The sequence below is a fragment of the Pseudoflavonifractor sp. MCC625 genome, assembly GCF_018784545.1.
GTDB lineage: Bacteria > Bacillota > Clostridia > Oscillospirales > Oscillospiraceae > Pseudoflavonifractor_A > Pseudoflavonifractor_A gallinarum.
In genome coordinates this window covers 228,434-284,582 of sequence record NZ_WQOJ01000048.1, presented here as the reverse complement: position 1 = coordinate 284,582, position 56,149 = coordinate 228,434, and the positions used below count along the sequence as shown (strand labels likewise).

Genomic DNA, 56,149 nt, shown 5'->3' with positions numbered 1-56,149 from the left:
CGGGGGAAAGCTGGGGCAACACCTCGGCCGCCGGGAGGAAGCAGGCCTCCTCACAGTTTTCCGTGCGGCGCTGGGTGTTGACGTCAAAATAACCCATGGAGTCGGCCTCGTCGCCGAAGAACTCCACCCGGACCGGCCGCTCCTGGGCCGGAGAGAAGAAGTCCAGAATGCCGCCCCGCAGGGCAAACTGGCCCACGCCCTCCACCTGCTGTCCCCGGGTATAGCCCGCAGCGGAGAGGGCCTCGGCCAGCTCGTTGAGGTCATAGCTCTCCCCCAGGCGGATGGTGCGGCTGGCCCGTCTCAGGGCCTCCGGGGGCAGGGTGCGCTGGAGAAGGGCCTCCACCGTCACCACGGTGAGGGGACTCTTCCCCTCCAGCAGGGCGTGGAAGGCGGCCAGGCGCCGGTGCTCATATTGCCGGGAGACCACCGCGGCGTGGTGGAAGGTAAACTCCCGGGCCGCTACCAGGCGCACCTCCTCCCCGGTCAGGGCCCTCAGGTCCCGGCTGAGGCGCTCCCCCTCGGTCTCGTCGGCGCAGAGCAGTACCACGCTCCGGCCGGTCTCCCGCCGGACGGCGGCGGCAATATAGGCCCGCAGCACCGGGGAGAGGCCGGAGAAGGCCGCGGGGCAGCCCCCCTCCTCGATGGCCGCCAGGAGCTTGCGCACCTCCGGCAGCTCCCGCAGGACCTGGGTCAGCAGCTGCATGCTGTACCCTCCTTTCTAGAAAAATATGGAAGTTATAGACGTGCCGAAAGCCCCCGTTCCCATCCGGGAGGGGGGTGTACGTGTGGACAGTATAGTCCCTGTTCGGGGTGGCCGTCAAGGGAAATCAGGCGGTTTCCGGCACAAAAACGCCCCCTTCTCAAAAACTCAGACGGTTTTGAGAAGGGGGCAGACCTTTTTTCTATGTCACATTTCGGCCGTCCGGGCCGCCTGCAGGATGGACTCCGCCGTGCGGAAGGTCTCCTTGGGAAGCTGGGTGGGGATCAGCTCGATTCCCCGGTCCTCCAGGCCCTCCAGCAGGGTGATGAGGGCCAGGGAGTCCAGAAGTCCCCGCTCCAGCAGGTCCACCCCCGGCTCCCCCGCCTCCGGACTTCCACAGGCCTCCACCAGCAGGTCCCGGATCTCATCCAGGCTTACCATCTTGCACCCACTCCTTTAAGGTATTCCGGTCGCATTTTCCGTTGGGGGTAAGGGGCATATGTTCCACCCACTCATACTGCCCCGGGCACATCCAGGGCGGGAGGCGCTGGGACAGTGCCTCCTTCACCCCGCTCCAGTCAGGTAATTGGGGGCTCTCCACAAAGGCCACCAGGCCCTGTACGCCCCCATCCCGGCCCAGCCGGGGGAGCACCGCCGCCCGCTCGATGCCGCTCAGGGTCTCCAGCGCCGCCTCGATCTCCCCCGGTTCCACCCGGTAGCCCCGGTATTTGATCTGTTCATCCATCCGTCCCCGGTACCAGAGCTTTCCGGCGCAAATTACCCCCAGGTCTCCCGTGCCGTAGGCCCGCCCGGTGAGGGTATCCCGGAACCCGCCCGGTATCCCATTCAGATAACCCGGCGAGAGCTGCGTGCCCCGCAGCACGATCTCCCCCATCGTCCCCTCCGGACAGGGCACTCCCCCTATCTCTATGGAGATATCCGCGCCGCACCGCGCCATCTCTCCGATGGGAAGCTCACTCCCGCAGTCCTCGGGATGGATGCGGGCAGCAGAGACTGCGCAGGTTCCCTCCGTAGGGCCGTAGGCGTTGTAGAGGAGCAGTTTTGGGAAGCGCCGGAGCAATTTTTCCGCTGTCCGCGACCGAAGAACTTCTCCGCAGGAGAGCACCCCGCCCAAATTTCCCATCTGTACGCAGCAGAAGGACGCATCCGTGAGGCAAAGCCGCAGGAAGGTGGGTGTGGCCACCAGCAGTCCCGCTCCGCTTTTCCACATCCGAGCAAACATTGTGGAAAAGTCGCTCTGCTCCTCTCCGGTCAGGGCGGTGTGGGTCCCCCCTGTCATCACCGCCAGATAGAGGTCGGCCACCGACAGGTCAAAGGCATAGCCCGCCTGATTGAGCACTCCTCGCCCGGCACAAGCGGCGATCCCCGGCAGGGAGAGAGCCCAGGCCAAAAAATGGTCTAAACTTCCCCGGGAAATGGGGACTCCCTTGGGCACTCCCGTACTCCCCGAGGTGAAGATAATATAGGCAATCTCCGCCGGACCGGCCATACGTTCGCACCATGTCCCAGGGTCGGGGAGGGCCTCCAGCGACCCCCGGTCCCAGATCTCCAGTCCGGGCAATTCCATCGGTTCCACCGCCAGCAGCAGCGTGGCCCCTGCCAGCTCCCCCGCCTGGCGCACCCGCTCGTGGGGCCAGCTCCGGTCCGCCGGGAGATAGGGCCGCCCCGCCAGCAGACAGGCGAGAAAGCACGCGGGCATCCACGGCTCCTTGTGTCCGTAGACCACCACCGGTCCCCGGCCACGGGCCAGCATAGCCACGGTTGCCCGCACCTTTGCCCCCAGAACCGCCCAGCTCATCGCCTCCCCGCCGCTGCAGAAGGCGGGGCGCTCCCCCAGTCTGCCGCAGTTCTCCCGCAGCCGCTCCAGCAGTCTCATACCTTCTCCTCCTGGGGGATAAGGGCGGGATCATACATCACCCGGGAGTGGTTGTCCAGCACCAGCTCCCGGCCCACCACTTCACCGGTGGCGCGGTCCAGCACCTCCCGGTAGACCTGGCTCACCCGGAACCAGTCCTCCCCCTCCCGGACATAGCCCGCGCCTTCCTCCCGCAGGCGGTAGCGCCGCAGGAAGGGATGCCCGGCCCGCAGTTCGCCGCACAGGTCGTCCCCCTCCAGCCACACCCGCAGCTGTACGGTCTGGTCCGTGTCATTCCGGAAGCGGTAATCCACATGGGGATAGAAAATGGACGTGCCCGTGCCAAAGGGTACCCGCCGCTGGGCGTCCGGGAAGAGGGCGTCCGAGTGGTGGTGGAGCTCCCGCACGGTGAGAGGGCTGTTGAGCACCAGATAGTGGATCAGGTTGGCCAGCTGGCATAGTCCCCCGCCCACACCGGTGTAGAACCGCCCCCCGCCGATGGTCAGGCCCTCCCGGTATCCCCGCCGGGCGGTGGGCGGCCCCACCAGTGCCCAGAAGGAAAAGACCTGCCCCGGCTCCACACAGATGCCGTCCACACAGGGGGCCGCCAGGGCCAGATTCTGCCGCTTGTTCTCCTGAAGGGCCATATCCACCCCGTGCAGCGGGCGCAGGATGGGAGAGCGGTGTCCCTTCACCACCACCGGAAGCGATTCCACCTGTCTGGTTCGGGCAAAGGCAGTGCGCTCCCGCCAGTCCCACAGCCTCCGCCGCAGCGCTTCCTTTTTCAGCGAGATCCGGTAGCAGACCGGCCCCCACTGGCAAAACAATTTCCTCTGTCCCATGCCTTCCATCCCTCTCCCGGGCCGTTCCAGGTCCGTCTCTCTGGATTGTATCCCATACGTGCCGAAAAGTCCCCACAGTTTGGTAACAAAATTGCCCATGCGTACAGCGCCGCGGGAGTGCTCTCTCCCGCGGCGCCCATTTGCTCCGATATGGATTGGAAGAACGGTCTGCCTCAGCGCCCCGGCTCCAGCAGCTCCTCCGCCCGGCTGCGTATCGCCAGACGGTTTCCATACTGGGCCACGAAGCGCAGATGCTCCGCCGCCTCTTCCGGCCGGCCCAGCGCCCGGAAGAGCTGCCCCAATTCATAGTGCCAGGCCACCCGCAGACGCAGGGAAGACGCCTTCTCCAGGCAGGCCTTCATGGCCCCCTCCAGTCCCTCGGTCTGTCCCTGCCGCAGGGCGAGGCAGAGTTCCTGTTCCTTCAGGGCCTTCTCAAGGGTCTTGCGCCCCAGCCATTTCCGGCGGGCCGCCCGGCGGCCCTGCTCCAGCCACTGTCCCGCCGTCCCGGGGTCGGACAGATCACTGCGGCAGGCCACATAGAGCAGGAAGCTGTCCGGCTGCCGCCAGAGCTTCCGCCGCCCCTCCACCTGTTCCAGGGTCGACAGGGCCTCCACCTCCCGCCCCAGCAGAAGCAGGCAAAACCCCTCATAGACCCGATAGCGGGTACTGCCCGGGTTCTGCCGCAGGACGGAGCGGCACCACGCCAACAGCGGTGCCGGATCACAGGTCTGATCCAGCCGGGCCATCTGGTGGCGCAGTTCTTTTATCGTCAGAATGGAGATCACATCCATATAGCCTATGACCCATACCCAAAACAGCAGCAGCGGGAGCTGCCACCCGTCGTACAGCATTTCCGCCGCTGCCAGGCCCAGCAGCCCCAGGCCCATCCAGATCCAGGCGCCCACCCGGGCCCGTTCCAATATCCAGCGTCTGATAAAAGCCGCCTCCCATTCCATGTGTTCTCTCACACAGAATAGCAGACGGCTTTTGAGAAGAATGAACGATTTTCTTACAAAATACGAAAGATGGCAGACTTACCCGTTGAAGCGGCTCATGGTCTTGTCCGGCCCCTCCCGGAGGAAGCACTCCACCGCGTCGGCCGCCCGTTTGACGGCCACGTCCATGGTCTTGCGGTCCTCCCCCTGGAATTTTCCCAGCACCCAGTCGGCCATGTCGTAGTCGGGATGGGGCTTCTCCCCCACGCCCACCTTGATCCGGGGGAACTGGTCGCTGCTCAGGTGCTGGATGATGTTTTTCAGGCCGTTATGCCCTCCGGCCGAACCGCCGCGGCGCACCCGCAGCTTTCCCACCGGCAGGGACACATCGTCCGAGATGACCAGCACATGGTCGGCGGGCACCTTGAAAAAACGGGCCGCCTCCCCCACCGCCTCACCGGAGAGGTTCATATAGGTCACCGGCTTCATCAGCAAGACCTTTTCTCCCCCGATCTCCAGGGTGTTGGTGAGGGCGCGGTACTTGAGCTTCTGGATGGGTACCCGTCCCCGCTCCGCCAGCTCATCGGCTACCTCAAAGCCCACATTGTGCCGGGTGTTGTCGTACTTCTCACCGATGTTGCCAAGGCCCACTACCAGCCAGGATACGCCGCCCGATGTCCTTCCGAAAAACATGGATACCACCTCACAGGATTACAGCATTGCAGAAAAGGGGGCGTCCCCGCCGGGCAAAATGGCCCGGCAGGGGCGCCCCGCACCCGCCCGCAGGCGGGAGAGGATGCTTACAGGAACAGCTTGGAGACCGAGATCTCCTCGTAGATGCGCTCAATGGCCTCGGCGAACATGGGGGCCACGGACAGATACTTGATCTTGTCGCAGGTCTCCGCCTTGGCGGGGATGGTGTTGAGGAAGAGGACCTCGTCCAGGGCGCTGTTGCGGATGCGCTCCACCGCAGGACCGGAGAGGACGCCGTGGGAGGCGCAGGCGGTGACCGACTTGGCTCCGCCGATCTCCACCAGAGCCTGGGCGGCGTGGCAGAGGGACCCGCCGGTGTCCACCATGTCGTCCAGCAGGATGACGCGCTTGCCGCGCACATCGCCGATGATGTTCATGACCTCGGAGGAGTTGGCCTTCTGGCGGCGCTTATCCACGATGGCCAGAGGCATATCCAGCTTCTGGGCAAAGGCGCGGGCGCGGGCCACGGAGCCCACGTCGGGGGAGACCACCATCACCTCGTCGTGGCAGTCCTTGTACTTCTCCAGGAAGTGGTTGACGAACACGGGAGAGCCCATCAGATTGTCCACGGGGATGTCGAAGAAGCCCTGGATCTGATTGGCGTGCAGGTCCATGGTGAGGACCCGGTCAGCGCCGGCGCGGGTGATGAGGTTGGCCACCAGCTTGGCGGAGATGGGATCGCGGGGCTTGGTCTTGCGGTCCTGACGGGCATAGCCGAAGTAGGGGATGACCGCGGTGATACGGCCGGCGGAGGCGCGCTTCATGGCGTCGATCATGATGAGCAGTTCCATCAGGTTGTCGTTGACGGGGCTGCAGGTGGACTGGATCACAAAGACGTCAGAGCCACGCACCGTCTCGTAGATGGACACATACTTCTCGCCGTCGGAGAAGGTGCCCACCTCGGCCTCACCCAGGGAGGTGCCGATCTTCTTGCAGATGTCCAGGGCCAGCGCCTGGTTGGAGCTTCCGCAAAAGATCTTAATGTCCTTACCGTGTGCAATCATTTCTACATACATCCTCTCATATGTTTTGCGGCCAAACCCTGCCGCTCAAGTCACTTCTCTATCTGCATCTTATCCGGGTTCTGCCCGGGGGATGGCTTATTTTCTGCGGTTGCGCCGGCGGGCCGCCCACTGCTTCTTGACCACCTGGATGCTCCGGGCAATGGCCAGAGAGTCCGCCGGCACATCGTCGGTGATGGTAGAGCCGGCAGCGGTATAGGCGCCGTCCCCGATCTTTACCGGGGCCACCAGATTGGTGTTGCAGCCGATGAAGGCGTTGTCGCCGATGGTGGTGCGGAATTTGCTGGTGCCGTCATAGTTGACGGTGACTGTACCGCAGCCGAAGTTTACATGGCCGCCCACGTCGGAGTCGCCCACATAGGTCAGGTGCGAGATCTTGGTGCCGTCGCCGATGGTGGAGTTTTTCAGCTCCACAAAGTCGCCCACCTTGACCTCCCGGCCCACATGGCAGCCCGGACGGATATAGGCAAAGGGTCCCACCTTGGTCCCCTCCTCCACCGTGCTCTCATTGAGCTGAGAGGCATTGACCGTCACGCCCCGGCCGATCACGCAGTCCCGGATCATGGTGTTGGGGCCCAGTTCGCACTCCGGACCGATCACGGTCCGTCCCCGCAGGATGACCCCGGGCAGCACCACCGTTCCCCGGCCCAGTGTGACCTGAGGCCCGATATAGGCCTGGGCGGGATCCAGGAAGCGGACCCCCGCTTCCCGGGCACGGCTGACGCTGTCCTCCCGGGCCACGGTCTGGAGGTCCTCCAGATTTTTCTCCTCCAGGGGGAGGAAGCAGCTCTCATAGGGACGGCAGTGGACGGTCAGGACCTCCAGAATATCGCCGCCCTCGGCCAGCGCAGCCCGGCCGGCGGGAGTAAACTCAAACACACCGTGTCCCTCCGGGTGGATCCCCCGGCTGAGCATGGCGTTTTTCTCCTGGGGCGGCAGCTCAGCCAGTCCATCCCGGACGCGGCTGACGGCATAGGCGGGCATAAAAACAGGCCGGGTCACCGCCACCACCCGGTCATGTCCCTCCAGGAAGGTCAGCAGACGCTCTCTGGCCCCGTCGGTCCCGGTGGTGATGAACACCGTTCCCTCCGGGAAACAGGTCTCAGCCTGGGCCTGGTCGTCCTGATGGCATACCACCAGAAACTCCTCTGCTCCAGCGCGCTCCAGAGCCTGCTCCAGCCAAAGAGCCGCAGGGTCAAAGAGCAGCGGCTCCAGCAGCAGGGACGGCCGGTTCCCCTCCCGCGGCAGGAATACGATTGCACCCGCCTTTTCCGTCATACGCGGTCACACTCCTTCTCTTCTTTCGATTATATCAAAGCGGCCGTGGAAATGCACCCATATTTTTGGGAAAATCCGTCTCCCGATGCCATATCAGACAAATGCACAATTCCAAATGGGTTTTCCCCCGGCTTCTCAACAACTTTACCGCCTCTTTACACAGCGGGTTGCCCGGAAAGCGTAAAAAAGGAGGACCCCCGGGGATCCTCCTTCCGGTTCTGCCCCGGTTATGCCATGACCAGACGGCGCATCCCCATGACGCGCCAGAGCTGGGAGACCTCCAATGTGGCACAGAACTTATCCGCCAGGTTCACAACCGCCGCCTCCCGGCTGCGGGGCCGGCGTTTGGCCAGGGGCCACATATGGGACAGAATGATATTCTCTTCTTTGGGCGAGAGCTCACCGCACAGCATGCGGGCATTCCGTGCCGCGGCCACCGGGTGGTCAAAGCACTGGTTGCCCGGATGGGTCCCGGGTTCCCGGGCGTTGTACAGGTACAGGTCGTGGAGCAGGCCGCAGCGAGCCGCCGTGCGGAAGTCCAGTCCCCAGCGCCGGGCCAGGCGGAAGGCAATATAGGCTACGAATACCGAGTGCTCGTAGCAGTTGCAGCCCGGGTGGTGGGGGATCTCCCGCATGGAGAGCACCTCACGGCTCTCAATCAGGTCGGCCACGCATTCCAGGAACCGATACCAATGCGTCTCATCGAACAAAACCATGGGAATCACCCCTTCGCAGTCATTGGACCCACTTGGGTCCGGGGCCCTGAGATCCGGGCCCCTCCGTATTTATTATAGTAGCTTTCCACCGGTTTGTCATGTCGTTTTGGGCAATTGCCAGTATTTTCTTTCCTGTCCGAACTGGCCCCTTTCCCGCTCTTTTTCATGTGCACGACATATATTTCACTTTTTTACAGTTTTATGTTTTTATTTTTGTTCTAATTCTACAAATTTTTCCCACATTGTCTTTTATATGAAGACTGTTTATTTCAGATTGTCTTTGTATTGAATACATTTATTGACTGTTCAATAAAATTTTTCTTGACAAACTGCACAACCTTGCCGTAAACTCCTCATATCACTATATGAGTTTTGGCAAAACAGCGGCTTGCCGGCTCATAAAATTCAAAAGAAAAGATGGTGGATTTCCTATGTCTACTCCCTCCGCTGCAACCAAAGATCAAGTGGTCAAACGCTGGATCGTCTTTTTCATCGGCATGTTCCTGATGGGTACCGGTATTGCGCTGAGCATCAAGGCTACCATTGGTGTCTCTCCCATGAGCAGTATTACCAACCTTTTCTATCTGATTTTCCCCAACATTTCGCTGGGTACCTTTTCCTTTCTGCTGAACTTCCTGTTTTTTGTGGCTGAGTTTATCGTGGCGCCTAAGACCTGGCACCCGGTCAAGATCCTCACGCAGCTGGTTCCCACCTTTATCTGCAGCGTCTTTATCGACGTCAACATGTGGCTGTGCAACGCTGTGGTGCCTACCTCCTACGTGTCCAAACTGCTGGTCCTGGTGGCGGGCTGCATTGTCTTTGGTCTGAGCCTGGCCCTGATGGTCTCCGCCGACGCCACCCTTCAGCCCAGCGAGGCTTTCATCAGCGTGGTGGCCGAGCGTACCGGCCGGGCCTGGGGCAATGTCCGCACCGCGACCGATATTACCCTGGTGGTGCTGGCCACCATTGGTTCTCTGATTGTTTTCCATGGCGTGACCACCGTACGGGAAGGCACTATTATCGCTGCTGTGCTCATTGGTCAGTCCTCCCGCTGGTTTGCCCCGCTCACCGACCGTCTCTTCCGCTCTCAGGAGGAGCTCACTCCCGTCTCTCAGAATTGACCGTTCCGAACCGCCCCGGTGAAACCGCCGGGGCGGTTTTTTGTCTCCCGTCCGGAATCGTCAGAAAATGTTAAGACTTTTTCCCTTGTTCCCGGTCATATACTCCTCTATACTGACTGTATTAATACACCTCATACAGTTCAACTCTAGGAAAGGGGTCTGATTATGATTCGTCTTGACTCCCGGGATGCGCGCCCCATTTATGAACAGGTGATGGACAGTCTGCGCCGTCTGGTGGTGTCCGGCGCCATTCAGCCTGGGGAGAAGCTCCCCTCGGTCCGCGCGATGGCCACTACGCTGGCCATCAACCCCAACACGATCCAGCGGGCCTATGAATCCCTGGCGGCGGAGGGCTACCTCCACCCAGTGGCCGGCAAGGGCTGTTTTGCGGCTGACCGGGGGGATATCCAGGGCCGGCGCCGGGAAACCCTTTTAAATCGGTTTGACCAGACGGCTGCTGAACTGATTTTTCTGGGACTGAGCCCGGACGAGCTCTCTCGTCGCCTGCATGCTGTTTCCCAGCCATAATTTGAGAAGGAGGAGCCGCTGTTTATGATCTCAGTCCAGAATGTAGTAAAGACCTTCGACGGATTCCGGGCCCTGAACGGTCTGAATATGGAGGTGCCCGACGGGGCCATCTACGGCCTGGTGGGCCCCAACGGAGCGGGAAAATCCACCATTCTGCGCCACATCACCGGCATTTACCGGCAGGATTCCGGTCAGGTGCTGGTGGCAGGTGAGCCGGTCTACGAGAACCCCGCCGTCAAGGCCCACATCGCCTCCATCCCCGATGAGCTCTACACCTTCCTGTCCGCCTCCACCCGGGATATGATGCGCTTTTTCCGGGGCTTCTACCCCCGCTTCGATGAAGCGCGCTACCAGGCCCTGAAAGAGGTCTTTTCCTCGGTGCAGGAAAATATCCCGGTGCGCCGTCTCTCCAAGGGCATGCAGAAGCAGGCGGCCTTCTGGCTCTCCCTGTGCTGCCGGCCCGACCTGCTGGTGCTGGATGAGCCGGTGGACGGTCTGGACCCGGTGATGCGCCGGCAGGTCTGGTCCCTCCTCATGGGCGACGTGGCGGAGTATGGCACCACTGTGCTGGTCTCCTCCCACAACCTGCGGGAGCTGGAGGACGTCTGCGACCATGTGGGAATCCTCTCCCAGGGCAAGGTGCTGCTGGAGCGTGCCCTGGCGGATCTGCAGGACAATATCGTGAAGATGCAGATCGTCTTCCAGGAGCGGGAGCTGCCCCAGCTCCCCGAGGACCTGGCCGTCCTCCATGTGTCCCAGGTGGGGCGTATTCATACCCTGATTGTCCGGGGCTCGGCCGACGAGGTGACCAATCGTCTGGCGATCTATGCCCCCATCCTGATGGAGGCCCTGCCTCTGACGCTGGAGGAAATCTTTATCTATGAATTGGGAGGTGAGGACTATGCCGTCCGTGACATCGTGCTCTAAGGAGCGCCGCCCCTGCGCCTGGTTCAACATCACGCTCTTTCGGAAAAACTGGTCCCGGTTCTGGCCCCTGTGGTCTTTGTACGGGGTGATCTGGTTCTTAATTCTGACCGTGGGCATTCTCAACAGCCGCGGCATCTATGATACCATGCCGGATAATTACTACCCGACCGGTTATGTGGTGTACGCCATCCCCATGGGGATCCTGCTCTCACTGGGCTTTGGTGTACTGTGTGCCATGGCGGTCTTTTCCTATCTCTACTCCAGCCGTCCGGTGGGGCTCATGCACGCCCTGCCCATCCGGCGGGAGGGGCTCTTTCTCACCAACTACCTCTCGGGCCTGAGCTTTTTTGTCCTGCCCATTCTGGTGGTGGCCCTGCTCACCCTGGGGGCGGAGTTCTATGCGGGCCACGGGGTGGATTTGACCTCTCTCTTCCTGTGGGGCTGGTGCCAGTGTATGGTCTCCCTGTTCTTCTACTCCTTTGCGGTGTTCTGCGCCATGTTTACCGGCCACATTCTGGCGTTGCCCGCCTTCTACGGCATCCTCAACGGCCTGGTGTTCGGCCTGGATGCTCTCTTTCGGGAGCTGGCCCGCATCTTCCTCTTCGGATTTTATACCTCATATCAACTCAACCCCTGGGTGGAGTGGCTCACTCCCACACTCTGCTACATCGACCGCATGGGCAGCACCGGCTCCCCCAATTATCACTTTACCGGACTGCTTCCCGTCTTTGTGTATATGCTGGCCGGGCTGGTCTTCACCGGACTGGCCCTGCTCCTCTACCGCCGCCGCCATCTGGAGACCGCCGGGGACGTGGTGGCTGTCTCCTGGCTGCGCCCCATCTTCAAATACGGTGTGGCCTTCTGCTCTGCCGTGGTTATCGGCACTTTTCTGTGGAGCGTCTTCCTGCCCCAGGTCTCGCACAGCATCCTGTGGTCTCTCCTGTTCTTCCTGCTGCTCACGGGAGCCCTGGGCTACTTTATCGCCGAAATGCTGCTGTGCAAATCCTTCCGCGTCTTCCGGCAGGGCTGGAAGGGCTGCCTCTGCTTTCTGATCCTGCTCACACTGGGCGTGAGCACTCTGGAGGTCGACCCGATCGGCTTTGAGGTCCGGGTCCCCCAGGCCCAGCAGGTGGTGGAAGTACGCCTGGATACTCCCTCCTTCGCCCCCTATGATGGAGCTTCCTCTCCTTCCGTCCTGCGCCGGGAGGAGGACATTGCCCGTCTGGTGGAGCTCCATCAGACCATCATCGACCATCAGTCCCAGCTGGAGTCGGCTGAGCGTGTATCTTCCCACCCCTATGTCTCCCAGCAGGTGGGAGATTATATGGTGGATGTGGAGACTTCCGGCTCGTTCTACTTCTCCTTCACCTATCTCTTCCGGGACGGCGGCACCATGCGGCGCAGCTACCGTATCCCGGTGGACGAGGAGCTTCTGGCCGATCCCACCTCTCCCGCCGCCAAGCTGGATGCGCTCATCAATGCTCCGGGTCTGGCACAGCAGGAGTATCTCTCCCTCTACCGCAGCGGCGATGTGCTGACCAGCGTCAACCTCTCCACCTATACGGGAGCCGATCAAATTTTCTCCAGCGGTGCGGACACCCAGCTGCTTCTGGACGCCGTGCTCACCGATCTGGAAGAGGGAAATCTGGGCCGTCACTATCTGTTGGAAAATCAGGACCGCTATGCCAACTGCTACTATAACGATCTGACCTTCCACTTCTATTCGCCGGAGGCCCGTTCGGAACTGGTGGAGGACGGGCACATCTATCAGTTCACCATTACCATTCAGACTACGGCCACCCATACCCTGGAGGCCCTGCGGGAGTTGGGCGCAGAGGATGTACTCATCCTCCGCAGCGCAGCACCCTGAGAAACTCCGGCATCCCGCACCTCTCCAAAGATTTTTTGAAAGTATGTTAAATTTTTAACTTTCTCATTCAAATCCGGCGGTCCTGGGCGTTTCGTCCCGGTGACCGCCGGATTTTTGACCTCCAAAGTATATTGTTAAAATATTCACAAGTCACCGTTGCATTTTTCTTCCCCATCATATATAATAAGCTTATCCGGTTCGCAAACCGAATTTGTATTCATTGCCGATTCCGCGACCATATATCGAACGAAATGTAAAATATTTGGAGGGTCAATTCTATGAAGGACATTTATGTTGTCAATTGCTGCCGTACCGCCATCGGCTCCTTCGGTGGTTCCCTGAAGGATGTTCCCGCCGCCAAGCTGGGCTCCATCGTTGTGGCTGAGGCGCTCAAGCGTGCCAACGTCAAGCCTGAGCAGGTGGACGAGGTCATGTTCGGCAGCATCCTGACTGCCGCTGCCGGTCAGAATATGGCCCGCCAGGTTTCTCTGGGCGCCGGTATTCCCGTTGAAGTGCCCGCCTACACCGTCAGCATGGTCTGCGGCTCCGGCATGAAGTCCGTGATCGAGGGTGCCCGTACCATCCTGGCCGGTGACGCCGACATCATCGTGGCCGGCGGCACCGAGAACATGTCCGCTGCCCCCTATGCCATGCCCGCCGCCCGCTTCGGCGCCCGCATGAACGACACCAAGCTGGTGGACACCATGGTGAAGGACGGCCTGTGGGATGTGTTCAACGACTACCACATGGGCATCACCGCTGAGAACGTCTGCGACCAGTGGGGCATCACCCGCGAGGAGCTGGATGAGTTCGCCCTGAACTCCCAGATGAAGGCCAAGGCTGCTCAGGAGGCCGGCAAGTTTGACGACGAGATCGTCCCCGTGCCCGTGAAGGTCAAGAAGGAGATCGTGGACTTCAAGGTCGACGAGTTCCCCCGCCACGGCACCACCGCTGAGGGTCTGGCCAAGCTGAAGCCCGCCTTCAAGAAGGACGGCCGCGTCACCGCCGGCAACGCCTCCGGCATCAACGACGGCGCTGCCGCCATCATCCTGGCCTCCGGCGAGGCTGTGGAGAAGTACGGCCTGAAGCCCATGGCCAAGCTGGTCTCCTGGGGCCAGGGCGGCGTGGATCCCAAGATCATGGGCGTGGGTCCTGTTCCCGCCTCCAAGCAGGCTATGGAGAAGGCCGGCCTGACCATCGAGGACATGGATCTGGTGGAGGCCAACGAGGCCTTTGCTGCCCAGTCCATCGCTGTGGCCCGCGAGCTGAAGTTTGACATGAGCAAGGTCAACGTCAACGGCGGCGCCATCTCCCTGGGTCACCCCGTGGGCTGCTCCGGCGCCCGCATCATCGTCACCCTGCTGCACGAGATGAGCAAGCGTCCCGAGGCAAAGAAGGGCCTTGCCACCCTGTGCATCGGCGGCGGTATGGGCACTGCCGTCATCCTCGAGAAGTGCTAATCTGAATATTTTTTCCGGCGGGCCGCATTTGCGGCCCGCTTTTTTCTGTCTTTCTCCGCGCCGCGGCCGTTCTCTGTTTTTATCGGGCGGACAGAATTTCCCTCATCTGAACGTGCACGATCACACTTCCGTTATTTTGCATAAATAATTCATTATATGATTTACTTTCAATGAAAACGCCTAAGTTCAAAAATTATTTCTTTCCTCTTGATTTATTTCCAGATTGTGCTATGATTAGGGCATGGCAGCGCCTTTGGCACTCTGTATTTTAAGGAGGACACGGAATATGATTGACCTTACCATCCGCCGAGACAGTCTGGACCGAAACATCAAAAAGGCCCGCGAAAATAACGTCATCATTCCCACCATTGCCCAGATGCAGGAGCCGGAATCCATTCCTGGCGCCATCCGGGACAAGCTGAAAAATGTGGGACTGTGGGACGTCAATCCTCTGAACCTGTTCCGCATTACCTGGAAGAACGAAGCCAAGGAATTTGGCGGCGGCTATCAGGCTGTGCCCAACTATGTGGAGCTGCCCTCCTCCCTGACCGGTGTTCCCTGCCGCATTCTGGCCATGGCGGGCAAGTGGTTCCCCACCGGATGCCACAAGGTGGGCGCCTCCTTTGGATGTCTGGCCCCCCGTCTGGTGACCGGACAGTTTGACGCCACCTATCACCATGCCGTCTGGCCCTCCACGGGCAACTACTGCCGCGGCGGCGCCTTCAACTCCAAGCTGCTGGCCTGTGACAGCGTGGCCATCCTTCCCGCCGAGATGAGCAAGGAGCGCTTCGAGTGGCTCAGCCAGATCGCCGGCCAGGTCATCGCCACCCCCGGCTGTGAGTCCAACGTCAAGGAGATCTTTGACAAGACCTGGGAGCTCAAGCAGGATCCTACCATGATGATCTTCAACCAGTTTGAAGAGATGGGCAACCCCCTGTGGCACTACAATGTGACCGGTACCGCTCTGGCCGATCTCTATGAGGCGGTCAAGCGCCCCGGCGACCGTCTGGCCGGCGCCTGCTTTACCTCCGGCTCGGCGGGCACCATGTCGGCCGGCGACCTGCTCAAGGACCGCTATCCCCATGTGAAGCTGGCCGTGGGCGAGGCGCTCCAGTGCCCCACCATTCTGGAAAACGGCTTTGGCGGCCACCGCATTGAGGGTATCGGCGACAAGCACATCCCCTGGATCCACAATGTCAAGAACACCGATATGGTCATCGACATTGACGATGAGGATTCCCAGCGCCTGCTCCGCCTCTTCAACACCTCCGACGGCCAGAAGTACCTGAAGGAAGAGCTGGGCCTCTCGGACGAGCTGCTGGAGAAGCTGACCTGGATGGGCATTTCCGGTATCGCCAACGTGCTGTGCTGCATCAAGATGGCCAAGTACTACGAGCTGACCGAGCGCGACGTGGTGGTCACCGTCCTCACCGACTCGGCCGTCATGTATCAGAGCCGCATCGAAGAGCTCAACCAGATGCACGGCGCCTACAACCTGCAGGAGGCCGCTCTGGACCATAACCTGCACATTCTGGGCCTCAAGACCGACAACATGGCCGAGCTCAACTACTGGGACCGCAAGCGGGTCCACAACCTGAAGTACTACACCTGGGTGGAGCAGCAGGCCCGCGACGTGAAGGACCTCAATGCTCTGTGGTACGACACCGAGGGCACCTGGGACGCCGTCCACCAGCAGGCCAAGGATCTGGACGAGCTGATCAACGAATTCAACGACGCCACTGGACTGCTCAAGGCCCTGTAAGCGCCTCATTCATCCATACACACCGGACCGGCGGGCGGGGAAATCCCGCCCGCCGGCTGTTTTGAAAAGGAGGTCATCCCGTTGCTGAAGAATGTAAAATACGCCAAATGTGTCAAGTGCGGCAAGGAGTATGAAGCCACCCCCAATACCACCACCTGTACCTGCGGCGGTATCCTGGACATCGTCTACGACTACGATTACATCAAGGCCCACTTCACCAGGGACGACCTGGAGCGCAGCCAGGAGTGGTCCATGTGGCGTTACCGTCCCTTCCTGCCCGTGGAGGCCGACTCGGCGCCCACTCCGCTGCGGGTGGGCTGGTCTCCCCTCTACCGGGCGGACAATCTGGCCCGGGAGCTGGGCCTCAAGACCCTCTACATCAAGGACGACGGACAGAATCCCACGGCCTCTCTGAAGGACCGCGCCTCCGCCATGGCAGTGGTCAAGGCCCGGGAGGCGGGTGCCCACACCATTGCCTGCTCCTCCACCGGCAACGCCGCCTCCTCTCTGGCGGGCAACGCGGCGGCAGCGGGCATCCCCACCTACATCTTTGTCCCCTCCCGCGCCCCCAAGGGCAAGGTGGCCCAGCTGCGCATCTTCGGCGCCACAGTCATCAGCGTGGACGGTTCCTATGAGGATACCTTTGAGCTCTCCAAGGCCGCCATCGAGAAGTGGGGCTGGTACAACCGCAACGCCGCCATCAACCCCTATCTCTCCGAGGGCAAAAAGACGGTCACCCTGGAGATCCTGGAGCAGCTCCACTGGAAGGTGCCCGACTTCATCGCCCTCTCGGTGGGCGACGGCTGCACCATCGCCGGCGCCTGGAAGGGCCTCAAGGACCTCTATGCCGCCGGATTCATCGACCGGCTCCCCCGCCTCATCTCGGTCCAGGCGGAGGGCTGCTGCCCCCTCAACCGGGCCATCATGACGGCCACCCCCTGGCAGCCTATGGAGGAGAACACCCTGGCCGACTCCATCGCCGTGGGCGTGCCCCGCAACGCGGACAAGGCCCTCCAGGCCATTGAGGAGTCCGACGGTCTGGTGGTCAACGTCACCGACGACGAGATCCTGGCTGCCATGCGCCTTCTGGGCCGGACCCAGGGCGTCTTTGGCGAGCCCGCCGGTGTCACCGGTACTGCCGGTGTCAAGAAAGCCCTGGAGCGCGGCATCCTGGACCCCGACGCCACGGTGGTCAGCGTGGTTACCGGCAACGGCCTCAAGGATGTGGCCAACGGCATCAAGGCCGCGGGAGAGCCCATGCTGGTCCGTCCCTCCATGGACGAACTGCTCAAGGCCTTTGACGCCAACGGGATCCATCCCTGACCCCTCCGGCGCAGCGTTCCTGTACTCTTGCGTTCAACCTTTCCATGTGCTACAATAGAGCCGGAAATGGCTGAAACGGAGCCTGAATGGGCGGGTCACATCCGTTTTGGATGTGACCCGCCCTGTTTTGTATTTACTCTTATTGAAGGAGGCCTATCTATGTCCATCCTCATTCAAAACGGTACCCTGATCCTCCCCGACGGCCCGGTAAAGGCTGATCTGCGGGTGGAGGCGGGCAAGATCGCCGAGATTGGCCCCGCCCTCTCCGCCGACGGCTGTCAGGTCATCGACGCGGGGGGCAAGCTGGTTTTCCCCGGCTTTATCGACACCCACACGCACTTCGAGATGAACAAGGGCACCGACCGGGAGACTGCGGACAACTGGGAGACCGGCACCCGGGCCGCCCTGGCCGGCGGCACCACCTGCGTGCTGGACTTTGCTGAGCCGGAGCACGGCCACTCCCTCCAGTCCGCGCTGGACGAGTGGCACAGCCGTGCCGATGGCCACGCCTCCTGTAACTACTCTTTCCACATGACCATCGTGGACTGGGATGCCCGCATCCGGGAAGAGCTGCCCAAAATGACCGAGCAGGGCATCACCTCCTACAAGGTCTACCTGGCCTACCACGGCATGCGCATCCCCGACGGCGTGGCCTATGAGGTCATCAAGGCCGTTGGCAAGGAAGGCGGCGTGGTGGGCTGCCACTGCGAGAACGGCGACCTCATCGACGAGGCCATTGCCGAGCTCAAGGAGGCCGGTATGCTCACGCCCGCCTCCCATCCCCTGGCCCACAGCGACCTCATCGAGTCGGAGGCCGTCAACCGCTGGCTCAATCTGGCCGAGCAGGCCGGCTATCCGGTCAACGTGGTCCATCTCTCCACCCAGCGCGGCCTGGAGGAGGCCCTGATGGCCCGGTCCCACGGCCAGTCCCTCTACCTGGAGTCCTGCCCCCAGTACTTCACCATGACCGATGAGAAGTATCACCTCCCCGGCTTTGAGAGCGCCAAGTACGTCTTCTCTCCCCCCCTGCGCAAGCAGGAGGATGTGGACGCCCTGTGGGAGGCCCTGGGCGAGGATGAGATCGACACCATCGGCACCGACCACTGCTCCTTCAACTACGCCACCACCAAGCACCTGGGCAAGGACGACTTCTCCGCCATCCCCCCCGGCATCCCCGGCGTGGAGCACCGTCCGGCTCTCATGTACACCTACGGCGTCCGGCAGGAGCACATCTCCGAGCTTCAGATGATGAAGACCCTCTCGGAGAATCCCGCCAAGCTCTTTGGCATGTTCCCCCAGAAGGGCACGCTGGCCGTGGGAAGCGACGCCGATATCGTTATTTTTGATCCGAATTATACCTGGTGTATTCGCGCAGCCGAGCAATATCAGAATGTGGACTACACGCCCTATGAGGGCATGGAGATGGCAGGCCGTACCGAGACCGTCCTGCTGGGCGGCGAGGTCGCCGTAGAGGACGGCAAAGTGGTCAAGGAAGGCCTGGGCAAGTTCGTCCACCGCGGACCCTCCCAGTTCTGGAGATAAGGCTGTATGGAGATCGGATGCGTCCTGATGGCCTCGGGATTTGGCCGGCGCTTTGGCTCCAATAAGCTCCTTCTGCCGGTGGAGGGGGTGCCCCTGGTCCAGCGGGCGCTCACCCTCTATGCCGGTGTCCCCTTTGCCCGCCGGGTGGTGGTGAGTCAGTATGAGTCCATCCTCTCCCTGGGCCGGAAGGCGGGTTTTCTCCCCCTTCCCAACCCGGAGGCCGCGCGGGGGATCTCCGCCTCGGTCACCCTGGGGACTCGGGCCTGTATGGACCTGGACGGCATCCTCTTCGGCGTGTGCGATCAGCCCTGGCTTACTCCGGAGAGCGTGAATACTCTGCTGGAGGCCTTCCAGTCCCACCCGGACCGGATCTGCTCCCTCTGCTATGGGGAGCGGCGGGGCAATCCCGCCCTGTTTCCCTCCGCCCTTTTTCCCGAGCTTCTGGCCCTCACCGGCGATACCGGCGGCGGCCAGGTCATCCGCCGCCACAAGGAACTTCTGCACCTGGTGCCGGCCGCCCATCCCCGGGAGCTCTTTGACATCGACCGCCCGGAGGATCTCCCCCAGACATAAAAATACCCCCTGTCCTCGGTGGACAGGGGGTATTTTTTGACTTATTCGGCGCTCATGGCAGCCGCAAAGACCTTTTCCACATCCTGCTGGGTGACGGGACCCTCGTGGATCTTCACTCCGTCCACATAGTAGGTGGGCACATAGTAGTAGTCGTGGGCGTCGGCCAGCTCTTTCTCCACTTCCTCATCCACGATGCGCAGGGGCACCTGGGCCCACTCGGGATGGAACTTGGCGGTCAGCGCCTCATGCCACTTGAGGGCGCGCTTGCAGTGGGGGCAGCCCGTCTGGACAAACATCAGGATCTCTTTCATGGCAATCAACCCTTTCGGTTCTCAAAGTCCACTTCGATCTTGCCGCCGCAGACCATGCCCAGCTCGGCCGCCGCGTGGGAGAGATCGTAGAGCTTGTGATCCCGCTCCACGCCGTTCTTCATCATCTCCAGGGCGTCCAGCTTGGCCCGGTACTCCACCGCGCCGCCGCCGATGGTGCCCACGCACGTCCCGTCAGGATGCACCAGCATCCAGGTCCCCTCGCCCCGGGGCGCGGAGCCGCTCTTGCGGGTAATGGTGCACAGCACGCCCTTCTCACTGGGGGGAGGCGGCGTTCCGGGGCCCTTGCGCGCCCGCTCCTGGATGACCTCACCCAGGATGGACACGGCGATCTCCGCCGGGGTCTGCGCGCCGATCTGGAGTCCCACGGGAGAGTGTACCCCAGCCAACACGTTGGCGTGGAAGCCCAGCTCCTTCATCCGCTTCATCACAGCGGCCACCTTGATCTTGCTGCCGATCATACCTACATAGGCGTAGTCGCCCTGGAGTACCTTGGCCAGGCACTCCCCGTCGAAGGCATGTCCCCGGGTCAGGATCACATAGTAGTCGTCGCTCCGGCTGCCCAGCTCGTCCAGGGCCTCCAGGAAGGGCTTGCACAGCACCTGCGCAGCCATGGGGAAGCGCTCGGGGTTGGCAAACTCCTCCCGGTCGTCGATGACCACCACTTCAAATTCCAGATGGCTGGCCATGTAGGCCACTTCCAGCGACACATGGCCGCCGCCGCATAAAATCAGTCGTTCCATGGATCATTCTCCTCTGTATCATCGGTTTCCCGCCCTGGAGGCGGGGTCGTCTTTATCCCTGCCGGTTTTGGAAATAGAGCAGGCCCTCCAGCACGCCGCCGCCGATGGCCCGGGCCTTGTCCGAGATGGTGAAGCAGTGGTTGTACTCACACCGGGGATCGATGTCCCCCGACTTCATCCCCTGCTTGACCCGCAGGCCGTCAGGCAGCATGCCCCGGACCGTACCGGGCATCAGGGCATAGACCGGCTCGCCGTCCACAGTGGCCACCACATCTCCCTCAGCGACCGTATCGCCGATGTGGGCCACCGGGTGGAAGATGCCGTCCCGGCAGGCGCGGATGATCCGCTGGGTGGTGTAGCCTCCCACATCGCCGGGCACGCCCGTGTTGGGGATGGCAGACCCCTCCAGGATCAGGCGGCCCAGATAGTGGCCCCGCTTGGTCTCAATGACGCCGTGGCAGTCCACCCCGGCGGTGAAGCCGGGCCCCAGGGCCAGCACGATGGGGGCGTCGTCTATCCGGGTGTTCACATTATACTTGGCCAGGATGGCGTCCACCTCGGCATCAAAGGGCATCTGGGTGCGGATGGCCGCCTCCGGATCCACCAGCACGGGGATCTCCCCCCGCTCCAGACAGGCCTTGACCTCCTCCACGGTCTCCACCCGGCGGGAGGTGACCCCCTCTACCGTGGCGGTGCCGTCATAGATACACTGGCAGAAGGCCACCGTCCGCCGCACCGCGGTGGGCTGTTCAATATCGGTCATTACGATCGAATAGCCCGCCCGGTAAAGCCGGTAGGCCACCCCTGTGGCCAGGTCTCCCGCGCCTTTGATCAGAACCAGCATAGTCCTCCTCGCTCCTTTTCCTCATAGCTCTTGATGAGCGTGAAAATACCCAGCCGGTCCAGACCGGCGGCGATGACCCGGGCCCGCTCCCGCAGGGCCGGAGTATCCGTCTTATTCAGCAGGCACCGGTATGCCATACCGGGGGCCACATTCTTCCGGCTCCCCCGTTCGCTGGAGAGGATGGCTGTCATATCAGCCTCGGTGACCTTGTCCTCCAGCGTTTTCCCCAGAAAGGCCGCCACCAGGTCGGCCCGGTGGCAGATCTCACCGATGGGCTTGTCCAGAGCGTCCATCCCGGCTACCGCCACCACCGCGTCGCTCTCCGGTGGGATGACCGGCTCATGGTCGGCTGGGATCTTCAGAGGCCGGATCCGGGCTCCGTCCCCCTCCACCAGGACCACGTCGGCCACCGAGCGGCAAAGGCCGATCTCTCCCGTGCCGCACAGCTTGTCCGCCCGGCCCAGGGTGCCCAGGGTGATGATCCCGTGGCGCTCCAGGCACTGGCGCAGATGCTCCGGCGCGGGGTCGTCCGTGAGAAAAATGCGGGGGTGGGGCATGATGTGGGTGGTGGTGGTCACGATCACCCGCTTCCCCGCCTCCCGGGCCTCCCGGGCCAGGGCATACATGGTGGTGGTCTTTCCGCCGCCTCCCACCAGGGTGACCGCCCGGTGGCGGTCCATATCCAGGTGCAGATCGCTCCAGAGTCCCATCCGATTACCCCCTTATCCCAAGAGATGTTCCAGCAGGATTTTCAGGCCGATGCCGATGAGCACCAGTCCGCCCACCAGCTCCGCCCGCTTCTGAAAGAGGCATCCCAGCCGGCGTCCCGCCAGACCGCCCACCACCGACAGGCCAAAGGCCACCACGCCGATGACCAGGGCGGACGAGAAAATGTTCACGTTCTTCATGAAGGCCATGGAGACTCCCACCGCCAGCGCGTCAATGCTGGTGGCCACCGCCAGCATCACCAGGCGGCGGCAGGTCAGCTCCACCGGGCCGCTCTCGGTCTCACAGGAGTCGTCCCTTGCGCCCCAGACCATGCGTCCGCCGATGATCGCCAGCAGGGCGAAGGCCACCCAGTGGTCCAGCGCCTCGATGTAGCCGCTGACGCTGGTCCCCAGGAACCAGCCGATCAGGGGCATGGCAAACTGGAAAAAGCCGAAATAGAGGCCCATGCGCACGGCCTGCTTCCAGCCGAAGCCAGGGACCGAGATACCGCTGGACACGGATACCGCAAAGGCGTCCAGGGCCAGACTCACCGCAATCAACAAAACTTCAATCAAATATGCTCACCTATTCTCCTGTTCTTCTCCCGATGCCCGGCATTTCCCCAGACATCATCACATGATTATACCATAGAGTTTTCCCCCACGCCATCTTTTTTCCGCTCCAACTTCTCCTTTCTCCCCTTGCGCCGCCCGGGAAAAACAGGTATGCTAATGCTGCCCCTGCGGGGAGAGCAAGCGAAAGGGGATGGCTTTCATGACCCATGAGGACTATATGCGCATGGCCCTGGATTTAGCCCGGGAGGCCATGGAGGAGGGCGAGGTGCCGGTCGGCTGCGTCATCGTCTGGGAGGACGGGCGGGTGGTCGGCCGTGGCCGCAACCGCCGGGAGACCGGGAAAGATGCCCTGGCCCATGCCGAGCTGGAGGCCATCCGCCAGGCCAACGCCCTTCTGGGTGGATGGCGGCTCCACAAGGCCACCCTCTATGTGACGCTGGAGCCCTGCCCCATGTGTGCCGGAGGCATCATCAACGCCCGCATCCCCCAGGTGTGGTACGGCGCAGCCGACGCCAAGGCGGGCTGCTGCGGGTCGGTGCTGGACCTCTTTGCCCAGCCCTTCAACCACCACCCCCAGGTCCACAGCGGCCTTTTGGAGGAGGAGTGCGCCGCGCTGCTCCAGGCTTTTTTCCAGCGCCTCCGGGACAAGCGTAAGGCGGCGAAATCCGTTTCGTCTCCCTCCGATATGGCGTCTGCCCCGTCTCATGAGACCTTTACATAAAATCCAAAAAGATTTAAAACTCTTGTAACACCTTTTCGCTGATTTGTTAACAACTCTCGGCTATTATAATACCTGCAAGAGACAGTTTCTTTTCATTTCATTGTATCCTCTTTCCTAAGGCAGGGGCCGGACGTCAGGAGCAGGCGTCCGGCCCTTGTCGTTTTCGTTTGGCTCTCTCATTTTGTGAGAACCTCCCGCGGTTGTCCCCACATGCTTCCTATGGTAAAATGCAGACAGCAGAATACGGATCATAGGGGGGATCGTTTTGCACGATTTTATCGGATACATCCTGTCTCTTTTCCAGCGCGGGCTTCATCTGGCCGTCCCGGTTCTCCTGCTCTGTGGAGCAATCGTGGCGGTGTGCTGGCTCCTCTTTCGGAGACAGAACCGCCCCTTCCCATGGGGGCGGGTGCTGGTGCTGCTGCTCCTGATCGGCTGGCTGGTCCTCACGGTTTTTCTCACCCTGCTGAGGGGCGAGCCCGGGCACCGGCAGTGGAACCTGCACCTGTTTCTGGCATGGCGCGAGGCATGGAATCAATTTACCCTCCAGGTCTGGCTCAACGTGCTGCTCAACATCGCCCTGTTCCTTCCCCTTGGCTTCCTGCTCCCTCTGCTGACCCGCTGGTTCCGCTCGTGGCCCCGGATGCTGCTGGCCGGGCTGGGCGTATCCCTGCTGATCGAGCTGGGACAGTTTGCTACCGCCAGAGGCATGCTGGACGTAGACGATCTCTTTACCAATACTCTGGGCGCCATGGTAGGCTGGAGCATCTCCATGCTCATTCTAACCCTGACAAAGCGCAGCCCTGGCTGGAAAAGGCGCTGTGGGGCGCTGCTGCCCATACCAGCCGCTCTTTTGTTCGCACTGGCTCTCATTTTTGGCGGCTACGCCCTGAAGCCGTACGGCAATCTCCCGGACGCCCCTGTGATCACCGCCAACCTTGATGGGATACAGTGGGAGTTGGCCTTTACGCCGGAGGATGCGCCCGCCACGGCCCCCATCTACCGGGCAGGGCGGCTGGACCGCTCCGCCAGTGAGGCATTTGCCGCAGCCTTTGCGCAGAAGCTGGGAATCACCTTTGAGGATACCTATTACTACGATGACATCATTATCTTCGCCAATCACACGAGCGGAGATTTTCTGAACCTGTACCAGCGGGACGGCACATGGGAATACCGCATCGACCGGGAGAAGCGGCCCGTCTTCGATGTTCCCGCCTCCCAGGTCTCTCCCGACGCACTTCTCTCCATTTTGGACGTCTGGGGGATCTCGGTGCCGGAGGGCGCCGCCTTTGCTCTGGAGCCTTCGGGTGAGGCGTATGTCCAGGCCAGCTTTACCTCCCAGCTCATACCTGCCGACGGACCAAGCGTCTACGGTACGCTGACCTGCCTTCTCCAGGAGCAGGACGGCGCCTCTACCCTCACGTCCATCGAAAACCAGCTGGTCTCCCTGACCCCCTGTGAGGAGCGCCCGATCCTCACCCCCGCACAGGCGGTGGAGCAACTCTATGGCGGACGCAGCTTTGCGGGCACAGTGCTGGAGCACTCCGGCCTCACCCAGATCCAGGTGCTCTCCTGTACGCTGGAGTGGATAGCCGACACCAAGGGCTTCTATCAGCCCGTCTACTGCTTTCTCCTCCAGGCTCCGGAGGGGGAGCCCTTTACGGACTATGTCGCCGCTCTCAACTAGACCGCAGCCCAACTCCGGCTCCGGAGGGCATATTTGCCCGTTTTAATTACAAAACCTCCTGCCCGGTGGGTATGCCGGACAGGAGATTTTTGTACATTTCAGGTATGGTCTGCGGGACAGTTCTCGTTACCGCTCTTCCCGGAAATAGGCGTTGCCCAGGTTGGCGGGGGGCTGGCTCTCCCGGCGCTGCCGGATACTCACGGCGATGAGGACCACCACCGTGGCGATGTAGGGCACGATGTCATAGATGGGGGCCAGACGGTTCCCGCCCCAGTTCATGTACAGGCGCAGCACCGACAGTCCGCCGAACACCAGGCTGCCCGCCAGCGCCCGGGCCGGGCTCCAGGTGGCGAAGATAACCAGGGCCACGGCGATCCAGCCTTTACCCGCGATGCAGTTGTGCACCCAGACGCCCTGCTGCTGGGCCATGACGATGTACATACCGCCCAGGCCCGAGATCCCGCCGCCGATGCAGGTGGCCAGATACCGGTAGGCCGTCACATTGATGCCGGCCGCATCGGCCGTACCCGGATTCTCACCCACCGAGCGCAGGTTGAGGCCCAGCCGGCTGTGATTCAGGAACAGCGAGAGAACGACCGCCACCAGCACCGCCAGATAGACCAGATAGTTGTAGGAGAAGAGGAGCTTCCCCACCACCGGCAGGTCCTGAAGCACCGGGATACCGCCGTTGAAGACGCTCTTGGTGCTCTGGCTCACCGCCACAAAGCCGCCGGCGGCGTTGCCCATGGCCTCGCCCACCAGGTTGCCGAAGCCGGTGCCGAAGATGGTCAGGGCCAGACCGGTCACGTTCTGGTTGGCCCGCAGGGTGATGGTGAGCACGCTGTACAGAAGCGCCCCGAAGGCCGCGCACAGGAAGGCACACACCGTGGCGATGACCGCCGCCGTCACGCCGGAGGCCGCGGGACCGGCCATCTGCTCGTAGTAATAGGCCCCGGCCAGACCGGCCACGCCGCCCATGTACATCATGCCCTCCACACCGAGGTTCAGGTTGCCCGATTTCTCGGTGAGGATCTCTCCCAGTGTGCCGAAGAGCAGGGGCGCCCCCGCCGCCACAGCGGCCATGACAAAAGCAATGGAAAACAGATTACTCATGCGTACGCTCCCCCTTTCCCCGGACGATAAGCCGGTAGCTGATGAAGAACTCACATCCCAGCATGAAGAAGAGCACGATGCCCGTGAGCATGTCAGCCGCCGAAGCCGGGATGGTATAGAGGGTCTGGATGGTATCCGCGCCCTTTTCTAGGATGGCCAGCAGCGCGGCAATGGCGATCATGACAAAGGGGTTAAGCTTGGCAAGCCACGCCACCGTAATGGCGGTAAAGCCGATGCCGCCGGCGGTATTCTCGGTGAGGGTGCCGCTGGCTCCCGATACCTGGAGGAAGCCAACCAGTCCCGCGATGCCGCCCGAGAGGAACATGGTGCGCCGGATGATGTGGGATACGTTCATGCCCGCGTACTGGGCGGTACGCACGCTCTCGCCCACCACGGCGATCTCATAGCCCTGCTTGCTGTACTTGAGGTAGCCGAACATGAGGGCGGTCACCGCCAGGACGATGATCCAGCCGATGTGGACGCCCAGCGCCTTGGGCAGCAGGGCCGCCGAGTCAAACATGGGGATCTTGGGATAGCCGTTGGCGTTCAGGTCGGGGCCCCAGGGGCCGGCCTGGAGATACTTTACAAACCCCAGGACGATGTAGTTGAGCATCAGGGTAAACAACGTCTCGTTGGTCCCCCACCGGGCCTTGAAGACCGCGGGGATGAGTCCCCACACTCCGCCGGCCAGGATGCCGGCCACTGCCATGACCACCAGCAGGACCGGCCGGGGCAGGCTGTACGCCCAGAAGAGGGCAAAGTAGCTGGCCGCAATGCCGCCGGCCAGGATCTGGCCCTCCGCGCCGATGTTCCAGAACTTCATTTTGAAGGCGGGGGCGATGGCCACCGCCGCACCCAGCAGGGGGATGGCCTTTTTCACAGTCTCCCGCAGGACCCGGCTCTTGCCCAGGGATCCCTCCACCATGGAGGCATAGACCTGGATGGGGTTGTGCCCCAGCACCGCGATGATGAGTCCGCCGGTGACCAGGGCCAGCAGGATGGCCGCGGCCCGGATGGCCCACGCCTGGGCGCGGGGGATGTCGTCCCGCTTGGCCAGACGAATCAGGGGCTCTCTGTGTTCGGTGTGTACGCTCATACCGCCGCACCCTCCTTTCCAGTCCCGCTCAGGTGGGTCATGAGGAGGCCCACCTCCTCCTTGGTGGTCTGTTCCGCGTCCACGATGCCGCTGACCCGGCCGCCGCAGAGCACCAGGATGCGGTCGCACAGCTCCAGCAGCACGTCCAGATCCTCGCCCACCAGGATGACGGCCACCCCCCGCTTCTTCTGCTCATTGAGAAGGTTGTAGATGGTGTAGGAGGAGTTGATGTCCAGTCCCCGCACCGGGTAGGCCGTCATGAGCACCGTGGGGCTGGAGGCGATCTCCCGTCCCACCAGCACCTTCTGCACGTTGCCGCCCGAGAGGCGGCGCACCGGGGTGGAGATGCTGGGCGCCACGATCTCCAGCTCCTCCTTCAGCCGCATGGCCAGCTCCCGGGGCGGCTTCCGGTCCACCAGAGGGCCCTTGCCCTGCCGATAGGTCTTGAGCATCATGTTGTCCACCATGTCCATGCTGGCCACCAGGCCCATGCCCAGCCGGTCCTCGGGCACGAAGGCCAGGGAGACCCCGATTTTCTGGATCTGGGTGGGGGTCTTCCCCACCAGCTCCTCTCCGGCCTTGTCCACCGGGACATGGAGTCCGGCGATCTCCGAATTGGGATGGGGCGGGTAGTAGAAGATATGCCCCGACTCCACCTTCTGGAGTCCCGCAATGGCCTCCAGCAGCTCCTTCTGGCCCGAACCGGCGATCCCGGCGATGCCCAGGATCTCGCCGCCCCGGGCCTCAAAGGACACGTCCTCCAGGGCCTTGACTCCCTCGGCCCCCCGGCAGTTGAGTCCCTTGACCTCCAGGCGCAGGTCCTGATACTCCGTCTTGGGCCGGTCGATGTTCAGGCTCACCGCATGGCCCACCATCATCTCGGTGAGCTTCTGGGGATTGGTCTCACAGGTGGGGACGGTACCAATGTATTGGCCCTTGCGCAGGACGGCCACCTGGTCGGAGATGGCCATGACCTCGTGGAGCTTGTGGGTGATGATGATGATGGACTTGCCGTCGTCCCGCATGTTGCGGAGAACGGCAAAGAGCTTGGCGGTCTCCTGGGGGGTGAGAACGGCGGTGGGCTCGTCCAAAATGAGAATATTGGCGCCCCGGTAGAGGACCTTGACGATCTCCACCGTCTGCTTCTGGGAGACCGACATGTCGTACACCTTCTGGTCCGGGTCGATCTCAAAGCCGTATTTCTCACTGATGGCCTTGACCTGGCGCCCCACTTCCCGCCGGTCCAGACGCCCGCCCCCCTTGAGGCCCAGAATGATATTCTCGGCGGCCGTCAGCACGTCCACCAGCTTGAAGTGCTGGTGGATCATGCCGATGCCCAGGTCGTGGGCGTCCTTGGGGGAGCGGATGGTGACCTCCTTCCCGTCCACCAGGATGGAGCCGTGGTCGGGAAAATAGATGCCCGAGAGCATGTTCATCAGTGTGGTCTTGCCGCTTCCGTTCTCTCCCAGCAGGGAGAGGATTTCTCCCCGGCGCAGGGTCAGGGAGACCTTGTCGTTGGCCACCACCTCGCCAAAGGTCTTGGTCAGCTCCCGCAGCTCGATGGCATAGTTGGCCTGGTTATCCATGTGCTCACCTCTCTTGCTCAGTTTGGGCAGCGCCCTGTGGAAAAAAGGGCGGGGCTGCGGGAATGCGCAGCCCCGCCCGGGGTGTTGCCGTCGGTTGCTCTCGGTTACTGGTCGGACACCACGGTGATGCCGTCCACAATGTAGTCAAAGTAGGGGGCGCTGGTCTTGCCGCCGGCCACATCGCTCTCGATGAAGGCCTCGCCCTCGGCCAGGTCCAGCACGTCCTTCTCGCTGCCGTCGGGGTTGTAGGACACGCCGTGTAGCGGGCCGGCAAAGACCTGGAGGCTGCCGTCCTTCAGGCCGGCCTCGGCTGCCTCGATGGCCTCCTGGGTGCCCTCGGCGGCAATGGCCTCATTCAGGGGAGTGAGGAGGACGGCGCCGTCGGCATAGCCCTGGCTCCAGTCCTTGGGGATCTCCTTGCCGTCCAGGACTGCCTGGACCGCCTCGGTGAAGTAGATGCCCCAGTCGATGCGGGTGGACAGGAGGGAGGCGCCGGGGGCGGCCTCGGTCATGTCGGCGTTGTAGCCCACCTGGAAGGCGCCGTTCATCTCGGCGGTGGTGGCGGGGCCGGTGGAGTCAGAGTGCTGGCTCACCACGCCGCAGCCCCGGTCGATGAGGGCCTGAGCGGTCTGGCTCTCCAGGCTGGCGTCATTCCAGGTGTTGGTATAGATGACGTCCATGGTCACTTCGGGGTAGACGCTCTTGGCGCCCAGATAGAAGGCGGTGTAGCCCGAGATAACCTCGGCATAGGGATAGGCGCCCACATAGCCCAGCTTGGGATTGCCGATCTCCTTGGCCTTCATGCCGGCGGCGATACCGGCCAGGTAGCGGCCCTCATAGATGTTGGCAAAGCAGTTATGCAGGTTGGGCAGATCCTCTGTGTGGGCCTGGGTACCGGTGGCATGGCAGAACTGGATGTCGGGATTCTCCCGGGCCGCCATGGTCACATAGTCACCGAAGCCGAAGCTGGTGGCGAAGATGATGTCGCATTCCCGGTCGATCAGGTCGTTGAGGGCGTCGGCGCAGGCATCGTTTTCCGGGATGTTGTACTTGGTGATGATCTGGTCGTCGGAGAGACCCAGATTGGCCTGCATCTCTTTGACGCCCTGGACCATGTTGTAGGTGTAGCCCATGTCGCTCTCGTCGCCGATGTGGACAAAGCCTACCTTCAGCTCCTCCTTGGCTACACCGGCCGTCTCTCCCCCGCCGCTTCCGCTGGGAGCCGGAGTTTCCTCACCGCCGCCGCAGGCGGCCAGCCCTACGGCCAGCGTACCGGCCAGGAGCATCGCCAAAATCCGCTTTTTCATACCATGTTCCTCCTTTTCACATTGGTCTTTGCAAGAGTGTCCTTGTGTATCCTATAACGGCACGTGCCGTAATAGACATATGATCTGCGCAATACCTGCAAGAGAAAAAACGGGAGAGGCGCGCACCTCTCCCGCGGTTCTTATTCGCAGAACTCGATGGAGTTGGTGGCCTCGTCCATAGACTTGACCCGGGCCAGAGACTCCACCCGTACGCCCATGGAGCGAATCAGGTCGCCGCCGGGCTGGAAGGCCTTCTCCACGCAGATGCCGGCGCCCACCAGGGTGGCGCCCGCGTCCCGCACCAGGTTGATCAGACCCTGGAGCGCGCTGCCGTTGGCCAGGAAGTCATCGATGAGGAGCACACGGTCCTCAGGGCCCAAAAACTCCTTGGACACGATGATATCGTACACCTTTCCGTGGGTGAAGGACTCCACCTTGGAGGTGTACACATCGCCGGCGATGTTCTTGGTCTTGTTCTTCTTGGCAAAGATCACGGGCACGTTAAAAAACTGCGCGGTGATGCACGCAATGCCGATGCCCGAGGCCTCGATGGTGAGGATTTTGTTCACGCCGCAGTCCCCGTACAGGCGCTTGAACTCCTTGCCGATCTCATTGATGAGGCCGATATCCATCTGATGATTGAGGAAACGGTCTACCTTGAGCACCTCGGTGCCCCGGATGGTGCCATCCTTGCGAATGCGCTCTTCCAACAGTTTCATAGCTCTTCTCCCATTCTCGTCATTCATTGGTCCCGCGAGGGACTTTCTCTTTGTTTTATCATAGCAAAAAAAAGCACCTCCGTCACCCCCTTTTCATCGAAAAATGGTTTTCTTAGAAACAAAATATTTTGTTGTTCTACCACAGTTCGACCCCTTCCGTCCGGGTATCCATTGCGTTTACTTCCTTCGCCTGCTACAATGAAAGCGGCATCTGTCCGGGTTCTCCTCCCGGACAGGAGTCTCACCCGATCGAGTTATCCATCCGCTGATTCATAAGGAGGTTTTTTCATGCGACGCAGACTTCTCTCCCTGGCGCTTTCCGCCGGATTGATGCTCTCTCTGTCCGCCCCCGCTCTGGCTTACAGCGATACCGCCGGCCACTGGGCCGAGTCGGTCATCCAGCGGGCCACCAATTACGGCCTGATGGTGGGCTATGAGGACGGCCGCTTCGGCGTGGCCGACAACCTCAACCGCGCTTCCTTTGTGACCATCCTCTGCCAGATGTTCTCCTGGGAGGCGGTCCGGCCCGATCACGCCAGCTTCATCGACTGTCCCTCCTCCCACTGGGCCTACGGCTATGTGGAGGCGGCCCGGGCCCACGGCGTCATGGACGCGGGCGGTAGCTTCCGCCCCGACGACTACATCAGCCGGGAGGAAATGGCCGTCATGCTGGTCAAGGCCCTGGGCTATGACACGCTGGCAAAGAGCGCCGCGGCCGATCTGCCCTTCTCCGACGTGACCGAGAACCAGGGCTATATCTCCCTGGCCTACCACATCGGCATGGTCTCGGGTATCGAGGAGGACGGCAAGCTTCTCTTCAAGCCCACCAGCTCGGCCACACGGGCCGAGGCCGCCACCATGTTGGTGCAGGTCTATGAGCGCTATACCTCCACCATTGAGTGGCTCCATGGGTTCTATGCCCTCTCCTCGTACAGCCAGATCGACCTGACCCGGCAGATGGACGCCGTCTCGGTGGGCTGGGCCCGGATGGAGTACGATCCCCAGCGTGGAGCGGTCCTCAACACCACCAGCGCGGGGGGCAACGACTGGAAAATCCCCGCTCAGAGCGAGGCGGCCACCGGCTATTTTGAAAGCAATGGCATCCCCTATAACCTGTGTGTCTTTGGAAGCGCTTCCGACTCCATCACTCTCCCGGACGGCACCACCACCTCCACCGTGGCGGCCGTGACCGCCTCTTCTGCCAGCCGGGCCCAGGCCGTGGCCGCGCTGGCCGCCGCCGCGTCCGACTATGCTGGCATCACCATTGACTTTGAGGGGCTCAAGGACAAGGACGGCCTGAAGGAGCACTTTGCCTCCTTTATGTCCGAACTGCGTGCCGCCCTTCCGGCGGACAAGCGTCTCTACGTGTGCGTCCAGCCCGGGCCCTATAACAATGGCTTTGACTTTAAATCCCTGGGGGGAGAGCTGTGACAAGGTCATCCTCATGGCCCACGACTACCGCCCGCCGGTCTCCGGCCTGAAGGTGGGCTCCATCCCCTCGGAGAGCTTTGCCCTCACCCCCTTCTCCAAGATCTATGCCGCCCTGGTGGAGATCACCGACCCCCTCACCGGCGTGCAGGACAAGAGCAAGCTGGCCCTGGCCTTCTCCATGGATACCACCGGCTTCCGGATCGACGAGAACGGGCGTGTGCTGGAGAGCAAGTATTACCGTCCCACCATGGAGACTCTCTCCCAGCGCCTGGCCCAGAGCGACACCACTGTTACTTACAGCCAGACCGCCCGCAATCCCTACGCCATCTACACCGACGAGAGCGGGGCGCGCTATCAGGTCTGGTTTGAGGATGCCCAGAGCATTGCGGACAAGATCGATCTGGCCCAGATGTTCGGCATCACCGGCTTCTCCTTCTGGCGTCTGGGGAACATCCCAACCTATAGCAACTACAACCTGTGGACCGCCGTCCAGGCCGAACGTCCATAGCCCATCACTGGATCGGAGAGATCCATCAACAGGAGGATGACCTGACATGAAGGCATCATGGAACGCACGGCTCCGGGACGTTTTCCTCATGACACTGGGGATTGTTCTGGTCTCCATCGGCGTGTATTTCTTCAAATTTCCCAACAACTTCTCCATGGGCGGCGTATCCGGCCTGGCCGTGATTTTGGCCCCTCTCTCGCCCTGGCCCTGGCTGAGCGCCTCGGCCATCAACGGCGTGATCAATATTCTCTTTCTCTTCCTGGGCTTTGCCATGCTCAACCGTGGGTTCGGCCTGCGCACGGTCTACTGCTCCATCCTCTACTCTCTGGTCATCCAGGCCTTTGAGTGGATCTGTCCCCTGGACGCCCCCCTCACCCACGAGAAGATGCTGGAGCTCTTCTTTGCCGTCATCTTCCCCGCCCTGGGCTCGGCCATCCTCTTCAACATCAACGCCTCCTCCGGCGGCACCGACATCGTGGCCATGATTCTGAAAAAGTACACAGGCCTGGATGTGGGCAAGGCCCTGCTTCTGTCCGACGTGGTCATTGCCGCCTCCACCTTCCTGATCTTCGATGTGGAGACCGGTCTCTTCTCCATGCTGGGCCTGGTGCTCAAATCGGTGCTGGTGGACAGCGTCATCGAATCCCTCAACCGCCGGAAAAACTTCTTTATCATCACCTCCGACCCCCGTATGGCCTGCGACTATATCACCCTCCGCCTCCACCGGGGCGCCACGGTGTGGGAGGGCGAGGGCGCCTATACCCACGAAAAGCACTGGGTGGTCCTCACCGCGCTCTCCCGGGGCCAGGCGGTGGCCCTGCGCCGCTACCTCAAGGAGAACGATCCCCAGGCCTTCTTTATCATCGCCAATTCCAGCGAGATCTTCGGCAAAGGCTTCCTGCGGGCTTAACACACAAAAGTTAACACACAAAATCGGCCCCGGGGAGGAACACAGTTATGTTCCTCCCCGGGGCCGATTTACAGATCAGGGTGCTTTCTCTCCCGTTCGCTCCAGCAGGGTGCAGATAAGATATACCCCTGCTGCCGCCAGAAGAAGCAGATAGAGGAAGGCCCCCACTCCCAGACAGACCAGGGTACGCAGCATGGGCGCAATGGTCCCCTCCGCCATACATCCCGCCTGCCACTTTGCCCGACAGAGCAGGACATGAAGCAGTAGCCCAGCGGTGCCAGGCAGAAGCCACCGCAAGGTCCTGCCTCTCCCCAGCCCCGCTATGGCATACCCGCAGAACAGCGCCAGGCAGCCCAGTGTCACAAACGGCCCATACGCAACGCACAACGTCTGGATTTCTGCCATTTGCTATCCCTTCCTTCCGATATCGGAGCGCTTGTCTCCCAACTTTACTTTAAAAGCTGGATGCCTCCCACAATGGGCAGGGGCTTCTCCACATCCTGAGCCGCGTTGATGATGCCTACAATGGTCAACACCAGCAGCACCAGATAGAGGATCTGTACCACGATCAGCAGCAGCCAGCCCAGCACCGGGATGACCGCTAAAATCTGCGAGACCACCGAGAGCACCAGACTGCACACACACAGGGTCAGCGCCTGGTTCAGGTGAAAGCGGCAGGCTGCCCGGTCCCCCAGCAAAAGCGCAATAATCAGTCCAATCAGCGTCAAATATGCCACAACATTGGTTGCTTTCCGACTCATAGCCGTTGGCTCCTTTCCTCTCTTTCCACCAGGGCATGCCGCCCCGGGCCCGCGTGATTTGGGTTCTTTCAGTATAACACAGCGCTCCGGCCGGCTTCAAGGGCGACCGGAGCTTTAGGAAATATTTCCCACTCGACCCCCTTCCCCTCCCTTTGCGCGATTGTATGGTAAAATATGGTTATCAAATCTGTTGTGACAAGGAGGGAAGCTCCCATGCTTTTATCTCGAAAAAAGGGACTCTTTGAGAGTACCCGCGTCCTCTTTCTCCCCGCCGACGCCATTGCGCCCAACCCGAACCAGCCCCGCAAGGCCTTTGCCCAGGACGGCTTGGAGGAACTGGCCGCCAGCATCCGGTTATATGGCATCCTTCAGCCCCTTTCAGTGCGCAAGGTGGAGAGCGGCTATGAGCTGGTCTCCGGGGAGCGCCGGCTCCGCGCCTCTCAGATGGCAGGACTGACCCAGGTTCCCTGTATTCTGGTCAATGTGGATGATGAGGCCTCCTCTCTGCTGGCCCTCATTGAAAATCTCCAGCGGCGGGATCTGGATTTTGTAGAAGAGGCAGCTGCTCTGGCCAAGCTGATTCGCACCTTCCACCTCTCCCAGGAGGAGGCCGCCCAGAAGATTGGAAAATCCCAGTCTGCGGTGGCCAACAAGCTCCGGCTCCTCCGCCTCCCCCCCGATGTACTGGCCCTGCTGCGGGAGAAGCACTACTCCGAGCGGCACGCCCGCGCCCTCCTCCGTCTGCCCACCGCTGAGGAGCAGCGCTCCGCCGCCCACTATGTGGTGGAGCACTCCCTGACCGTGGCCCGCACTGAGGAGTACATCGACTCCCTCCTGGCTCCTCCTCCGGCCGCTCCCCGGCGCAAGCCGGTCTTTATCCTCAAGGATGTCCGGCTCTTTCTCAATTCCATTACCAAGGGGCTGAGTATGATGCAGAGCGCAGGGGTGGATGCCAACTGTGACCGGGAGGATACTGAGGACTCCATCCTGCTCACCATTCGCATCCCAAAGCGCGGTCGAAGCTGATGTTTCACGTGAAACCATCTTCCCCTTCTTTTTTCTCTCTCCGTATGTTTCACGTGAAACATACGGAGTTGTTTTTTTATTTTTGCATTTTCGGTTGCGCTCCATCCAGGATGGCATTATAATAAGGTCTGCTGAATCTATGTTCCGGTGGTTTTTGCTTTTATCCCACTCAGGGCTGTATTATGGAAACCACTTGGCAAAATTCAACTTACTTATTCTACCGTGCAGGTAAAAGGCAGGTGCATTATGGCAAAAACCATCGCAATCGTCAACCAGAAAGGCGGCGTCGGCAAAACTACCACCTGCGTCAATCTGGCCGCCGCCCTGAAGGCCTTGGGCTCCCGGGTGCTGGTGTGCGATTTTGATCCCCAGGCCAACACCACGTCCGGCTTTGGGGTGGACAAGGTGACCGCCTCTCCCAACATCTATGATGTGTTGGTCAACGACGCGGATATCACCAAGGCCATCGTTCACACCGACTATGCCGACGTGCTCCCCACCAACAAGGCGCTCACCGGCGCCACGGTGGAGATGATCGCCATGGACCGGCGGGAATACCGGCTCAAGGACGCGCTCTCCAAAGTGGCGGGAGACTATGACTACATCTTCATTGACTGTCCTCCCTCTCTGGAGCTGCTCACCCTCAACGCCCTGTGTGCGGCCGACAGCATCCTGGTGCCGGTCCAGTGCGAATACTATGCCCTGGAGGGACTGTCCGATCTCCTCTCCACCGTGCGGATCGTCAAGCGGGCCCTCAACCCGGACATCAGCATGGAGGGCGTGGTCCTCACCATGTACGACGGGCGCACCAACCTCTCGCTCCAGGTGGCCGAGGAGGTCAAGCGCCATTTCCCCGGGCAGGTCTATGCCACCGTCATCCCCCGCAATGTACGGCTCTCCGAGGCCCCCAGCCACGGGCTTCCCGTGTCGGCCTACGACAGCTTTTCCCGGGGTGCAGAGGCCTATGCCGCCCTGGCCCAGGAGGTCCTGGACCAGAACCGCACCTGAAGCTCACATCACTTAGGAAAGGACTGAGTATATGGCATCCTCAAAGGACCGCGGACTGGGCAAGGGCCTGGGCGCCCTGCTGGGCGACAACGCCCTTCAGCTCCAGGAGGGCGGTTCCCTCTCCCTCCCCATCTCCGAGGTGCAGCCGGGCCTCAAGCAGCCCCGCAAGCGCTTTGACGATGAGACGCTGGCCGATCTGGCCGACTCCATCCGCACCCACGGCATCATCCAGCCCCTCACCGTCCGCCGCCTCTCCTCCGGCTATTATCAGATCATCGCCGGGGAGCGCCGCTGGCGGGCCGCCAAGCTGGCGGGTCTCCATGAAGTCCCCGCCGTCATCATTGAGGCCGACGACCGCACCGTGATGGAGCTGGGCCTCATCGAAAACCTCCAGCGGGAGGACCTGAACCCCATCGAAGAAGCGGCCGGCTATCAGACCCTCATCGACGAGTACGGCCTTACCCAGGAGGAGGTCTCCAAGCGGGTGGGCAAGTCCCGCTCGGCCGTGACCAACGCCCTGCGCCTCCTCTCCCTGCCCGACGCGGTACACCTCCTGTTGGAGGAGGGGCGTCTCTCGGCAGGCCACGCCCGGGCCATCCTCTCCTGCCCCGTGAAGGAGCTCCAGAAGAAGCTGGCTCAGAAGGTGGTCAATGACGGACTCTCCGTCCGCCAGACCGAGGCGCTGGCCAAGCGGCTGGCCAAGTCGGAGGAGGCCCTGGATGAGGCCCCCGCCGCACCGGCTGCCGCCGACTTCTCCCTCTACCTGCGGGACGCGGAAAAGGATCTCTCCAGCCGCTTCGGCCGGAAGGTGCATATTATAAATGGTAAGAAGAAGGGTAAAATCGAATTGGAGTATTACAATACCGATGACCTGAATCTTCTCCTGGAGGTGCTGGAGCAGCTCCCCTCCTCCGGAAAGGAGGTCGAATAAGCCGTGCACGATGACAACCACGAGCAGCCTCTTCAGCACGAGGCGGAGCACGCCAAGCCGGGTAAGAAGAACGCGGTGCTCCTCTATCTGGTGATCCTCTTTGCCGCGGCCTTCCTCCTGTTGCTCCTCTCCTATTTTATGCAGCAGCGCACCAATCAGGAGCGCTATAACGACCTGCAGCAGACCTCCAATTCCACCGTGCAGACCCTGGATAACATGCTCCAGGAGAATGAGGATCTGAAAAACCGGGTGGCCGAACTGGAGGAGGCCAACGAGGCTCTCCACGAGCAGCTCCAGGACAGCCGGGTGGAGCTGGCGGAGGAAAAGGAGTCCTCTCAGCAGGCCCTCACCGCCATGGACTGGTTCTGGCGCATCCAGCGGCAGTACTCCCGGGGCTACTACACGAAGGCCCGGGAACTCATCGCCGCCTTTGAGGCTACCGGCTTTCCCCAGTATCTCCCCACCGAGAACCTGACCGGCCAGGAGGGTCTCTCCCCTGCCGAGCAGTACCGGGATATCCTGGACCTGCTAGATGTGGAGACGACCTCCGCGCCCTCCCCTTCCCCCTCTGCCCAGCCCTGAGCGGCAGAGCTCCCCCGCGCGATTTTGAATGACGAGGTGTAACACAATGTTGGATATTCGTTTTGTCCGGGAAAACCCCGAACTGGTCAAGGAAAATATCAAGAAGAAGTTCCAGGAGGAGAAGCTCGCCCTGGTGGACAAGGTGCTGGAGCTGGACGCTGAGAACCGCGCCACCATCCAGGAGGCCCAGGACCTGCGCACCGCCCGCAACTCCAAGTCCAAGCAGGTGGGCGTGCTGATGGGCCAGTCCAAGAAGGACCCCTCCAAACTGGCCGAGGCCGAGGCCCTCAAGGCTGAGGTCAAGGCGGACGCCGACCGTCTGGCCTATCTGGAGGGTCGCGAGACCGAGCTGGCCGAGGAGATCCGCAAGATCATGCTAGTCATCCCCCAGATCATCGATCCCTCCGTGCCCATCGGTCCCGACGACTCCGCCAATGTAGAAGTTGAGCGCTTCGGCGAGCCCGTGGTGCCCGACTACCCCATTCCCTACCACACCGAGATCATGGAGTCCTTTGACGGCATCGACATGGACGCCGCCGGCCGGGTGTCCGGCTCCGGCTTCTACTACTTGCTGGGCGACATCGCCCGCCTCCACGAGGCCGTGCTGGCCTATGGCCGTGACTTTATGATCGACAAGGGCTTCACCTACTGCATCCCCCCCTTCATGATCCACGGCAACGTGGTGGAGGGCGTCATGTCCTTCGCCGACATGGAGTCCATGATGTACAAGATCGAGGGCGAGGACCTCTACCTCATCGGCACCAGCGAGCACTCTATGATCGGCCGCTTCATCGACCAGATCATCCCCGCTGAGAAGATGCCCCAGACCCTCACCTCCTACTCCCCCTGCTTCCGGAAGGAGAAGGGCTCTCACGGCATTGAGGAGCGCGGCGTCTACCGCATCCACCAGTTCGAGAAGCAGGAGATGATCGTGGTCTGTAAGCCCGAGGAGTCCATGGACTGGTACGAGAAGATGTGGCGCTACTCCGTGGAGCTCTTCCGCAACTTCGACATTCCCGTGCGCCAGCTGGAGTGCTGCTCCGGCGACCTGGCCGACCTGAAGGTCAAGTCCTGCGACATCGAAGCCTGGAGCCCCCGTCAGCAGAAGTACTTCGAGGTCTGCTCCTGCTCCAACCTGGGCGACGCCCAGGCCCGCCGCCTGAAGATCCGCTACCGGGACGACGAGGGCAAGGTCTGCCTGGCTCACACCCTCAACAACACCTGCGTGGCTCCTCCCCGCATGCTCATCGCCCTGCTGGAGAACAACCTCCAGGCCGACGGCAGCGTGAAGATCCCCAAGGTCCTCCAGCCCTACATGGGCGGCAAGGAAGTCCTGCTGCCCAAGAAATAAGAGCGCACATCCAAACACAAGACCCGGGGCGGCGGAATTCCGCCGCCCCTTCCCTTCTTTTTTTATTTACGATCGTGAGGTTTATCATGTCAGTCAATCAAAAGGCCACCGGCTTTCTGGCCGAGTTCCGCAAGTTCATTGCCCGGGGCAATGTCATGGACCTGGCGGTGGGCGTCATCATCGGCGGCGCCTTCAAGTCCATTGCCGACTCCCTGTCCAACGACCTGCTCATGCCGCTGCTGGGTCTGCTGACCCCCAGCGGACTCTCCCTCTCCGGCTGGACCATCGGTCCGGTGGCCGTGGGACATTTTCTGGACACGGTGCTCAGCTTTCTCATCACCGCCTTTGCGCTGTTCTGCCTGATCAAGGCCCTGAATGTGTTCCACCGGAAAAAGGAGGAGGCCCCTGCCGCTCCCCCCGCTCCCCCCGCTCCCTCCAAAGAGGAAATCCTGCTCACCGAGATCCGTGATTTGCTGAAGGAGAGATCGTAATGCCGGACGACAAGATCCCCGGGGAGAACAAGCCCACCTATACCCCCGCCTCCCCCATTAAGCGTGCCCTGGCCTGGATGGGCATTGTCTATATGGTCATCCTGGTCCTTCTCACCACCTATAATCTGGCCACGGGGGAGCCGCTCCACGGTATCCCTGGCATCCTGCTCTTCCCCGCCTGCGGCGGACTCTCCGCCATCTCTTTTCTGAAATACCGCGCCGAGAAGCGTCTGCCCATGCTCCTCCTGGCCGGGCTAGCCGCCGTGGCCTGCCTGGTCAATCTGGTGCTGGGTGTGACCGCTCTCCTGGGCGCACTGGGAGGTTGAGCCCATGAAAGAACAAATTCAAGCGGGGCTGTCCGCCCTGGATCTTCTGGACCGGGTGCCCGCCCAGGCTCCGGACCAGCTGGCCGAATACGGTCGGCTCCTGCTGGAAAAGAATCAGGTCATGAACCTAACCGCCATCACCGACCCCGACCAGGTGGTCAAGCTCCACATGCTGGACTGTGCCGCTCTCCTCACCTGCGCCGACTTTGCGGACAAGCGCCTCGTCGACGTGGGCACCGGAGCCGGTTTTCCCGGCATGGTGCTCAAGATCCTGGTCCCATCTCTGGATGTGGTGCTGCTGGACAGCCTGAATAAGCGACTGGACTGGCTGGGAGAGGTGGCCCAGACCCTGGGGCTCTCCGGCATCCAGACCCTCCACGCCCGGGCCGAGGAGCAGGCCCTCCAGCCCGGCTGGCGGGACAGCTTTGACCTGGTGACCTCCCGGGCGGTGGCATCCCTGGAGCTGCTCAGCGAGCTGTGCCTTCCCTATGTGAAGGTGGGCGGACAGTTCCTGGCCATGAAGGCCGTGGACTGTGAAGAGGAGCTCTCCCGCGCCGCGGCGGGGATTGCCAAGCTGGGCGGGACCCTGCGCCCCAGCCAGGACTATTCCATCCCCGGCACGGAAGTCACCCACCGTCTGGTGCGTGTGGACAAGACTTCCCCCACCCCAAAGGGGTATCCCAGAAGATGGGCCAAAATACAGAAATCGCCAATAAGATAAAGAAATTCTAAAAAATGGTTTCATTTTTTCTGATTTGCACAAATTCAGAGGGAAAGACCATTGTATTTTCCGCCATTTTATGATACATTAGACTAGCGAAAAGGGAGGCAACCCCATGTCAACTGCAATCGCGATCACCTCCGGCAAGGGTGGGACGGGCAAGACCTCACTCACCGGCGGCGTGGCCTCCTGCCTGGCCGCCCTGGGACACAAGGTTTTGTGCATCGATATGGACATCGGACTGCGCAATCTGGACCTTTCCCTGGGGATGAGCGACCGCGCCCTGATGGACTTTACCGATGTGGTATCCGGCCGCACGACGCTGGAAAAGGCAGCGGTGGCCCACCCGGTCATCCAGGGCCTCTATCTTCTCACCGCGCCGCTGACCCAGCCCCGGGATGTGATCACTGAGGAAAAACTGCGCGCCTTCCTGGCGCAGGCCAAGGCTTCCTACGACTATGTGCTGATGGACGCCCCCGCCGGTCTGGGCGGCGGGTTCCGTATGTCGGTCTGCGGCGCGGACCGGGCGCTGGTGGTCTCCACCACCGACGCCTCCGCCCTGCGGGACGCCCAGCGCACCGTGGGAGAGCTGAGCCGTTCCATCCGTTCCCTGCATCTGGTGGTCAACCGGGTGCAGCCCAAGCTGCTCCGGCAGCTGCGCACGACCATTGACGACGCCATGGACGCCGCCGGTCTGCCCCTTTTGGGCGTCGTGCCCGAGGACCCTCAGGTCATGCTGGCCGCCAACCGGGGCCAGCCCCTCATCCTGATGGCCCGCTACGGCGCCGCCCGGGCCTATCTCAACATTGCCCGCCGCCTGACCGGCGAGCGCGTCCCGCTGATGCGGATCCGGTAAGCCGGTCCGCCCCTGTATTTCTCAACACGAGAGGAGTCCTGTTATGAATATCGCCCTGATGAGCCATGACCGCAAGAAAGAGCTGATGGTGCAGTTCTGCATCGCTTACTGCGGCATCCTGTCCAAGCACACCCTGTGCGCCACCAACACCACCGGACGGCTGGTGGCCGAGGCCACGGGTCTGCCGGTCAATCTCTTCCTGTCCCACACCCACGGCGGCAGCCAGCAGATCGGCGCCCGTATCGCCTACAATGAGATCGACATGGTGCTCTTCTTCTCCGATCCCCAGTCCACCGATCTGGAGGCCGATCTCAACTATATCACCCGCCTGTGCGACCAGTACAACATCCCCTTCGCCACCAACGTGGCCACCGCCGAGATGCTGATCCACGGTCTGGAGCGGGGCGATCTGGACTGGAGAGATATCATCAACCCCAAGACCAAACCTTTTACCGCCTAAGTGCAGCCGGGCCGTCTCTCGCGGCCCGGTTTTCCACATTATGCGCTCTTTTTGTGGAAAACATTTCGCTTTTCAGAGAGGAGGCACCCCTATGGACCCCAAAAAGCGATACCGTCTCTCCGCCCTGGGCGTGGGGATTGGGTTTCTGGCCCTGGGCTGGATGAACCTCTCCCTCCACAGCGAGGTGGAAAACCTCTCCCGCCGGGTCAGTGACTATCAGGAGAATGTGACCCACTGGAACCAGGAATTCAGCCGCTCCCTCTCCAACCAGGAGACCACCATCCGGGACGCCCTGGCGTCCGAGGCCAGCCTCTTTACCGGCGTGGAGACCGTGCTGGACGACCAGGACGGCGGCCTGGTCCTGACGGTCTCTCTCATCCCCAAGGAGTTTTCCCCCGGAGATACCGCCCTCCTCGCCTTGGACACCGGGGAGAGCATCTCTCTGACCTACCAGGAGAACGGGCGGCTCACCGGCGCCCTCCCCTGCTCTCTGCGGCGGGAGCTCAAGCCGTCGGTGACCCTCCTGCGGGGGGAGACACGCTATTCCGAGGCACTTCCCACCCTCTCCAGCGATACGCTCTACCTCAGCGGGGATTGCAGCATGGGGCCGGAGGACACCACCCTTCCCACCCGGATGGACCTGAACCTCTACCCCGCTGATTCCACCCTCACCCTCTCCACCCTGGAGGTGGAGGTCCGCGCTGTCCATCCCACGGACGAAACTCTGCCCGGTGAGCTGCTGTCCTCCTTCCCCGCGTCCAGGCAGTCCGACGGGAGCTGGCAGGCTGATCTGAGCTCCTTTTCCGGGGACGGGCAGGAGGAGCCTCTCCTCTACTGGATCGCCGGGCGCAGCGACGGCGGTCTGGAGCTGCGCAGCTCCTACTCCGCCAGTGAGGTGGTCTTCTCTTCGGACAACAGCTTCTCCTATGCCTACGGTTCCTTTAATCTTGTCCCGGTTTTTCCGGAGGATAGTTGACTTTTTCCCCGGTTTGGGATACTATTGAGGGGCATGACCGCTATGACGGGGCAAGTACCGCGGACACCGCCGGACAGAGAGGCGCGCCTTTGGGCTGCAAGCGCGCCACGGCAAGGAACACGGGAGACGGCCCTACCAGCGGGCCCGGAGACGGGCGCGGTCCCCTTCCCGCACCAGTGAAGGCCAGAGGGCGGAGGTTTCTCTCTCCGCTGAACATGGGTGGCACCACGGAAGCAGACGCTTTCGTCCCATAGGAGATGGGACGAAAGCGTTTTTTTATCCTCCCGCTCCCAATACGGATATCCCGTCACATCCACTATCCTTCTATAAAGGAGAAATCACTATGGCTCAAATCAAACCCCGCACCCTTTCCGGTTTTATGGAGCTGCTGCCCGCCCGGCAGGTCCAGTTTGACCGGATGGTGGAGACCCTGCGCAAGACCTATTCCCTCTACGGCTTCACCCCCCTGGACACTCCCGCCATCGAGGCCAGCGAGGTGCTGCTGGCCAAGGGCGGCGGCGAGACCGAGAAGCAGATCTACCGCTTCACCAAGGGAGACAGCGACCTCTCCCTGCGCTTTGACCTGACCGTCCCCCTGGCCAAGTATGTGGCCCTCCACACCGGGGACCTGACCTTCCCCTTCCGCCGCTTCCAGATCGGCAAGGTTTACCGGGGCGAGCGTGCCCAGCGGGGCCGCTTCCGGGAGTTCTATCAGGCCGACATCGACGTCATCGGCGACGGCTCCCTGGACATCATCAACGAGGCGGAGATCCCCTCCATCATCTACAAGACCTTTACCGCCCTGGGCCTCAAGCGCTTCCAGATCCGGGTGAACAACCGCAAGGTCCTGAACGGTCTCTTTGAGATCCTGGGCCTGAAGGAGCAGGCCGGGGACGTGATGCGCACCATCGACAAGCTGGAGAAGATCGGCCCCGAGAAGGTCAAGGAGCTGCTGGTGAACGAGTTCTCCGTCCCCGCCGCCACCGCCGATCAGCTGCTGGAGCTCCTCTCCACCGCCGATCCCATGGCCGCCCTCAACGCCCTCAAGGGGCAGAACGAGCTCTTTGACCGGGGCGTGGAGGAGCTCTCCACCGTGGTGAATTATATGTCTGCCTTCGGCGTCCCCGCGGAAAACTATCAGGTGGACCTGACCATCGCCCGCGGCCTGGACTACTACACCGGCACCGTCTACGAGACCGCCATGCTGGACCACCCGGAGATCGGCTCCATCTGCTCCGGCGGCCGGTATGATAACCTGGCGGAATATTACACCAACAAACAACTCCCCGGCGTGGGCATCTCCATCGGCCTGACCCGGCTCTTCTTCGTGCTGGAGGACCAGAAGTACCTGAACGACGACCTGCTCACTGCCCCCGCCGACGTGCTGGTGCTGCCCATGACGCAGGACCTCTCCCCCGCCATTGCCCTGGCCACCCAGCTGCGGGAGGCGGGCATCCGCACCCAGCTCTACACCGAGAACAAGAAGTTCAAGCAGAAGATCGGCTACGCCGACAAGCTGGGCATTCCCTATGTCATCTTCCTGGGCGAGGATGAGGTGAAGGAGGGCAAGGCCGCCGTCAAGGACATGGCCACCGGCGAGCAGCTCACCCAGAGCGTGGAGGAGGCCATCGACCGCATCCGTGCGGGTCTGGCCCAGCGGGCTGAGGGCACCCCCATCCGGGATCCCCACAACTGATGTTTGGGGTCTATCCCTCAAATTTTCAAGCCAGTTAGTTATATTTCTTTTCTATATTACGATTTGGAGTTGATTTTATGACACAGAACCGCACGCATACCTGCGGCGAGCTCCGCATGGAGCATGTGGGCCAGACCGTTACCCTGGCCGGTTTCCTGGAGAATGTCCGTGAGGTGGGCCAGAACTTCGCCTTCCTGGTCCTGCGGGATTTCTACGGCACCACCCAGGTGGTCATCGAGACCGAGGACATGATGAACGTGGTCAAGCCCCTCAACAAGGAGTCCACCATCCGGGTCACCGGCGTGGTGCGGGAGCGTGACTCCAAGAACCCCAAGCTCCCCACCGGCGACATCGAGGTGGTCCCCACCGAGATCAAGGTGCTGGGCCGCTGCCGCCACAACGAGCTCCCCTTCCAGATCAACCGCAGCCGGGAGGCCGATGAGACCGCCCGCCTGAAGTACCGCTACCTGGACCTGCGCAACCCCGCCGTGAAGCAGAACATCATCCTGCGCTCCAACGTGGTGGCCGCCCTCCGCGCCTCCATGATCGACCACGGCTTCATGGAGATCACCACCCCCATCCTCACCGCTTCTTCGCCGGAAGGAGCCAGAGACTATCTGGTGCCCAGCCGGAAGCACCCTGGCAAGTTCTACGCTCTCCCCCAGGCTCCTCAGCAGTTCAAGCAGCTGCTGATGGCCTCCGGCTTCGATAAGTATTTCCAGATCGCTCCCTGCTTCCGGGATGAGGATGCCCGCGGCGACCGCTCCCCCGGCGAGTTCTACCAGCTGGATATGGAGATGGCCTTCGCCGATCAGGAGGACGTGTTCGCCGTGCTGGAGGACGTGCTTCCCCCCATCTTCGCCAAGTACGGCACCTACAACGTGGCCTCCTCCGCTCCCTTCCAGCGCATCCCCTACCTGGAGGCCATGGAGAAGTACGGCACCGACAAGCCCGACCTGCGCATCGACCTGACCGTTCAGGATGCCACCGAGGTCCTGGCCGGCTGCGGCTTCGGTCCCTTTGAGGGCAACACCGTCAAGGCCGTGCCCGTCACCAACTTCACCGCCACCCGCAAGCAGATCGACAAGCTCTGCGCCGACGTGGAGGTCCAGTCCGGTCAGAAGGCCTACTGGTTCCGCCTGGACGAGAAGGGCGAGATCGTGGGCGGCATCGCCAAGTTCGTCCAGCCCATCAAGGACGCCGTCATTGCCGCGCTGAACCTTCAGCCCAACACCTTCGTGGGCCTGACCGCCGGCAAGAAGCTCACCGCCCAGAAGACCGCCGGCGTCCTGCTCAAGCAGGTGGCCGCCCTGGCCCCCGAGCACTTCGACAAGGAGCGCTATGAGTTCTGCTGGATCGTGGACTTCCCCATGTACGAGATGGGCGAGGAGTCCGGCGAGCTGGAGTTCTGCCACAACCCCTTCTCCATGCCCAACGGCGGACTGGAGATCCTGAAGCAGGCCGCCGCCGGTGAAGTGGACCCCCTTACCATCACCGCCTTCCAGTACGACCTGGTGTGCAACGGCGTGGAGCTCTCCTCCGGCGCCGTGCGGAACCACGATCCTGAGATCATGATCGAGGCCTTCCAGCTGGTCCGTCTGGGCGAGGACGACGTGAAGGCCAAGTTCCCCGCCATGTACAACGCCTTCACCTACGGTGCGCCCCCCCATGCGGGCATCGCCCCCGGCGTGGACCGCATGGTCATGCTGCTGGCCGGTGAGGACTCCATCCGGGAGATTATCCCCTTCCCCATGAACAAGAACGCCCAGGACCTGATGATGGGCGCCCCCTCCTTCGTGGAGCCCAAGCAGCTGGATGAGCTGAACATCGTCTGCACCAAGAAGGAAGAAGAGACCGCTGAATAAAACAACACTGGCGCCTGCGGATTACTCCGCGGGCGCCGGTTTTTTGTATGGGCCAACTCTCGGAACGCGCCTGCCCGGCGAGGGCACCGCTTTCTTTTCCGCAAGAAAGCGGTGGGAAAGAACGGGCCGGGGGCTTCCGCAAATGCCAGACCAAACCCTTTCCGCAGGGGTAAAAACCACCCCGGAAGGGGGTACACGCCTCGTGGACGCTGGTCTGCCGTCACCGCCGGGGGTGCACTGAGGGGGAGGTCCGGAGGGGGAAGCGCCCTCGTTCCCCCTCCGGCGTTTTCTTTCCCTCCTCTTTCTTTTCGAAAAGAAAGAGGAGTTCCCGCCGAACAGGCGCGCTCCCCCGCCGGGCAGGCGCGCCGCCTCATTTTGCATATCTCTGAACAAAATTTTTTAGATTCCAGACAAACTCCCCCATCTTGTGACCTGATTCGCACAAAAACACAAGAATAAGGGGTTGACGGGAAGGACAAAACAGTGTAAACTACTCTTTGTAACCAATTTGTAATCTTTTGATACCAGTTTGTGTCCTGCACAACGACGATAAAAGGGAGGTCCTTCCCATGGACGAGTTATTACAGCAGCCCCGCGCCCCGCGGCGCGAGGGCTTTTCTGCGGCCGATGCGGCCGCCCTTCCCCGCCGCCTGCGGGATTCCGCCTTTGCGCGGGCAGAGCGTTTCCTGCAGGAGAACTCCGCCGCGGTGCGCCGGGTAGATCAGGCCCTGGCCTGGATGCGCTCCTTCAACCCGCTGATCTTCCTGGCTGCCGCCACTCTGATGGGCGTGGCCGGCGTGCTCGCCACCGTCTATGTTCCCAGCTATCAGGTGCTGGTGGACGGTCAGGCCATCGGCGTGGTCGCCACCAAGAGCGACTTTGAGGGCGCGGTGGATCGGGTGGAGGCCCGGGCCACTGAGATCTTGGGTCATACATATGTGATGGACGGCGAGGTGGAGTATCGCTTCGCTCTCTCCGAGCGGGACAGCATCCCCCCCGCCACCACCCTGGAGCCCTATCTGCTGGACCGGATCGGCGACGTGATGAAGAGCTACGTCCTCTCGGTCAACGGCCAGGTGGTGGGCGCGGCCGAGGATCAGTCCACTCTTACCGCTCTCCTGGATTCCATCCAGGCTACCTATGAGGACGAGAATACCATCTCCTCCAAGTTTGTGGATCAGGTCAACATCACCCGGGAGTACATCTCCGCCGATGTGGAGCAGGATGTGGCCGACATCCAGGCCACCCTCACCTCCAACACCAACGGCGAGACCACCTATGAGGTGCAGGCCGGAGATACCTTCATGGCGCTGGCCTTTGACAACGGCATGACCATGAAGGAGCTGGAGGCCCTCAACCCCGGCATTGATGTCAACAAGCTCATGATCGGTCAGGTCCTCAACATCAAGGAGGAGATCCCCTTCCTCTCGGTGGAGACGGTGGATGCGGTGACCTATACCGAGTCCATTGCCGCCCCCGTGCGCGAGGTGGAGGACAGCTCTATGTATGAGGGAGACACCAAGGTCCTCTCCGCCGGTTCGGCCGGCACCCAGCAGGTCTCCGCCAACGTTACCTATATCAACGGCAAGGAGACCGCCCGGGAGGTCACCAACACCACTGTTCTCACCCAGCCCACCGAGAAGGTCGTGGCGGTGGGCACCAAGGAGCGTCCCTCCTGGCTGCCCAAGGGCTATTTCATCTGGCCCACTTACGGCAACGTCACTTCCGGCTACGGCTACCGCTCCATCTTTGGTTCTTACAGCTTCCACCGGGGCATTGACATCGCTGTCCCCTACGGCACCTCCATTGCTGCCGCCGACGGCGGAACGGTCATCTACTCCGGCTGGCAGGGCACTTACGGCAAATTGGTCATCATTGACCACGGCGACGGCCGCCAGTCCTACTACGGCCACAACTCCAGCCTTCTGGTCAATGTGGGCGACAAGGTCTATCAGGGTCAGACCATCGCCAAGGCCGGCTCCACCGGACGCTCTACCGGCAATCACTGCCACTTCGAGGTCCATGTGAACGGCAGCCTGGTCAACCCCTATAACTATCTCCCCTGATGAAGCAAACAGCGCCCCCGCTCCGATCGGAGCGGGGGCGCTGTCTATTTTAACGTCCGTTCTCCTCCCGCTTGAGGCGCTGGAGGTAACGCTTTTTTTTATGGGTATACCACACGCAGTTGACCACATTCCCCAGGATCAGGATGTTTCCGCACAGGTAGAGCCACACCAGCAGAATGATCACCGAGGCCAGGGACCCGTAGACCAGGGAGTAGCGGGAGGACATGCCGATAAACCAGGAAAAGAGCGCCGATGCTCCCACCAGTGCCACAGCCGCTAGAAAGGCCCCCCGCAGCACCGGTGGGCGGGGTTTTCCGATGGGGGCGGACATCCGGTAGACCAGGGAGATGAATACCATCACCAGACAGAAGAGCAGCAGGAACCGCAGCCACTGCCAGGTCCAGGGCAGACACAATTCCTCCAGACGCAGCAGCCGGGCAATGAGCTGGAAAAGCCACTCCCCGGTGAGGACCACCACGATGGAGAGGTAGATGGTAATGAGCATCAGCACGGAAAAGACCACGCTGGCCACGATCTGCCGAATCCCCTGGTAGCTGCGCCGGTCATAGATGTCATCCATAATGTTCATCAGGGACCGGAAGGCGGCCGAAGCGGCAAACAGGGTGGTCATGATCCCCGCCACCAGCAGGCCCCTGGACTGATTGATGCTGATATAGGCGAGATAGTCGGCCAGGATACTCAGGCTCTCCCGGGGCAGCAGTTCGTCCGCCGCCTGGAGCACCGCTCCGATATCCAGATGGAGCAGGCCGATAAAGGCGTTGACACAGATCAGAATGGGAAAAAAGGTCAGGATCAGAAAATAGGCCAGCTCAGCCGCAGACCGGGAGATCCGCTTGCTGAAGTAGATGTCCACGATCTCATGCAGAAAGCGCACCAGCGGCCAGTTGAGCACTTGCTTCACACACATACCCCCTTTTCGTCCGCACCACTCCACCTATCTTTCCCCGCTCTTGGGCGGGATAGAACGTATTGCGCCCTGTTCGACGGAATTTGACAAAAAAACCGCCTGCAATGCAGACGGTTTTTTCAGACCACAAATCAATTAGGCCAGCTTGTTCAGCTTGATGGTCATAGCGCTCTTCTTGCGGGCGCCGTTGTTCTTATGCAGCAGACCATGCAGCACGGCCTTGTCGACGGCCTTGACAGCCACCTTGTAAGCGCTATCGGCCTCGCTGCGGTTGCCTTCGGCCACCGCGGCCTCAAACTTCTTGATGTCGGTCTTCAGCGCGGACTTAGCGGTCTTGTTCTGCATGGCCTTGGTCTTGTTCACCAGGACACGCTTCTTGGCAGACTTGATATTCGGCAAACCAAACACCTCCTCCGATGACGATTCGCACAGTTCACCCGTGCAGATTTATATTTTAGCAGGCAATTGGGAAAAATGCAACTAGTAAATTGAATTTTTTTCGGAAAATTTTAGGCCGTAGTCCCCTTTCCGGTTTTATTGGGAACGGAATAGGGATAAAACACCAGATATAGGGGGAAGGCATATGTTACAGCGACGGACCGACCTAGCCGTGGAGGCCCACGACCTCTGGAAAGAGAGCGCCGCCCGGGAGACTGCGCTTCCGGGCGTGCGGGCCCGGGACGACACCCGGGAGGGCTACCCGGTCACCCGGGTGGAGATCCTGGACCATCAAGGGGCCCGGGCCCTGGGCAAGCCCGAGGGGCAATATGTGACTCTGGAGCTCTCCGGCCTGGAGCGGCGGGAACCGGAGGCCCTCCCCCGGGCGGTGCGGGCCATCGCGGCGGAACTGACCGCCCTGCTGGGCTCCCTGCCCGCTCAGGCGCCGGTGCTGGTGGTGGGACTGGGCAACCGGGCCATCACCCCCGACGCCATCGGCCCCAAAACAGTGGAGCACACCCTGGTCACCCGCCATCTGGTCTCGGGTGCGCCGGAGCACTTTGCCGCTTTCCGCCCGGTGGCCGCCCTGGCGGCCGGCGTGCTGGGCACCACTGGCGTGGAGAGCGGCGAGCTGGCCCGGGCAGTGGCCGAGCGCATCCGCCCCTCCTGCATCATCGCGGTGGACGCGCTGGCCTCCCGGAGCCTAAAGCGAGTGTGCCGGACCGTCCAGCTCTCCGACACCGGTATCTCCCCCGGCTCCGGGGTAGGCAATCACCGGCACGCCCTGGACCGCTCCACGCTGGGGGTGCCTGTGCTGGCGGTGGGCGTGCCCACCGTGGTAGATGCCGCCACCCTGGCCGCCGACGTGCTCTCCGAGGCCGGGGGCGCCAATCTGGATCCGGAGGCCCTTATGGGCGCCGGGGATGGGCTCATCGTCACCCCCAAGGACATCGACGCCCAGATGGCCGATCTCTCCAAGGTACTGGGATATGCCATCACCCTAGCTCTCCAGCCCCATCTCACCCTGGAGGATGCCGAGCTCTTGCTCAGTTAATCCCCATTTCTCCAAAAACAGCCCCGTTTTCCGGCTTGACGGCCTGAAAAAAAGGTGGTAGAATGTCCCCAACATCGAGCAAGGCATTGACCGGGAAGAGTACGCATGGTCCCGGCCCAAGAGAGAAGCCGTCTGGTGCGAGGCTTCCGAAGGGCTGTGCGGAAGGCGCCCGCGAGCCGCGGCCCCAACGGGAGAGTTCCCAAGTAGGCGCCGCCGGTCCCCCGCCGTTATTGGGTTTGAGTGCGGAGCGGTTTGCCGCTTCGAATTCAGGTGGAAACACGGACTTTGTTCGCCCTGAGCCGAAATCGGCTCAGGGCGTTTTTTCATCCGCCGCTTCCCCTCAAACCGTGCCGTCGGGGTCCCCCTTTCTTTCCCCAGAAACAACAAGCGAAGGAGTTTGATCTGTATGAAGAACACCGAAAAGACCATGGAAAAAATCGTCGCCCTGTGTAAGGGCCGCGGCTTTGTCTTTGCCGGCAGTGAGATCTACGGCGGCCTGGCCAACACCTGGGACTACGGCCCTCTGGGCGTGGAGCTCAAGAACAACGTGAAGAAGGCCTGGTGGAAGAAGTTTGTCCAGGAAAACCACTACAACGTGGGCCTGGACGCCGCCATCCTGATGAATCCCCAGGTGTGGGTGGCCTCCGGCCATGTGGGCGGCTTCTCCGATCCTCTGATGGACTGTAAGGAGTGCAAGGAGCGCTTCCGCGCCGACAAGGTCATCGAGGACTGGTGCGCCGAGCACGACTTTACCCTGCCCAAGCCGGTGGACGCCCTCTCCCAGGCCGAGATGAAGGCCTTCGTGGATGAGCACCAGATCCCCTGCCCCTCCTGCGGCAAGCACAACTGGACCGACATCCGCCAGTTCAACCTGATGTTCAAGACCTTCCAGGGCGTCACCGAGGATGCCAAGAACACCGTCTATCTCCGTCCCGAGACCGCCCAGGGCATCTTTGTCAACTTCCAGAACGTCCAGCGCACCACCCGTAAGAAGCTGCCCTTCGGCGTGTGCCAGGTGGGCAAGTCCTTCCGCAACGAGATCACCCCTGGCAACTTCACCTTCCGCACCCGTGAGTTCGAGCAGATGGAGCTGGAGTTCTTCTGCCAGCCCGGCACCGAGCTGGAGTGGTTCAACTACTGGAAGCAGTTCTGCCACCAGTGGCTGCTGGATCTGGGCATGAAGGACGAGAACCTGCGCCTGCGCGACCATGACCCGGAGGAGCTCTCCCACTACTCCAACGCCACCACCGACTTCGAGTTCGTCTTCCCCTTCGGCTGGGGCGAGCTGTGGGGCGTGGCCAGCCGCACCAACTTCGACCTGACCCAGCATCAGAACACCTCCGGCAAGGATATGACCTACTTCGACCAGGAGAAGAACGAGCACTATATCCCCTACGTCATCGAGCCCTCCCTGGGCGCCGACCGCGTGACTCTGGCCTTCCTCATCGACGCCTACGACGAGGAAGTGGTGGACGCCGCAAAGAACGATGTGCGCACCGTCCTGCGTCTCCATCCCGCTCTGGCCCCCTTCAAGTGCGCGGTGCTCCCCCTGTCCAAGAAGCTGGGCGACAAGGCCATGGAGATCCGCGATATGCTGGCCAAGGACTTTATGGTGGACTACGACGAGGCCGGCTCTATCGGCAAGCGCTACCGCCGTCAGGACGAGATCGGCACTCCCTTCTGTGTCACCGTGGACTTCCAGACCGTGGGCACCGAAACCGAGGAGGCCGACCACTGCGTCACCGTCCGCGACCGCGACACCATGGAGCAGGTGCGTATGCCCATCTCCGAGCTGAAGGCCTATCTGGCTGAGAAGATGGCGTTTTAAAAAGCTTTGAGCGGCCCCCCGCAGATCTCTGCGGGGGGCTTATTTTGCTTTTGAAATTCGGTCGCCTGCCCGGCGGGTGCGCTTTTGTTACCCTTTTGTTCTGGTTCTCTCCTCCAATCCATGATATGATGCACCTGTAAGGATCCATCTCAGGAAAGGAGGCTCTTATGAAACGACTGCTCTCTTGCGCTCTGCTTGTGCCGGTTCTGCTCCTGCCGGCCCAGGCCAACTCGGCTCCCACCCGCTGGGAGGGCTCCCCCGGCTCAGAGGTGCTCTCTGTGGAGGAAAACTGCCCCATTTCGGTCACCCATGAGGATCTCGCCTTTCAGATCGACCAGGGGGACTCCTACTCACTGGAGGCCCAGGTCACCGCCCGCTATCAGATGGAGAATCCCACGGAGGAGGGCCGGGCAGTCCAGATGGCCTTTTCCCTGGAGGAGTCCCTGTGGGACTTTGACCCCGCCAGCGTGTCCATCACCGCTGACGGACGCGCCCTCCCCTTTCAGCTGATCTGGGACGGCGTATCCCCCGACTATCAGCCTCAGACCTTTGACCCGGACCAGACCGGTACGCTTTGCACCTTTATCCTCACGCCCACCCAGGACGGGAGCGACAACACCCTCACTCTCCCTGCCTCCGGCGGGCGTATGTGGGTGACCTATGACGGCATCCACTCCTATTCCGGGGAGGAGGACGGCTCCGTGACCCTGGGTACCAGTGAGAAGGCCACTGTCCTGGTCTACGGTCTGAATGGAGCGCCGGACTATACCGTCTCGGGCAATTATACCGTGACCACGGAGGAGCTGCCCTTCCGCACCGTTTTTCAGTCCTATCTGGAGGAACGGTATGGGACCCGCTTTGCCGGGCATATGGATTCCATCCAGGCCCTCAAATACCGCCAGCTGGAGGAGCTGTGGGAATCCTGGGAACACAATCCCATCCTTCTGGCCGAATGGATCGAAAATTCCGATCCCTCCGCCCTGCCCCTTCAGTTCCTCTACACGGTAGACTTTCCTCCAGAGAGCACCGTGGAGGTGGCCGTGACCTACACCACCCGGAGCGACGGCGTGCGGAAGGGCACCGCCGACTGGCAGCACACCTTTACCTATCTTCTCTCGCCCGCCCGGCACTGGGCGGACTTCGGTACCCTGGATCTCACGGTGGATGCCGGGGAGAGCGACTATCCCTATGTAATCGACTCCTCCCTTCCTCTGGAGGAGCAGCCAGATGGCTCCTACACCGCCCATACCCAGGGCCTGCCCGAAGAGGACCTCTCCTTTACCCTCTACTCCGCGCCCCAGCTCTCCCTCTCCGACCGGGTAACCGCCTCCCTGGGGATCACCACCTATACCCTGGCCTTCTTCCGTCTCCTCCTGGTACCCCTGGTCCTCCTGCTGGCCCTGATCGTCTTTTTGGTCTGGCGGCGGCGCAGACGCCACAAATAATTTACCAATTCCTTCTTCGGAGGTCGTCCCATGAAACTCTTGCCCCCATCCCTCCCGCAAACCCTCTCTCCCGCCCCCGATTTCTCCATACAGGCTGCCCACAGCGCGGAAACTCAGGAGCCCCTCTCCGGTCTTCTGGTGGAGCACGCCCTCCTCACCGGGGCCGACCTCTCCGGTCTGACTCTGGAGGGGGTGCGCTTTCAGGGCTGCCGGTTTCTGGAGTGCGACTGTTCCCATTGGGAGATGACCGACGTGGTCTTTCAGGACTGCGACCTCTCGGGCAGCACCTTTGCCGACGGGATCTGGTGCCGGGTGGCACTGGAGGACTGCCGGGCCCTGGGGACCGCCTTCCAGCAATGCGGGCTCCAGCATGTGTCCTTCCGGGGCTGCAAGCTCTCCTATGCCAACTTTACCGCCCAGCGGGTGAAGGGGGGACTGTGGAGCGGTTGTGACCTCTCTCAGGCCTCCATGGCCTCGTGTGTGTGGAAGGGCGTGGCATACTCGGAATGCAACCTCACCGGGGTGCGCTTCTTTCACACTCCGCTGGCAGGAGTGGATTTCACCACCTGCCGCCTGGAGGGGCTGATCCTCTCGGATGCCGGGGAGGAGCTCCGGGGCGTCATCGTGGACCGCTGGCAGGCCGGAGAGCTGGCCCGGCGGCTGGGCATTGTCATCCGGGAATAAAGAACGTCCCCCGGGCAGACGGAAAACGGTCTGTCCGGGGGAGATTTTTTTGGGGTCATTCTCCCTGCGCGAGGGGGAAGGTCAGATCGGCCACCGTGATACTCTCGATCTCCTCCAGCGAAAGGACGGAGGAGAAAATATCGCTCTTCTGGCACACCGTCTTACCTCCCTGGGGGGAGATGCTCCCGCCGCTGGAGGTGAGGTCTATGGTGGTGCCGTCCCGCTTGGTCAGTACCACGGGGAGGGACTCCAGATAGCGCAGGGACTCCTCCCGGTCGTGGGCGCTCTGTTGGCCATTCCCTCCGGCGTTGTCCCACTGTACCTCCTGCTGCACGGTGTAGCTCACCTGGAAGGAGAGCGGAGAGAGGACCACCGAGTCCAGCGTAGCCTCCATTCCATTGAGCAGGAAGGACTGCCCAGCCGGGAGACTTACCGAGGTATCCTCAAACTGGAAGGCAAAGCGCATCTTCCACTTCCCCTGGGCCACCGGGGTACTCTTGGTATAGTCATTGTCAGTATAGACCGACAGGTTCCGGAAGGAGGCCCGGGCCGTTCCCGGCGTGAGCGGGGTATCCCCGGTACGCAGGTCCACATACTGCACCGCATTGTCCTCCGGGTCGGCGTCAAAGAAATAGGAGGCGCCGTGGCTCCCGCCCTGCTGTCCCACGTCCACATCGGCGCTTTCAAACCGGAGGGGGAGATAGCCGAAGGCATTGGGGGTCAAATCCTCGGCCAGAGGCTTCCCGTCTTCCCGGGCAATGGTATAGACGATGGCGTAGCTGTACCTGTCGCCCACAATGGCGTCGGCCGTAATGACCACGCCGTCCGCCGTGTCGCTGGCGCCCACGGGACGGCCGATCCGGTCGATGATCTCCGTCTGTGCGGGAGCGCCGCCGAAGACCTCGGGAAAGGCCTCGCCCGCGCTTTTGAGCACGCCGGTGGCCGCGGCTCCCACCCCAACAGTCAGCACCAGCGCGGCAGCCACACCTACCGCAGCCATCCGCCGAAGCGGGCGCACCCGATGTACCGGTGCCTGGGACGCCTTCAGGAGACGCTCTGTCATGGCCTCTTTTTCCTCGGGGGTAAAATGCAGTTCATCCATGGACTGATGATAGGTTTTCATGCCAAACCCTCCTGTTCCAGCAGTGTGC

At 61.8% G+C, this 56,149-nt stretch carries 57 protein-coding genes and 1 other annotated feature (2 of these 58 cut by a window edge); of the genes, 32 read left to right on the top strand and 25 right to left on the bottom strand.

Features of this window, described 5'->3' with window-relative positions:
- The 9 genes from mfd to GPK94_RS15690 form a co-directional block, all read right to left on the bottom strand.
- Positions 1-703 carry the start of a transcription-repair coupling factor gene (mfd, locus tag GPK94_RS15730; RefSeq protein WP_215656245.1) on the bottom strand. 2,810 nt of this gene lie to the left of the window's left edge, so only the first 703 of its 3,513 coding nucleotides appear in the window; it begins with the start codon at positions 701-703; its stop codon lies beyond the left edge, outside the window.
- Positions 704-907: 204 nt separating this feature from the next.
- Entirely contained in the window at positions 908-1,141 is a 234-nt protein-coding gene (locus GPK94_RS15725; protein WP_101692629.1) for a phosphopantetheine-binding protein, read from the bottom strand.
- Entirely contained in the window at positions 1,125-2,597 is a 1,473-nt protein-coding gene (locus tag GPK94_RS15720; protein ID WP_215656244.1) for an AMP-binding protein, read from the bottom strand. Before GPK94_RS15720 ends, GPK94_RS15725 begins: the two co-directional genes overlap by 17 nt.
- The gene (locus GPK94_RS15715; RefSeq protein ID WP_193535628.1) at positions 2,594-3,418 is read right to left on the bottom strand and encodes a VanW family protein; all 825 of its coding nucleotides are present in this window, start codon (positions 3,416-3,418) and stop codon (positions 2,594-2,596) included. The genes GPK94_RS15720 and GPK94_RS15715 overlap by 4 nt, the downstream gene beginning before the upstream one ends.
- 173 nt (positions 3,419-3,591) lie before the next feature.
- Complete coding sequence (locus GPK94_RS15710) at positions 3,592-4,374, bottom strand: hypothetical protein (RefSeq protein ID WP_215656243.1); 783 nt, start codon at positions 4,372-4,374, stop codon at positions 3,592-3,594.
- Positions 4,375-4,452: 78 nt separating this feature from the next.
- Entirely contained in the window at positions 4,453-5,046 is a 594-nt protein-coding gene (gene pth / locus GPK94_RS15705) for an aminoacyl-tRNA hydrolase (RefSeq protein ID WP_215656242.1), read from the bottom strand.
- Positions 5,047-5,153: 107 nt separating this feature from the next.
- Positions 5,154-6,110, bottom strand: coding sequence for a ribose-phosphate pyrophosphokinase (locus GPK94_RS15700; protein ID WP_101692624.1), 957 nt, complete (start codon positions 6,108-6,110; stop codon positions 5,154-5,156).
- Between the two features lie 96 nt (positions 6,111-6,206).
- Positions 6,207-7,406 (bottom strand): DapH/DapD/GlmU-related protein, encoded by a 1,200-nt coding sequence (locus GPK94_RS15695; protein ID WP_101692623.1) that lies wholly within the window; start codon positions 7,404-7,406, stop codon positions 6,207-6,209.
- 227 nt (positions 7,407-7,633) lie between these two features.
- Positions 7,634-8,122, bottom strand: a complete 489-nt coding sequence (locus tag GPK94_RS15690) for an HD domain-containing protein (RefSeq protein ID WP_215656241.1) — start codon at positions 8,120-8,122, stop codon at positions 7,634-7,636.
- Positions 8,123-8,553: 431 nt separating this feature from the next.
- Here GPK94_RS15690 and GPK94_RS15685 point away from each other — a divergent pair, with 431 nt between their 5' ends.
- The 9 genes from GPK94_RS15685 to GPK94_RS15645 all read left to right on the top strand — a co-directional run bounded on the left by GPK94_RS15685 (position 8,554) and on the right by GPK94_RS15645 (position 19,228).
- A complete protein-coding gene (locus GPK94_RS15685; RefSeq protein WP_193535634.1) occupies positions 8,554-9,243 on the top strand; it encodes a DUF6198 family protein in 690 nt (229 codons plus the stop codon).
- 165 nt (positions 9,244-9,408) lie between these two features.
- On the top strand, positions 9,409-9,771 hold the full coding sequence (locus GPK94_RS15680) for a GntR family transcriptional regulator (RefSeq protein WP_101692620.1): 363 nt from the start codon (positions 9,409-9,411) through the stop codon (positions 9,769-9,771).
- 24 nt (positions 9,772-9,795) lie between these two features.
- Complete coding sequence (locus GPK94_RS15675; RefSeq protein WP_215656240.1) at positions 9,796-10,698, top strand: ABC transporter ATP-binding protein; 903 nt, start codon at positions 9,796-9,798, stop codon at positions 10,696-10,698.
- Positions 10,673-12,568, top strand: coding sequence for an ABC transporter permease (locus tag GPK94_RS15670; RefSeq protein ID WP_215656239.1), 1,896 nt, complete (start codon positions 10,673-10,675; stop codon positions 12,566-12,568). The genes GPK94_RS15675 and GPK94_RS15670 overlap by 26 nt, the downstream gene beginning before the upstream one ends.
- A 278-nt stretch (positions 12,569-12,846) precedes the next feature.
- Positions 12,847-14,028, top strand: a complete 1,182-nt coding sequence (locus GPK94_RS15665) for an acetyl-CoA C-acetyltransferase (protein WP_193535640.1) — start codon at positions 12,847-12,849, stop codon at positions 14,026-14,028.
- A gap of 286 nt (positions 14,029-14,314) precedes the next feature.
- Entirely contained in the window at positions 14,315-15,790 is a 1,476-nt protein-coding gene (locus GPK94_RS15660; protein ID WP_186963222.1) for a pyridoxal-5-phosphate-dependent protein subunit beta, read from the top strand.
- Positions 15,791-15,874: 84 nt separating this feature from the next.
- Entirely contained in the window at positions 15,875-17,113 is a 1,239-nt protein-coding gene (locus tag GPK94_RS15655; protein ID WP_101692678.1) for a threonine synthase, read from the top strand.
- Between the two features lie 159 nt (positions 17,114-17,272).
- The gene (hydA, locus tag GPK94_RS15650) at positions 17,273-18,655 is read left to right on the top strand and encodes a dihydropyrimidinase (RefSeq protein ID WP_215656238.1); all 1,383 of its coding nucleotides are present in this window, start codon (positions 17,273-17,275) and stop codon (positions 18,653-18,655) included.
- Between the two features lie 6 nt (positions 18,656-18,661).
- Complete coding sequence (locus tag GPK94_RS15645) at positions 18,662-19,228, top strand: nucleotidyltransferase family protein (protein WP_252192673.1); 567 nt, start codon at positions 18,662-18,664, stop codon at positions 19,226-19,228.
- Positions 19,229-19,269: 41 nt separating this feature from the next.
- Here GPK94_RS15645 and GPK94_RS15640 read toward each other — a convergent pair whose 3' ends face one another.
- Genes GPK94_RS15640 through GPK94_RS15620 form a run of 5 tightly spaced genes read right to left on the bottom strand, consistent with a single transcriptional unit; the run spans position 19,270 to position 22,427 of the window.
- Complete coding sequence (locus tag GPK94_RS15640; RefSeq protein ID WP_215656237.1) at positions 19,270-19,539, bottom strand: thioredoxin family protein; 270 nt, start codon at positions 19,537-19,539, stop codon at positions 19,270-19,272.
- A 5-nt stretch (positions 19,540-19,544) separates the two neighbouring features.
- Positions 19,545-20,300: an XdhC/CoxI family protein gene (locus tag GPK94_RS15635; RefSeq protein ID WP_215656236.1), complete on the bottom strand. Its 756-nt coding sequence runs from the start codon at positions 20,298-20,300 to the stop codon at positions 19,545-19,547.
- Positions 20,301-20,352: 52 nt separating this feature from the next.
- A complete protein-coding gene (gene yqeB / locus GPK94_RS15630; RefSeq protein ID WP_215656235.1) occupies positions 20,353-21,144 on the bottom strand; it encodes a selenium-dependent molybdenum cofactor biosynthesis protein YqeB in 792 nt (263 codons plus the stop codon).
- Positions 21,132-21,854 (bottom strand): selenium cofactor biosynthesis protein YqeC, encoded by a 723-nt coding sequence (yqeC, locus tag GPK94_RS15625; RefSeq protein ID WP_101692612.1) that lies wholly within the window; start codon positions 21,852-21,854, stop codon positions 21,132-21,134. The genes yqeB and yqeC overlap by 13 nt, the downstream gene beginning before the upstream one ends.
- A gap of 12 nt (positions 21,855-21,866) precedes the next feature.
- Positions 21,867-22,427, bottom strand: a complete 561-nt coding sequence (locus GPK94_RS15620) for a manganese efflux pump MntP family protein (protein WP_215656234.1) — start codon at positions 22,425-22,427, stop codon at positions 21,867-21,869.
- Positions 22,428-22,626: 199 nt separating this feature from the next.
- On the opposite strand from GPK94_RS15620, the gene tadA reads away from it, so the two are divergent.
- Positions 22,627-23,148: a tRNA adenosine(34) deaminase TadA gene (tadA, locus tag GPK94_RS15615; RefSeq protein WP_215656233.1), complete on the top strand. Its 522-nt coding sequence runs from the start codon at positions 22,627-22,629 to the stop codon at positions 23,146-23,148.
- Positions 23,149-23,413: 265 nt separating this feature from the next.
- Complete coding sequence (locus GPK94_RS15610; protein WP_215656232.1) at positions 23,414-24,835, top strand: VanZ family protein; 1,422 nt, start codon at positions 23,414-23,416, stop codon at positions 24,833-24,835.
- 126 nt (positions 24,836-24,961) lie between these two features.
- On the opposite strand, the gene GPK94_RS15605 is transcribed toward GPK94_RS15610, so the two are convergent.
- From GPK94_RS15605 to GPK94_RS15585, 5 genes are all read right to left on the bottom strand, one after another.
- Positions 24,962-25,948: an ABC transporter permease gene (locus GPK94_RS15605; protein WP_101692609.1), complete on the bottom strand. Its 987-nt coding sequence runs from the start codon at positions 25,946-25,948 to the stop codon at positions 24,962-24,964.
- Entirely contained in the window at positions 25,941-27,044 is a 1,104-nt protein-coding gene (locus tag GPK94_RS15600; protein WP_215656231.1) for an ABC transporter permease, read from the bottom strand. The genes GPK94_RS15605 and GPK94_RS15600 overlap by 8 nt, the downstream gene beginning before the upstream one ends.
- Positions 27,041-28,630, bottom strand: a complete 1,590-nt coding sequence (locus GPK94_RS15595; RefSeq protein ID WP_101692607.1) for an ABC transporter ATP-binding protein — start codon at positions 28,628-28,630, stop codon at positions 27,041-27,043. Before GPK94_RS15595 ends, GPK94_RS15600 begins: the two co-directional genes overlap by 4 nt.
- Before the next feature lie 104 nt (positions 28,631-28,734).
- Positions 28,735-29,937: a BMP family ABC transporter substrate-binding protein gene (locus GPK94_RS15590; protein WP_101692606.1), complete on the bottom strand. Its 1,203-nt coding sequence runs from the start codon at positions 29,935-29,937 to the stop codon at positions 28,735-28,737.
- A 140-nt stretch (positions 29,938-30,077) separates the two neighbouring features.
- A complete protein-coding gene (locus GPK94_RS15585; protein WP_101692605.1) occupies positions 30,078-30,656 on the bottom strand; it encodes a xanthine phosphoribosyltransferase in 579 nt (192 codons plus the stop codon).
- A gap of 288 nt (positions 30,657-30,944) precedes the next feature.
- Between GPK94_RS15585 and GPK94_RS15580 the strand changes: the two genes are divergently transcribed.
- Genes GPK94_RS15580 through GPK94_RS15575 form a run of 3 tightly spaced genes read left to right on the top strand, consistent with a single transcriptional unit; the run spans position 30,945 to position 33,505 of the window.
- Complete coding sequence (locus GPK94_RS15580) at positions 30,945-32,087, top strand: S-layer homology domain-containing protein (protein ID WP_252192672.1); 1,143 nt, start codon at positions 30,945-30,947, stop codon at positions 32,085-32,087.
- Positions 32,050-32,595, top strand: a complete 546-nt coding sequence (locus GPK94_RS16230; RefSeq protein ID WP_252192671.1) for a hypothetical protein — start codon at positions 32,050-32,052, stop codon at positions 32,593-32,595. Before GPK94_RS15580 ends, GPK94_RS16230 begins: the two co-directional genes overlap by 38 nt.
- Positions 32,596-32,641: 46 nt before the next feature.
- Positions 32,642-33,505, top strand: a complete 864-nt coding sequence (locus tag GPK94_RS15575; protein WP_186963215.1) for a YitT family protein — start codon at positions 32,642-32,644, stop codon at positions 33,503-33,505.
- 75 nt (positions 33,506-33,580) lie between these two features.
- On the opposite strand, the gene GPK94_RS15570 is transcribed toward GPK94_RS15575, so the two are convergent.
- Positions 33,581-33,910 (bottom strand): hypothetical protein, encoded by a 330-nt coding sequence (locus GPK94_RS15570; RefSeq protein WP_215656230.1) that lies wholly within the window; start codon positions 33,908-33,910, stop codon positions 33,581-33,583.
- Between the two features lie 44 nt (positions 33,911-33,954).
- Positions 33,955-34,266 (bottom strand): hypothetical protein, encoded by a 312-nt coding sequence (locus GPK94_RS15565; protein WP_215656229.1) that lies wholly within the window; start codon positions 34,264-34,266, stop codon positions 33,955-33,957.
- 213 nt (positions 34,267-34,479) lie between these two features.
- Between GPK94_RS15565 and GPK94_RS15560 the strand changes: the two genes are divergently transcribed.
- The 14 genes from GPK94_RS15560 to GPK94_RS15495 all read left to right on the top strand — a co-directional run bounded on the left by GPK94_RS15560 (position 34,480) and on the right by GPK94_RS15495 (position 48,621).
- Positions 34,480-35,292: a ParB/RepB/Spo0J family partition protein gene (locus GPK94_RS15560; RefSeq protein ID WP_101692601.1), complete on the top strand. Its 813-nt coding sequence runs from the start codon at positions 34,480-34,482 to the stop codon at positions 35,290-35,292.
- Between the two features lie 246 nt (positions 35,293-35,538).
- Positions 35,539-36,300 carry an AAA family ATPase gene (locus GPK94_RS15555; protein ID WP_186963214.1) on the top strand — a complete coding sequence of 254 codons (762 nt, stop codon included), beginning with the start codon at positions 35,539-35,541 and terminating at the stop codon, positions 36,298-36,300.
- Between the two features lie 31 nt (positions 36,301-36,331).
- Positions 36,332-37,231 (top strand): ParB/RepB/Spo0J family partition protein, encoded by a 900-nt coding sequence (locus tag GPK94_RS15550; RefSeq protein ID WP_215656228.1) that lies wholly within the window; start codon positions 36,332-36,334, stop codon positions 37,229-37,231.
- 3 nt (positions 37,232-37,234) lie between these two features.
- Positions 37,235-37,813, top strand: coding sequence for a hypothetical protein (locus GPK94_RS15545; RefSeq protein ID WP_215656227.1), 579 nt, complete (start codon positions 37,235-37,237; stop codon positions 37,811-37,813).
- Between the two features lie 46 nt (positions 37,814-37,859).
- Positions 37,860-39,164, top strand: a complete 1,305-nt coding sequence (serS, locus tag GPK94_RS15540; RefSeq protein ID WP_215656226.1) for a serine--tRNA ligase — start codon at positions 37,860-37,862, stop codon at positions 39,162-39,164.
- An 86-nt stretch (positions 39,165-39,250) separates the two neighbouring features.
- Entirely contained in the window at positions 39,251-39,655 is a 405-nt protein-coding gene (gene mscL / locus GPK94_RS15535) for a large conductance mechanosensitive channel protein MscL (protein ID WP_215656225.1), read from the top strand.
- Positions 39,655-39,981, top strand: a complete 327-nt coding sequence (locus tag GPK94_RS15530; RefSeq protein WP_215656224.1) for a hypothetical protein — start codon at positions 39,655-39,657, stop codon at positions 39,979-39,981. The genes mscL and GPK94_RS15530 overlap by 1 nt, the downstream gene beginning before the upstream one ends.
- A 4-nt stretch (positions 39,982-39,985) precedes the next feature.
- Positions 39,986-40,702, top strand: a complete 717-nt coding sequence (rsmG, locus tag GPK94_RS15525; protein ID WP_215656223.1) for a 16S rRNA (guanine(527)-N(7))-methyltransferase RsmG — start codon at positions 39,986-39,988, stop codon at positions 40,700-40,702.
- Positions 40,703-40,817: 115 nt separating this feature from the next.
- A complete protein-coding gene (minD, locus tag GPK94_RS15520) occupies positions 40,818-41,558 on the top strand; it encodes a septum site-determining protein MinD (RefSeq protein ID WP_101692593.1) in 741 nt (246 codons plus the stop codon).
- A 43-nt stretch (positions 41,559-41,601) separates the two neighbouring features.
- Positions 41,602-42,018 (top strand): methylglyoxal synthase, encoded by a 417-nt coding sequence (locus GPK94_RS15515; RefSeq protein WP_101692592.1) that lies wholly within the window; start codon positions 41,602-41,604, stop codon positions 42,016-42,018.
- A 91-nt stretch (positions 42,019-42,109) separates the two neighbouring features.
- Positions 42,110-42,994: a hypothetical protein gene (locus tag GPK94_RS15510; protein ID WP_215656222.1), complete on the top strand. Its 885-nt coding sequence runs from the start codon at positions 42,110-42,112 to the stop codon at positions 42,992-42,994.
- Between the two features lie 343 nt (positions 42,995-43,337).
- Positions 43,338-44,690 (top strand): histidine--tRNA ligase, encoded by a 1,353-nt coding sequence (hisS, locus tag GPK94_RS15505; RefSeq protein ID WP_101692590.1) that lies wholly within the window; start codon positions 43,338-43,340, stop codon positions 44,688-44,690.
- 77 nt (positions 44,691-44,767) lie between these two features.
- Positions 44,768-46,555, top strand: a complete 1,788-nt coding sequence (aspS, locus tag GPK94_RS15500) for an aspartate--tRNA ligase (protein ID WP_101692589.1) — start codon at positions 44,768-44,770, stop codon at positions 46,553-46,555.
- Positions 46,556-47,124: 569 nt separating this feature from the next.
- Positions 47,125-48,621 carry a peptidoglycan DD-metalloendopeptidase family protein gene (locus tag GPK94_RS15495; RefSeq protein WP_215656221.1) on the top strand — a complete coding sequence of 499 codons (1,497 nt, stop codon included), beginning with the start codon at positions 47,125-47,127 and terminating at the stop codon, positions 48,619-48,621.
- A 49-nt stretch (positions 48,622-48,670) separates the two neighbouring features.
- Here GPK94_RS15495 and GPK94_RS15490 read toward each other — a convergent pair whose 3' ends face one another.
- Both GPK94_RS15490 and rpsT read right to left on the bottom strand, forming a co-directional pair.
- Complete coding sequence (locus GPK94_RS15490) at positions 48,671-49,543, bottom strand: YihY/virulence factor BrkB family protein (protein WP_215656220.1); 873 nt, start codon at positions 49,541-49,543, stop codon at positions 48,671-48,673.
- 141 nt (positions 49,544-49,684) lie between these two features.
- Positions 49,685-49,948 carry a 30S ribosomal protein S20 gene (gene rpsT, locus GPK94_RS15485; RefSeq protein WP_101692587.1) on the bottom strand — a complete coding sequence of 88 codons (264 nt, stop codon included), beginning with the start codon at positions 49,946-49,948 and terminating at the stop codon, positions 49,685-49,687.
- Positions 49,949-50,132: 184 nt separating this feature from the next.
- Here rpsT and gpr point away from each other — a divergent pair, with 184 nt between their 5' ends.
- The 4 genes from gpr (at position 50,133) to GPK94_RS15465 (ending at position 54,998) form a co-directional block, all read left to right on the top strand.
- Entirely contained in the window at positions 50,133-51,041 is a 909-nt protein-coding gene (gene gpr, locus GPK94_RS15480; protein WP_215656219.1) for a GPR endopeptidase, read from the top strand.
- A gap of 77 nt (positions 51,042-51,118) precedes the next feature.
- Positions 51,119-51,341 (top strand) — a binding site (T-box leader).
- Between the two features lie 106 nt (positions 51,342-51,447).
- On the top strand, positions 51,448-52,869 hold the full coding sequence (locus GPK94_RS15475; protein ID WP_215656218.1) for a glycine--tRNA ligase: 1,422 nt from the start codon (positions 51,448-51,450) through the stop codon (positions 52,867-52,869).
- 167 nt (positions 52,870-53,036) lie between these two features.
- Positions 53,037-54,314, top strand: a complete 1,278-nt coding sequence (locus tag GPK94_RS15470; protein ID WP_215656217.1) for a hypothetical protein — start codon at positions 53,037-53,039, stop codon at positions 54,312-54,314.
- A gap of 30 nt (positions 54,315-54,344) precedes the next feature.
- Positions 54,345-54,998, top strand: coding sequence for a pentapeptide repeat-containing protein (locus GPK94_RS15465; RefSeq protein WP_215656216.1), 654 nt, complete (start codon positions 54,345-54,347; stop codon positions 54,996-54,998).
- A 55-nt stretch (positions 54,999-55,053) separates the two neighbouring features.
- Here the strand turns inward: GPK94_RS15465 and GPK94_RS15460 are convergent, their stop codons facing one another.
- Complete coding sequence (locus GPK94_RS15460) at positions 55,054-56,121, bottom strand: DUF4179 domain-containing protein (RefSeq protein ID WP_215656215.1); 1,068 nt, start codon at positions 56,119-56,121, stop codon at positions 55,054-55,056.
- Positions 56,118-56,149 carry the 3' end of a sigma-70 family RNA polymerase sigma factor gene (locus tag GPK94_RS15455; RefSeq protein WP_180956824.1) on the bottom strand. Its footprint extends 466 nt past the window's final position, so 32 of the gene's 498 nt are visible here — the last part of the coding sequence; its start codon lies off the right edge, out of view; it ends in the stop codon at positions 56,118-56,120. Before GPK94_RS15455 ends, GPK94_RS15460 begins: the two co-directional genes overlap by 4 nt.

Bases quoted from the DNA above. Each gene is read 5' to 3' on its own strand.
- GPK94_RS15725 (WP_101692629.1), bottom strand. From the start codon at position 1,141: ATGGTAAGCCTGGATGAGATCCGGGACCTGCTGGTGGAGGCCTGTGGA.
- GPK94_RS15720 (WP_215656244.1), bottom strand. From the start codon at position 2,597: ATGAGACTGCTGGAGCGGCTGCGGGAGAACTGCGGCAGACTGGGGGAG.
- GPK94_RS15715 (WP_193535628.1), bottom strand. From the start codon at position 3,418: ATGGGACAGAGGAAATTGTTTTGCCAGTGGGGGCCGGTCTGCTACCGG.
- GPK94_RS15710 (WP_215656243.1), bottom strand. From the start codon at position 4,374: ATGGAATGGGAGGCGGCTTTTATCAGACGCTGGATATTGGAACGGGCC.
- pth (WP_215656242.1), bottom strand. From the start codon at position 5,046: ATGTTTTTCGGAAGGACATCGGGCGGCGTATCCTGGCTGGTAGTGGGC.
- GPK94_RS15700 (WP_101692624.1), bottom strand. From the start codon at position 6,110: ATGATTGCACACGGTAAGGACATTAAGATCTTTTGCGGAAGCTCCAAC.
- GPK94_RS15695 (WP_101692623.1), bottom strand. From the start codon at position 7,406: ATGACGGAAAAGGCGGGTGCAATCGTATTCCTGCCGCGGGAGGGGAAC.
- GPK94_RS15690 (WP_215656241.1), bottom strand. From the start codon at position 8,122: ATGGTTTTGTTCGATGAGACGCATTGGTATCGGTTCCTGGAATGCGTG.
- GPK94_RS15685 (WP_193535634.1), top strand. From the start codon at position 8,554: ATGTCTACTCCCTCCGCTGCAACCAAAGATCAAGTGGTCAAACGCTGG.
- GPK94_RS15680 (WP_101692620.1), top strand. From the start codon at position 9,409: ATGATTCGTCTTGACTCCCGGGATGCGCGCCCCATTTATGAACAGGTG.
- GPK94_RS15675 (WP_215656240.1), top strand. From the start codon at position 9,796: ATGATCTCAGTCCAGAATGTAGTAAAGACCTTCGACGGATTCCGGGCC.
- GPK94_RS15670 (WP_215656239.1), top strand. From the start codon at position 10,673: ATGCCGTCCGTGACATCGTGCTCTAAGGAGCGCCGCCCCTGCGCCTGG.
- GPK94_RS15665 (WP_193535640.1), top strand. From the start codon at position 12,847: ATGAAGGACATTTATGTTGTCAATTGCTGCCGTACCGCCATCGGCTCC.
- GPK94_RS15660 (WP_186963222.1), top strand. From the start codon at position 14,315: ATGATTGACCTTACCATCCGCCGAGACAGTCTGGACCGAAACATCAAA.
- hydA (WP_215656238.1), top strand. From the start codon at position 17,273: ATGTCCATCCTCATTCAAAACGGTACCCTGATCCTCCCCGACGGCCCG.
- GPK94_RS15645 (WP_252192673.1), top strand. From the start codon at position 18,662: ATGGAGATCGGATGCGTCCTGATGGCCTCGGGATTTGGCCGGCGCTTT.
- GPK94_RS15640 (WP_215656237.1), bottom strand. From the start codon at position 19,539: ATGAAAGAGATCCTGATGTTTGTCCAGACGGGCTGCCCCCACTGCAAG.
- GPK94_RS15635 (WP_215656236.1), bottom strand. From the start codon at position 20,300: ATGGAACGACTGATTTTATGCGGCGGCGGCCATGTGTCGCTGGAAGTG.
- yqeB (WP_215656235.1), bottom strand. From the start codon at position 21,144: ATGCTGGTTCTGATCAAAGGCGCGGGAGACCTGGCCACAGGGGTGGCC.
- yqeC (WP_101692612.1), bottom strand. From the start codon at position 21,854: ATGGGACTCTGGAGCGATCTGCACCTGGATATGGACCGCCACCGGGCG.
- tadA (WP_215656233.1), top strand. From the start codon at position 22,627: ATGACCCATGAGGACTATATGCGCATGGCCCTGGATTTAGCCCGGGAG.
- GPK94_RS15605 (WP_101692609.1), bottom strand. From the start codon at position 25,948: ATGAGTAATCTGTTTTCCATTGCTTTTGTCATGGCCGCTGTGGCGGCG.
- GPK94_RS15600 (WP_215656231.1), bottom strand. From the start codon at position 27,044: ATGAGCGTACACACCGAACACAGAGAGCCCCTGATTCGTCTGGCCAAG.
- GPK94_RS15595 (WP_101692607.1), bottom strand. From the start codon at position 28,630: ATGGATAACCAGGCCAACTATGCCATCGAGCTGCGGGAGCTGACCAAG.
- GPK94_RS15590 (WP_101692606.1), bottom strand. From the start codon at position 29,937: ATGAAAAAGCGGATTTTGGCGATGCTCCTGGCCGGTACGCTGGCCGTA.
- GPK94_RS15585 (WP_101692605.1), bottom strand. From the start codon at position 30,656: ATGAAACTGTTGGAAGAGCGCATTCGCAAGGATGGCACCATCCGGGGC.
- GPK94_RS15580 (WP_252192672.1), top strand. From the start codon at position 30,945: ATGCGACGCAGACTTCTCTCCCTGGCGCTTTCCGCCGGATTGATGCTC.
- GPK94_RS16230 (WP_252192671.1), top strand. From the start codon at position 32,050: ATGGCTTTGACTTTAAATCCCTGGGGGGAGAGCTGTGACAAGGTCATC.
- GPK94_RS15575 (WP_186963215.1), top strand. From the start codon at position 32,642: ATGAAGGCATCATGGAACGCACGGCTCCGGGACGTTTTCCTCATGACA.
- GPK94_RS15570 (WP_215656230.1), bottom strand. From the start codon at position 33,910: ATGGCAGAAATCCAGACGTTGTGCGTTGCGTATGGGCCGTTTGTGACA.
- GPK94_RS15565 (WP_215656229.1), bottom strand. From the start codon at position 34,266: ATGAGTCGGAAAGCAACCAATGTTGTGGCATATTTGACGCTGATTGGA.
- GPK94_RS15560 (WP_101692601.1), top strand. From the start codon at position 34,480: ATGCTTTTATCTCGAAAAAAGGGACTCTTTGAGAGTACCCGCGTCCTC.
- GPK94_RS15555 (WP_186963214.1), top strand. From the start codon at position 35,539: ATGGCAAAAACCATCGCAATCGTCAACCAGAAAGGCGGCGTCGGCAAA.
- GPK94_RS15550 (WP_215656228.1), top strand. From the start codon at position 36,332: ATGGCATCCTCAAAGGACCGCGGACTGGGCAAGGGCCTGGGCGCCCTG.
- serS (WP_215656226.1), top strand. From the start codon at position 37,860: ATGTTGGATATTCGTTTTGTCCGGGAAAACCCCGAACTGGTCAAGGAA.
- mscL (WP_215656225.1), top strand. From the start codon at position 39,251: ATGTCAGTCAATCAAAAGGCCACCGGCTTTCTGGCCGAGTTCCGCAAG.
- GPK94_RS15530 (WP_215656224.1), top strand. From the start codon at position 39,655: ATGCCGGACGACAAGATCCCCGGGGAGAACAAGCCCACCTATACCCCC.
- rsmG (WP_215656223.1), top strand. From the start codon at position 39,986: ATGAAAGAACAAATTCAAGCGGGGCTGTCCGCCCTGGATCTTCTGGAC.
- minD (WP_101692593.1), top strand. From the start codon at position 40,818: ATGTCAACTGCAATCGCGATCACCTCCGGCAAGGGTGGGACGGGCAAG.
- GPK94_RS15515 (WP_101692592.1), top strand. From the start codon at position 41,602: ATGAATATCGCCCTGATGAGCCATGACCGCAAGAAAGAGCTGATGGTG.
- GPK94_RS15510 (WP_215656222.1), top strand. From the start codon at position 42,110: ATGGACCCCAAAAAGCGATACCGTCTCTCCGCCCTGGGCGTGGGGATT.
- hisS (WP_101692590.1), top strand. From the start codon at position 43,338: ATGGCTCAAATCAAACCCCGCACCCTTTCCGGTTTTATGGAGCTGCTG.
- aspS (WP_101692589.1), top strand. From the start codon at position 44,768: ATGACACAGAACCGCACGCATACCTGCGGCGAGCTCCGCATGGAGCAT.
- GPK94_RS15495 (WP_215656221.1), top strand. From the start codon at position 47,125: ATGGACGAGTTATTACAGCAGCCCCGCGCCCCGCGGCGCGAGGGCTTT.
- gpr (WP_215656219.1), top strand. From the start codon at position 50,133: ATGTTACAGCGACGGACCGACCTAGCCGTGGAGGCCCACGACCTCTGG.
- GPK94_RS15475 (WP_215656218.1), top strand. From the start codon at position 51,448: ATGAAGAACACCGAAAAGACCATGGAAAAAATCGTCGCCCTGTGTAAG.
- GPK94_RS15470 (WP_215656217.1), top strand. From the start codon at position 53,037: ATGAAACGACTGCTCTCTTGCGCTCTGCTTGTGCCGGTTCTGCTCCTG.
- GPK94_RS15465 (WP_215656216.1), top strand. From the start codon at position 54,345: ATGAAACTCTTGCCCCCATCCCTCCCGCAAACCCTCTCTCCCGCCCCC.
- GPK94_RS15460 (WP_215656215.1), bottom strand. From the start codon at position 56,121: ATGAAAACCTATCATCAGTCCATGGATGAACTGCATTTTACCCCCGAG.